The 55,741-nt window shown below is 70.2% G+C and carries 55 protein-coding genes and 1 rRNA gene (1 of these 56 cut by a window edge); 43 read left to right on the top strand and 13 right to left on the bottom strand.

Features of this window, described 5'->3' with window-relative positions:
- From rrf to ACFWV3_RS40740, 3 genes are all read left to right on the top strand, one after another.
- Positions 1 to 93 (top strand): 5S ribosomal RNA (gene rrf, locus ACFWV3_RS40730); the annotation flags it as partial.
- A 118-nt stretch (positions 94 to 211) separates the two neighbouring features.
- Entirely contained in the window at positions 212 to 1,753 is a 1,542-nt protein-coding gene (locus ACFWV3_RS40735; RefSeq protein ID WP_382419298.1) for a deoxyguanosinetriphosphate triphosphohydrolase family protein, read from the top strand.
- A gap of 144 nt (positions 1,754 to 1,897) precedes the next feature.
- Positions 1,898 to 4,690, top strand: a complete 2,793-nt coding sequence (locus ACFWV3_RS40740; RefSeq protein WP_382419299.1) for a S8 family serine peptidase — start codon at positions 1,898 to 1,900, stop codon at positions 4,688 to 4,690.
- Positions 4,691 to 5,575: 885 nt separating this feature from the next.
- Here the strand turns inward: ACFWV3_RS40740 and ACFWV3_RS40745 are convergent.
- Positions 5,576 to 6,382, bottom strand: a complete 807-nt coding sequence (locus ACFWV3_RS40745) for a hypothetical protein (RefSeq protein ID WP_382419300.1) — start codon at positions 6,380 to 6,382, stop codon at positions 5,576 to 5,578.
- Positions 6,383 to 6,824: 442 nt separating this feature from the next.
- Between ACFWV3_RS40745 and ACFWV3_RS40750 the strand changes: the two genes are divergently transcribed.
- From ACFWV3_RS40750 to ACFWV3_RS40770, 5 genes are read left to right on the top strand one after another with little or no spacing between them, the layout of a single operon-like run.
- The gene (locus ACFWV3_RS40750; RefSeq protein ID WP_382419301.1) at positions 6,825 to 7,505 is read left to right on the top strand and encodes an acVLRF1 family peptidyl-tRNA hydrolase; all 681 of its coding nucleotides are present in this window, start codon (positions 6,825 to 6,827) and stop codon (positions 7,503 to 7,505) included.
- Positions 7,498 to 7,938: a hypothetical protein gene (locus tag ACFWV3_RS40755; RefSeq protein WP_382419302.1), complete on the top strand. Its 441-nt coding sequence runs from the start codon at positions 7,498 to 7,500 to the stop codon at positions 7,936 to 7,938. The genes ACFWV3_RS40750 and ACFWV3_RS40755 overlap by 8 nt, the downstream gene beginning before the upstream one ends.
- A 10-nt stretch (positions 7,939 to 7,948) precedes the next feature.
- On the top strand, positions 7,949 to 8,452 hold the full coding sequence (locus tag ACFWV3_RS40760) for a SigE family RNA polymerase sigma factor (RefSeq protein WP_382419361.1): 504 nt from the start codon (positions 7,949 to 7,951) through the stop codon (positions 8,450 to 8,452).
- Positions 8,452 to 8,928: a hypothetical protein gene (locus tag ACFWV3_RS40765; protein WP_382419303.1), complete on the top strand. Its 477-nt coding sequence runs from the start codon at positions 8,452 to 8,454 to the stop codon at positions 8,926 to 8,928. Before ACFWV3_RS40760 ends, ACFWV3_RS40765 begins: the two co-directional genes overlap by 1 nt.
- Before the next feature lie 18 nt (positions 8,929 to 8,946).
- Positions 8,947 to 9,414: a GNAT family N-acetyltransferase gene (locus tag ACFWV3_RS40770; protein WP_382419304.1), complete on the top strand. Its 468-nt coding sequence runs from the start codon at positions 8,947 to 8,949 to the stop codon at positions 9,412 to 9,414.
- Between the two features lies 1 nt (position 9,415).
- Here ACFWV3_RS40770 and ACFWV3_RS40775 read toward each other — a convergent pair whose 3' ends face one another.
- Positions 9,416 to 10,180 carry an SDR family oxidoreductase gene (locus ACFWV3_RS40775; protein ID WP_382419305.1) on the bottom strand — a complete coding sequence of 255 codons (765 nt, stop codon included), beginning with the start codon at positions 10,178 to 10,180 and terminating at the stop codon, positions 9,416 to 9,418.
- Between the two features lie 148 nt (positions 10,181 to 10,328).
- On the opposite strand from ACFWV3_RS40775, the gene ACFWV3_RS40780 reads away from it, so the two are divergent.
- The 5 genes from ACFWV3_RS40780 (at position 10,329) to ACFWV3_RS40800 (ending at position 15,775) form a co-directional block, all read left to right on the top strand.
- A complete protein-coding gene (locus tag ACFWV3_RS40780; protein ID WP_382419306.1) occupies positions 10,329 to 11,957 on the top strand; it encodes an ABC-F family ATP-binding cassette domain-containing protein in 1,629 nt (542 codons plus the stop codon).
- Between the two features lie 174 nt (positions 11,958 to 12,131).
- Complete coding sequence (locus tag ACFWV3_RS40785) at positions 12,132 to 12,341, top strand: helix-turn-helix domain-containing protein (RefSeq protein WP_030473247.1); 210 nt, start codon at positions 12,132 to 12,134, stop codon at positions 12,339 to 12,341.
- Between the two features lie 59 nt (positions 12,342 to 12,400).
- Positions 12,401 to 13,213, top strand: coding sequence for an enoyl-CoA hydratase/isomerase family protein (locus tag ACFWV3_RS40790; protein ID WP_382419307.1), 813 nt, complete (start codon positions 12,401 to 12,403; stop codon positions 13,211 to 13,213).
- A 90-nt stretch (positions 13,214 to 13,303) separates the two neighbouring features.
- The gene (locus ACFWV3_RS40795; protein ID WP_382419362.1) at positions 13,304 to 15,193 is read left to right on the top strand and encodes an ABC transporter ATP-binding protein; all 1,890 of its coding nucleotides are present in this window, start codon (positions 13,304 to 13,306) and stop codon (positions 15,191 to 15,193) included.
- Between the two features lie 231 nt (positions 15,194 to 15,424).
- Positions 15,425 to 15,775, top strand: coding sequence for a LuxR C-terminal-related transcriptional regulator (locus tag ACFWV3_RS40800; protein ID WP_382419308.1), 351 nt, complete (start codon positions 15,425 to 15,427; stop codon positions 15,773 to 15,775).
- Here the strand turns inward: ACFWV3_RS40800 and ACFWV3_RS40805 are convergent.
- Together ACFWV3_RS40805 and ACFWV3_RS40810 are read right to left on the bottom strand one after the other, a co-directional pair.
- Complete coding sequence (locus ACFWV3_RS40805; protein WP_382419309.1) at positions 15,765 to 17,336, bottom strand: penicillin-binding transpeptidase domain-containing protein; 1,572 nt, start codon at positions 17,334 to 17,336, stop codon at positions 15,765 to 15,767. The genes ACFWV3_RS40800 and ACFWV3_RS40805 overlap by 11 nt on opposite strands.
- A 79-nt stretch (positions 17,337 to 17,415) precedes the next feature.
- Positions 17,416 to 18,156: an SIS domain-containing protein gene (locus ACFWV3_RS40810; RefSeq protein WP_382419310.1), complete on the bottom strand. Its 741-nt coding sequence runs from the start codon at positions 18,154 to 18,156 to the stop codon at positions 17,416 to 17,418.
- 102 nt (positions 18,157 to 18,258) lie between these two features.
- Between ACFWV3_RS40810 and ACFWV3_RS40815 the strand changes: the two genes are divergently transcribed.
- Entirely contained in the window at positions 18,259 to 18,441 is a 183-nt protein-coding gene (locus tag ACFWV3_RS40815; RefSeq protein ID WP_382419311.1) for a hypothetical protein, read from the top strand.
- A 7-nt stretch (positions 18,442 to 18,448) separates the two neighbouring features.
- On the opposite strand, the gene ACFWV3_RS40820 is transcribed toward ACFWV3_RS40815, so the two are convergent.
- From ACFWV3_RS40820 to ACFWV3_RS40830, 3 genes are read right to left on the bottom strand one after another with little or no spacing between them, the layout of a single operon-like run.
- Positions 18,449 to 19,033, bottom strand: a complete 585-nt coding sequence (locus ACFWV3_RS40820) for an NTP transferase domain-containing protein (protein WP_382419312.1) — start codon at positions 19,031 to 19,033, stop codon at positions 18,449 to 18,451.
- Between the two features lie 10 nt (positions 19,034 to 19,043).
- On the bottom strand, positions 19,044 to 19,868 hold the full coding sequence (locus ACFWV3_RS40825; RefSeq protein ID WP_382419313.1) for an alpha/beta fold hydrolase: 825 nt from the start codon (positions 19,866 to 19,868) through the stop codon (positions 19,044 to 19,046).
- Between the two features lie 11 nt (positions 19,869 to 19,879).
- Positions 19,880 to 20,749, bottom strand: coding sequence for an oxidoreductase (locus ACFWV3_RS40830; RefSeq protein ID WP_382419314.1), 870 nt, complete (start codon positions 20,747 to 20,749; stop codon positions 19,880 to 19,882).
- A 61-nt stretch (positions 20,750 to 20,810) separates the two neighbouring features.
- Between ACFWV3_RS40830 and ACFWV3_RS40835 the strand changes: the two genes are divergently transcribed.
- The 7 genes from ACFWV3_RS40835 (at position 20,811) to ACFWV3_RS40865 (ending at position 26,526) form a co-directional block, all read left to right on the top strand.
- The gene (locus tag ACFWV3_RS40835; protein WP_382419315.1) at positions 20,811 to 21,389 is read left to right on the top strand and encodes a TetR/AcrR family transcriptional regulator; all 579 of its coding nucleotides are present in this window, start codon (positions 20,811 to 20,813) and stop codon (positions 21,387 to 21,389) included.
- A gap of 68 nt (positions 21,390 to 21,457) precedes the next feature.
- On the top strand, positions 21,458 to 22,129 hold the full coding sequence (locus tag ACFWV3_RS40840; protein WP_382419316.1) for an alpha/beta hydrolase: 672 nt from the start codon (positions 21,458 to 21,460) through the stop codon (positions 22,127 to 22,129).
- Positions 22,068 to 23,360: an NAD(P)/FAD-dependent oxidoreductase gene (locus ACFWV3_RS40845; RefSeq protein ID WP_382419317.1), complete on the top strand. Its 1,293-nt coding sequence runs from the start codon at positions 22,068 to 22,070 to the stop codon at positions 23,358 to 23,360. Before ACFWV3_RS40840 ends, ACFWV3_RS40845 begins: the two co-directional genes overlap by 62 nt.
- The gene (locus tag ACFWV3_RS40850; RefSeq protein WP_382419318.1) at positions 23,357 to 24,037 is read left to right on the top strand and encodes a DUF1365 domain-containing protein; all 681 of its coding nucleotides are present in this window, start codon (positions 23,357 to 23,359) and stop codon (positions 24,035 to 24,037) included. The genes ACFWV3_RS40845 and ACFWV3_RS40850 overlap by 4 nt, the downstream gene beginning before the upstream one ends.
- The gene (locus ACFWV3_RS40855) at positions 24,034 to 25,260 is read left to right on the top strand and encodes a class I SAM-dependent methyltransferase (protein ID WP_382419319.1); all 1,227 of its coding nucleotides are present in this window, start codon (positions 24,034 to 24,036) and stop codon (positions 25,258 to 25,260) included. The genes ACFWV3_RS40850 and ACFWV3_RS40855 overlap by 4 nt, the downstream gene beginning before the upstream one ends.
- A 146-nt stretch (positions 25,261 to 25,406) precedes the next feature.
- A complete protein-coding gene (gene shbA, locus ACFWV3_RS40860) occupies positions 25,407 to 26,093 on the top strand; it encodes an RNA polymerase sigma factor ShbA (protein WP_382419320.1) in 687 nt (228 codons plus the stop codon).
- A gap of 106 nt (positions 26,094 to 26,199) precedes the next feature.
- Positions 26,200 to 26,526 (top strand): hypothetical protein, encoded by a 327-nt coding sequence (locus ACFWV3_RS40865; protein WP_382419321.1) that lies wholly within the window; start codon positions 26,200 to 26,202, stop codon positions 26,524 to 26,526.
- Here the strand turns inward: ACFWV3_RS40865 and ACFWV3_RS40870 are convergent.
- Entirely contained in the window at positions 26,498 to 27,694 is a 1,197-nt protein-coding gene (locus ACFWV3_RS40870) for an MFS transporter (protein WP_382419322.1), read from the bottom strand. The genes ACFWV3_RS40865 and ACFWV3_RS40870 overlap by 29 nt on opposite strands.
- A 151-nt stretch (positions 27,695 to 27,845) precedes the next feature.
- On the opposite strand from ACFWV3_RS40870, the gene ACFWV3_RS40875 reads away from it, so the two are divergent.
- From ACFWV3_RS40875 to ACFWV3_RS40920, 10 genes are all read left to right on the top strand, one after another.
- Complete coding sequence (locus tag ACFWV3_RS40875) at positions 27,846 to 28,874, top strand: carbohydrate kinase family protein (RefSeq protein ID WP_382419323.1); 1,029 nt, start codon at positions 27,846 to 27,848, stop codon at positions 28,872 to 28,874.
- A 99-nt stretch (positions 28,875 to 28,973) separates the two neighbouring features.
- Positions 28,974 to 31,091, top strand: coding sequence for a transglycosylase domain-containing protein (locus ACFWV3_RS40880; protein WP_382419324.1), 2,118 nt, complete (start codon positions 28,974 to 28,976; stop codon positions 31,089 to 31,091).
- A gap of 1,241 nt (positions 31,092 to 32,332) precedes the next feature.
- Positions 32,333 to 33,118 carry a M23 family metallopeptidase gene (locus ACFWV3_RS40885; RefSeq protein WP_382419325.1) on the top strand — a complete coding sequence of 262 codons (786 nt, stop codon included), beginning with the start codon at positions 32,333 to 32,335 and terminating at the stop codon, positions 33,116 to 33,118.
- Between the two features lie 110 nt (positions 33,119 to 33,228).
- The gene (locus ACFWV3_RS40890; RefSeq protein WP_382419326.1) at positions 33,229 to 34,656 is read left to right on the top strand and encodes an AMP-binding protein; all 1,428 of its coding nucleotides are present in this window, start codon (positions 33,229 to 33,231) and stop codon (positions 34,654 to 34,656) included.
- A 192-nt stretch (positions 34,657 to 34,848) separates the two neighbouring features.
- Positions 34,849 to 36,360: a histidine ammonia-lyase gene (gene hutH / locus ACFWV3_RS40895; RefSeq protein ID WP_382419327.1), complete on the top strand. Its 1,512-nt coding sequence runs from the start codon at positions 34,849 to 34,851 to the stop codon at positions 36,358 to 36,360.
- Positions 36,357 to 37,127 carry an L-tyrosine 3-hydroxylase gene (locus tag ACFWV3_RS40900; RefSeq protein ID WP_382419328.1) on the top strand — a complete coding sequence of 257 codons (771 nt, stop codon included), beginning with the start codon at positions 36,357 to 36,359 and terminating at the stop codon, positions 37,125 to 37,127. Before hutH ends, ACFWV3_RS40900 begins: the two co-directional genes overlap by 4 nt.
- Before the next feature lie 13 nt (positions 37,128 to 37,140).
- Positions 37,141 to 37,797 (top strand): O-methyltransferase, encoded by a 657-nt coding sequence (locus ACFWV3_RS40905; RefSeq protein WP_382419329.1) that lies wholly within the window; start codon positions 37,141 to 37,143, stop codon positions 37,795 to 37,797.
- A 66-nt stretch (positions 37,798 to 37,863) separates the two neighbouring features.
- Entirely contained in the window at positions 37,864 to 38,814 is a 951-nt protein-coding gene (locus ACFWV3_RS40910) for an LLM class F420-dependent oxidoreductase (RefSeq protein ID WP_382419330.1), read from the top strand.
- 2 nt (positions 38,815 to 38,816) lie between these two features.
- Positions 38,817 to 39,386 (top strand): TetR/AcrR family transcriptional regulator, encoded by a 570-nt coding sequence (locus tag ACFWV3_RS40915; protein WP_382419331.1) that lies wholly within the window; start codon positions 38,817 to 38,819, stop codon positions 39,384 to 39,386.
- 33 nt (positions 39,387 to 39,419) lie between these two features.
- Complete coding sequence (locus ACFWV3_RS40920) at positions 39,420 to 39,881, top strand: hypothetical protein (protein WP_382419333.1); 462 nt, start codon at positions 39,420 to 39,422, stop codon at positions 39,879 to 39,881.
- On the opposite strand, the gene ACFWV3_RS40925 is transcribed toward ACFWV3_RS40920, so the two are convergent.
- Entirely contained in the window at positions 39,868 to 40,317 is a 450-nt protein-coding gene (locus ACFWV3_RS40925; RefSeq protein ID WP_382419334.1) for a peroxiredoxin, read from the bottom strand. The genes ACFWV3_RS40920 and ACFWV3_RS40925 overlap by 14 nt on opposite strands.
- Before the next feature lie 31 nt (positions 40,318 to 40,348).
- Between ACFWV3_RS40925 and ACFWV3_RS40930 the strand changes: the two genes are divergently transcribed.
- From ACFWV3_RS40930 to treZ, 7 genes are all read left to right on the top strand, one after another.
- Positions 40,349 to 41,269: a LacI family DNA-binding transcriptional regulator gene (locus tag ACFWV3_RS40930; protein WP_382419363.1), complete on the top strand. Its 921-nt coding sequence runs from the start codon at positions 40,349 to 40,351 to the stop codon at positions 41,267 to 41,269.
- A gap of 4 nt (positions 41,270 to 41,273) precedes the next feature.
- Positions 41,274 to 41,708, top strand: a complete 435-nt coding sequence (locus tag ACFWV3_RS40935; protein ID WP_382419335.1) for a RidA family protein — start codon at positions 41,274 to 41,276, stop codon at positions 41,706 to 41,708.
- A 95-nt stretch (positions 41,709 to 41,803) separates the two neighbouring features.
- A complete protein-coding gene (locus tag ACFWV3_RS40940) occupies positions 41,804 to 43,618 on the top strand; it encodes a 4-alpha-glucanotransferase (RefSeq protein WP_382419336.1) in 1,815 nt (604 codons plus the stop codon).
- Positions 43,619 to 43,711: 93 nt separating this feature from the next.
- A complete protein-coding gene (locus ACFWV3_RS40945; protein ID WP_382419337.1) occupies positions 43,712 to 44,017 on the top strand; it encodes a hypothetical protein in 306 nt (101 codons plus the stop codon).
- Positions 44,018 to 44,077: 60 nt separating this feature from the next.
- A complete protein-coding gene (glgX, locus tag ACFWV3_RS40950) occupies positions 44,078 to 46,183 on the top strand; it encodes a glycogen debranching protein GlgX (protein ID WP_382419338.1) in 2,106 nt (701 codons plus the stop codon).
- Entirely contained in the window at positions 46,183 to 48,291 is a 2,109-nt protein-coding gene (gene treY, locus ACFWV3_RS40955) for a malto-oligosyltrehalose synthase (protein ID WP_382419339.1), read from the top strand. The genes glgX and treY overlap by 1 nt, the downstream gene beginning before the upstream one ends.
- Complete coding sequence (gene treZ, locus ACFWV3_RS40960) at positions 48,288 to 49,961, top strand: malto-oligosyltrehalose trehalohydrolase (protein WP_382419340.1); 1,674 nt, start codon at positions 48,288 to 48,290, stop codon at positions 49,959 to 49,961. Before treY ends, treZ begins: the two co-directional genes overlap by 4 nt.
- On the opposite strand, the gene ACFWV3_RS40965 is transcribed toward treZ, so the two are convergent.
- Positions 49,880 to 50,224 (bottom strand): ANTAR domain-containing protein, encoded by a 345-nt coding sequence (locus tag ACFWV3_RS40965; RefSeq protein ID WP_382419341.1) that lies wholly within the window; start codon positions 50,222 to 50,224, stop codon positions 49,880 to 49,882. The genes treZ and ACFWV3_RS40965 overlap by 82 nt on opposite strands.
- 218 nt (positions 50,225 to 50,442) lie before the next feature.
- Here ACFWV3_RS40965 and ACFWV3_RS40970 point away from each other — a divergent pair, with 218 nt between their 5' ends.
- The 4 genes from ACFWV3_RS40970 to ACFWV3_RS40985 all read left to right on the top strand — a co-directional run bounded on the left by ACFWV3_RS40970 (position 50,443) and on the right by ACFWV3_RS40985 (position 52,444).
- Positions 50,443 to 50,622: a CsbD family protein gene (locus ACFWV3_RS40970; RefSeq protein WP_382419342.1), complete on the top strand. Its 180-nt coding sequence runs from the start codon at positions 50,443 to 50,445 to the stop codon at positions 50,620 to 50,622.
- Positions 50,600 to 51,226 carry a UdgX family uracil-DNA binding protein gene (locus tag ACFWV3_RS40975; RefSeq protein WP_382419343.1) on the top strand — a complete coding sequence of 209 codons (627 nt, stop codon included), beginning with the start codon at positions 50,600 to 50,602 and terminating at the stop codon, positions 51,224 to 51,226. The genes ACFWV3_RS40970 and ACFWV3_RS40975 overlap by 23 nt, the downstream gene beginning before the upstream one ends.
- A 330-nt stretch (positions 51,227 to 51,556) precedes the next feature.
- A complete protein-coding gene (locus tag ACFWV3_RS40980; protein WP_285630610.1) occupies positions 51,557 to 51,814 on the top strand; it encodes a helix-turn-helix domain-containing protein in 258 nt (85 codons plus the stop codon).
- A gap of 102 nt (positions 51,815 to 51,916) precedes the next feature.
- The gene (locus tag ACFWV3_RS40985) at positions 51,917 to 52,444 is read left to right on the top strand and encodes a hypothetical protein (protein ID WP_382419344.1); all 528 of its coding nucleotides are present in this window, start codon (positions 51,917 to 51,919) and stop codon (positions 52,442 to 52,444) included.
- Here the strand turns inward: ACFWV3_RS40985 and ACFWV3_RS40990 are convergent.
- The gene (locus tag ACFWV3_RS40990) at positions 52,425 to 53,741 is read right to left on the bottom strand and encodes an amino acid permease (RefSeq protein WP_382419345.1); all 1,317 of its coding nucleotides are present in this window, start codon (positions 53,739 to 53,741) and stop codon (positions 52,425 to 52,427) included. The two genes, ACFWV3_RS40985 and ACFWV3_RS40990, sit on opposite strands and share 20 nt — an antisense overlap.
- A gap of 115 nt (positions 53,742 to 53,856) precedes the next feature.
- On the opposite strand from ACFWV3_RS40990, the gene ACFWV3_RS40995 reads away from it, so the two are divergent.
- A complete protein-coding gene (locus ACFWV3_RS40995) occupies positions 53,857 to 54,342 on the top strand; it encodes a hypothetical protein (RefSeq protein WP_382419346.1) in 486 nt (161 codons plus the stop codon).
- Here ACFWV3_RS40995 and ACFWV3_RS41000 read toward each other — a convergent pair.
- Positions 54,317 to 54,850, bottom strand: a complete 534-nt coding sequence (locus tag ACFWV3_RS41000) for a CAP family protein (protein WP_382419347.1) — start codon at positions 54,848 to 54,850, stop codon at positions 54,317 to 54,319. The genes ACFWV3_RS40995 and ACFWV3_RS41000 overlap by 26 nt on opposite strands.
- A gap of 404 nt (positions 54,851 to 55,254) precedes the next feature.
- A protein-coding gene (locus tag ACFWV3_RS41005; protein WP_382419348.1) for a LacI family DNA-binding transcriptional regulator crosses the window boundary here: on the bottom strand, positions 55,255 to 55,741 show its 3' portion. 476 nt of this gene lie beyond the right edge of the window; 487 of the gene's 963 nt are visible here — the last part of the coding sequence; its start codon lies beyond the right edge, outside the window; it ends in the stop codon at positions 55,255 to 55,257.

The raw sequence follows: 55,741 nt of genomic DNA on the forward strand, positions 1-55,741 counted from the left end.
ACACCCGGTCCCATTCCGAACCCGGTAGTTAAGCCCTTCTGCGCCGATGGTACTGCACTGGTTACGGTGTGGGAGAGTAGGTCGCCGCCGAACTTCTTCCCGAGATACCCCCGTGGGTCGAGCGCCGAGAGCGCTCCCCGCGGGGGCATTTTGGTCTTCACGTGCTTACGCCTCAAGGAGTTCTGGGCCTGCGCGGTATACCTTCTAGGCCATGCACAACGAGCAGCGCACCGCCCGCCGGTCCGCCGGCGTCGGACGTACCGCCGACCTCGCGACGAACCCGTTCCGCGTCGACCGCGACAGGGTCGCGAGCTCCCCGTTCTTCGCGCGTCTCGGCGGCGTGACCCAGGTCGTCAGCTCCACCGGGTCCGGCCTGCTCGTGCACAACCGGCTCACCCACAGCCTCAAGGTCGCCCAGGCCGCCCGAGCGATCGCGGAACGGCTCACCACCCGGCCGGAGCTCACCGCGGTGCTGGAGAAGCTCGGCGGCTGCGACCCGGACGTCGTGGAGGCCGCCGCCCTCGCGCACGACCTGGGGCACCCGCCGTTCGGACATCTCGGCGAGCAGGTGCTCGACCGGCTGGCGCGGCACCGGTTCGGCCTGCCGGACGGGTTCGAGGGCAACGCGCAGTCGTTCCGCATCATCACGACCACGGACGTGCGCGGCCCCAAGGCACTCGGGCTCGACCTGACCGTCGCGGTGCGGGCCGCGATGCTCAAGTACCCGTGGACCCGGCACCAGGACCTCGGTCTGCCCGTCGCGCCGCGCGGTGCGTCCGAACCGGACGACATGCCGGGCACCGGCAGCTCGAAGTTCTCCGCCTACGTCACCGAGATGAACGACCTGCGCCAGGCGCGGGAACCGTTCGACGGCCGCATCGAGTCGTGGCAGCAGACCGTCGAGGCGAGCGTCATGGACACCGCGGACGACATCGCCTACGCGATCCACGACCTGGAGGACTTCCACCGCGTCGGCGTCCTGCAGCACGCCACGGTCGCCGCCGAGCTCGGCACGTGGCAGGCGCAGGCGCTCGACCTCGCGGGCCTGCGCGACGCCGACCTGAGCGCGGAGATCCGCATGCCCGGCCGGTCGCTGGAGACGCTGCGGCGGCGCATGCACCTCAAGGACTCCTGGGTGATGAACGACGAGGTGTTCGCGCTCGCCGTCCGCAAGGTGAGCAAGGAGCTCGTGGACGGGTTGCTGGCCGTGCCCTTCGACGGGTCGGTCGAGGCGGAGCAGGCGGTCGCCGGGTTCAGCGCGCGGTGGACGCGCCGGCTCGTCGACGCGGTCGGCGTGATCGAGGAACCGACGCCGCGGTCGGGGCACGTGGTGCTGGCGGTGGCGCAGTGGCACGAGGTGCAGGTGCTGAAGTTCGTCCACCGGCGCTTCGTGTTGCTGCGTCCGGACCTTGCGCTGCACCAACGTGGACAGGCCCGTCTCCTCAGCTCGCTCGTCGACGCGCTGGAGCAGTGGGTGACCGACCGGACGGAGGCGGATCGCTTGCCCCGCAGGCTTCACGACCTCGTCGAGCTGGCCGAAACGGAGTACGCGGGTCTCGCCCGGACGGAGCCGTCCACATTGGTCGGAGCGACCGGCGAGATGCCCGTCGGTCCTGACGCCATCAGGGGATTGGCGCGCGGACGGGCCGTCGTGGACTTCGTCGCGTCGCTCACCGACAACCAGGCGGCCGCTCTGCTGGAAGCCCTTTCCGGGCGAACCGGTCAGTTGTGGACCGACGCATTTGTTCTGTGAAGTGTGATTGTGTCTGCTCAGTGGGAACTAGCCCAATCGGATGCTGACTGTGATCACACGCGCACCATACGTTGACGCCGACCGGGAATCTCCGGTCGCAGGCCGCGTGCTCGGGGGCACGCCAACGTTCGGGGGAGAAGCCCTGTGCGCCGATCTCGAAGAGGCACGACGCTAGTCACCGCAGGTACCGCAGTTCTTCTGGCCGCACTCACCGCCGTCACGCCCGCGTCCGCGGACCCGGTCAAGGCGTCGAAGACCATCAACGACCGCACGGCGGCGCAGATCGCGGCGCTGCAGAGCATCAAGAAGTCCCTCACCCCTGCTGAGTCCAAGGTGGACAGCACGCTCGTCGTGGAGGCGCGCAAGCGCGTCCAGGCCGGGACCACGAGTGCTCTTCCCCAGGTGACGACCGGTGTGGCCGTGACGCCGCAGTCCACCACCCTCGTCGACATCCGCGCCAAGCAGTACTCGGAGGACCTGGTCAACGCTGTCCGCGCGGCGGGCGGGCAGATCAGGGCCGTGTCCTCCGAGAACCGGACCGTGCGCGCCGAGGTGCCTCTCGCGAAGCTCGCCGACATCGCCGGCCGCGGCGACGTCGCGCGCGTCGAGCAGGGCAGCGACGCGATGACGCAGGACCTGAAGAACAAGCGGGACACCAAGTCCCGCAAGGCCGCGCCGTCCAAAGAGGACAAGGCCAAGGAGATCGAGCGCAGGCTCGCCGAGAAGCAGGTGTCCGTCCAGGCCGCCGTCGTCAGCGAGAGCGACAAGGCCCACGCCGCCGAGGCCGCGCGTGGCTCGTTCCACGTGACCGGTGTCGGCACGAAGCTCTGCGCCCTGTCCGACGGTGTCAGCTCGCTGACCGTGTCGCAGGCCGCTGGCGAGCTGCCCGCCGTCGACGTGCTGGCCGGCCAGGCCGGTTCCGGTGACGAGGGCACCGCGATGCTCGAGATCCTGCACGACATCGCGCCCAACGCCGAGCTCGGCTTCGCGACCGCGTTCAACGGTGACGCGAGCTTCGCCGACAACATCAAGAAGCTGCGCTTCCAGCTCGGCTGCGACGTCATCGTCGACGACGTCATCTACTTCAACGAGTCGCCGTTCCAGGACGGCATCATCGCGCGGGCCGTGGACGCGGTCGCCGCCGACGGTGCGCTGTACTTCTCGAGCGCCGGCAACCAGGGCAACGTCGCCGACGGCACCTCCGGCCACTACGAGGGCCAGTTCGTCGACTCGGGCGTCGGCGTCGGCAAGTTCGCGGGCACGGCCCACGACTTCAACCCGGACCCGAACGCCAAGCAGCTCTACGACCCGTTGTCGAACTTCTCCGGCGACACCCCCGTCGTGCTGCACTGGGCGGACCCGCTGGGCCAGTCGTTCAACGACTACGACCTGTACCTGGTGAACTCCCAGGGCAACGTTGTCACCTTCAGCCAGAACAACCAGGACGGCGCGCAGGACCCGTACGAGCGGATCAACACCCCCAGCTCGTCGACGGGCACGCGCCTCGCGGTCGTGAAGTACCGCGGTGAGGACAAGTACTTCGCGTTGTCGCTGTTCGGCGGCCGGTTCGCCGACACCAACGACGGCCTCAAGAAGTACGTGACGCCGGGCACGACCCGTGGTCACTCCGCCGCCAACGGCGCGATCTCGGTCGCGGCCGCCCCGGCCGCTGGCGCCCTGCCGTTCGACCTCGAGCCCGGCGACCCCGCCAACCCGAAGGGCCCGTACCCGAACGCCTTCACCAGCACGCAGAAGCCGGAGCGCTTCAGCTCCGACGGACCGCGCCGCACGTTCTTCGCTCCGGACGGCTCGTCCCGCCCCGAGCTTCGCCAGAAGCCGGACATCACCGCCGCCGACGGCGTGACCACGTCGGTGCCGGGCTTCGCGCCGTTCTTCGGCACGTCCGCCTCGGCCCCGAACGCCGCCGCCATCGCCGGCCTGATCCTGTCCGGCAACCCGACCCTGTCGCCCGCCGAGGTCAAGGAAGCCCTTGTCGCCACGGCGATCGACGTCGTCGAGTCCGGTGTGGACAACCGCACCGGCGCCGGCATCGTGATGGCGGACCGCGCACTGGCCTACACCGGCGCCTCGCCGCAGGCACTGGCCCGCGCGCAGAAGCCGACGGTCGTCAACGACGCCGACGGAAGCGCTTTCCTCAAGCCCGGCACCACCGCCACGGTCACCGTCCCGGTGGCCAACAACGGTGACGGCTCGGCAGCCTCGACCTCGGTCGTGCTGACCACGCCGGCCGCCGGCGTGACCATCGCGCCGCGCTCGAAGTACTACGGAAACATCGACGTCGGCCAGACGGTGTCCAACACCTTCAAGGTGTCGGTCCCGGCCTCGGCGGGCCTCGGCTCGAACGTCCGCCTCGACGCACGCGTGAGCTACGCGGGCTCGACGTCGCCCACGACGAACTCCTTCACGCTCCGCGTGGGCGAGCCGTCGCGCGACTACAAGACGTTCGCCTACAGCGGTGCTCCGGTCGCGATTCCGGACAACGACCCGACTGGTGCTTCGGTGTCGCTGGCCGTGTCCGGTGTCGGTGCGGCGTCCAACTTGAAGTTCTCGGTGGACGGGGCGACCTGTTCCACTGCCGATGGGGCCACGACTGTGGGTATCGACCACACGTTCGTCGGTGACCTCGTCGGTACGTTGACTTCGCCTTCCGGGAAGAGCGTGACGCTGTTCTCGCGGGTGGGGTCCACGGGTAACAACATCTGTCAGGCTGTGTTCGACGACTCGGCCACTCGGTCGTTCTCCTCGGTCACCAGTTCTGATGCGCCGTTCACCGGGTCTTGGCTGGGTAGCGCTCCGTTGTCGTCGTTGACCACCGATGGTGCTGACGGCACCTGGGTGTTCAAGGTGGCGGATGTTGTCGGGTCTGACCGCGGGTCCATTCGGGCTGTGACGCTGAGCGTTGCCGGCTGGGTGTGATCTGGTTCTAGGTTTGGTGGGAGGGCCCTCGGCTGCGTGCCGGGGGCCTTTTCCTTTTGGACTGCGGGTTCCAGCGTGGTTTCTGCCTGTGTGGTCCGTGCCTGTTCCAGCGTGGGCGTGCACCTCGGACGAAAGACTGGGTACATCGCCGCTCCGCGACGATTGCGATTGGGGCTTGACTTCGGGGCCCTTGCGAGGCGCTCTGTCGGCCGGAAAAGGCCGGATGCTTCGCACCCGGCCGATCCCGAAAATGGGTAGCACCTCGCACCCAAAGTCAAGCCCCAATCGCCTAACCACGAGTGGGTGCACCGCTACCCATCTGTGCAAGGTCTGCACGGCTCGCCTTCGGCATCGCGGTTGTGGGAGTGCGGGGGTTGTTACTGCTCGCCTTCGGCATCGCTTGGGGCCTCGGCTTCGCCGTTGGCGGTGCGGGGGTCTTGTCGGCTCGCTTCGCATCGCCATTGCGGGTGCTTGCCGTGCCGAGGTCGGACAGGCGGACCGGCCGTGCCTCGGCGGTTTTCGTGCGGCAGGAGTGTCAGACCGCCCGAGTACGTTGGGTCGCGGGGGAGCCTCAGTGCGAGGGGACGCCTGCGCCAGCCTGCCTTCCCGCCTACTCCGGCACCACGCCGCCTACCCGCCACCGCGCTGCCCTTGCCGCACCAGGCCGCGTCTCGCCTGTTGTGACTTGCCGCGCCTTGTCTGCGTGGCGCCCATCCCGCCGGCTTGCCTCTCGCGAGGCCGCACCCTGGCCGCCTCGCTGCTCGTATGGGAGTCGTACCCGCCGCCTCGCTGCTCATACTGCAGCCGTGCCCCGTAGAGAGCGGAAAAGCGTGAGGGGCGCCTCCCCTGGTGGGAAGCGCCCCTCACGCTGTGCTGGAGGACGAGCTAGCGGTTCGGCCACTCCCAGCGGATGCCGAAGACGCCGGGGCCGAAGCCCAGGGCCACCGCGTGCACGCCGCCGCCCGAGTCCAGGGTCAGGTTGCGGCGGCGCGACGGGGTTTCGTCGCCTGCCGGGACGCTGTACTGCTGGACTCGTGAGGGGAGGTTGGCCTCGTCGAAGCGGACCTCGATCACGTACTCGCGGACCGGGAGGCGGAACTTGCGCGCGAAGGTGTTGTTGCCCTTCGGGGCGTGTTCCTCCGGGAAGACGAGCTGGTACTCCATGATCAGGGTCTCGCCGCGGGTCAGCGGGCGTTCGAACATCATCTCCGCGACCATGATGTTGGCTTCGTGGTCTCGGGCGATGCGGCCCAGGTGGCAGTTGCGCACGTTCACGATCTCGGGGAGCACGTCGGACTCCTCGGTCTCGAACACGAGCGCCCAGCGGTCGGGGCCGTCCTGTTCCGCGCGCAGGATCTGGCGCACCCACACGGACTTCTGCCCGCCGTCGGCAGAGATCTCGATGCGGTCGTGCTGACTGATCCGGCCCAGTTTGAGGTCGGAGGACGTGTCGACCTTCGAGAGCAGGTTCGCGACCCGCTCGCGGCGCGCCCAGAGGGCGTCGATCGGCATCATCGTCGTCGGGCGGCAGCGGCGGCCTCGTGGGCGAGGTGGACCGAGCAGCGCCGACAGGCCTGACTGGGGTACGCCGAGAACCGACTCGAGGTGCCGCAGCGCCTCCAGTGACTCCGGGCGTTCAGGCCTTCGCCGTCCTGACTGCCAGTAGCTGAGCGTCGCGACGCTGATGGTCACGCCGCGCAGTGCCAACCTGTGCTGAATGCGGTCGAGGCTGAGTCGGCTCGCCTTGATCGCCGCCCTCAACGCTTCCGGGAAGGGTCCCGTCGTCAAGAGCTGCGTAAGGCTGCCGTGGCCCGTTGAGTCTGTGTCGTCAACGGTCAGTGTTGGTCGACCGGCAGCAGTCGTCATGGTGACTCCCCGCTGTCATAAGATCACGCCCCAGTGACCCTACCCGTCCGTGAACATCGCTGGTCGGAGCCGGATGGAGTCAATGGTTAATCCATACGGTTGATGAGTTCACGCTTTCGAGACTCATCTGTCAAGCGATTCGAACCCATCGGTAACTTCCGCGTGCGTTCACGCGGCGTGTCGGGACGGTTCTAGTGTGTGCACGATGGACGAACCTCGGGGTGGCTGACCTCGACGGGTGGCGTCGTGGCCGGCGGGAGGCGGGTCGATGAGTCGCGTGCGACCTGTTCCCGGCGGGCGGGCGGCCGAAGTCGCGCCCGAGCGGGTCCCGGGATGGGTCGAGCGGTTCGCCCAGCGGCACGGAGCCGTCGACGTCCGGGTCTCGGAGCGCCGGGTCGTCATCACCGCGGCGGACGGCGCGACGGCCTCCTTCGCCACGCGTGGAGGTACCTCTATAGAAGAGGTATTGGACAAGCTGGTCGAGCCCCGCCGGATCGGGCTCGTGCTCGTGCGGCTCGGCGGGCACAGCGTCGGGGTGGCGTTCGGCGGCAAGGTCGAGGTCTCGGCTACGGACCGCAAGCAGGTGCACGGACGGATACGGGCGGGTGGCTGGTCGCAGCAGCGGTTCGCCCGGCGGCGCGAGGGGCAGGCACGCGTCGCGCTCCAGGCCGCCGCGGACGACGTGGCGCGCGTCCTAGTCCCCAGGCTCGCCGAGCTGGACGGGGTCGTGCTCGGCGGCGACCGGCAGGCGTTGGACGTCCTGCGCAACGACCGCAGGCTCGCGGACGTCTTCCGGATGGCCGAGGAGCGCGTCCTGGACGTCCCCGAGCCCCGGCGCACCGTGCTCGACGAGGCCGCGGAACGGGCCCGCGCCGTCGAGATCGTGATCCAGGACACACGGGCAACCGGGTCGGCGGCCGACCGCATGGATACGGGTGAGGGTGCCTGATCCGGGCACCACCGACCTGCTGGAGCTGCAAGTGCGCAAACGAATGGTGATCGTGGCGGGAGCCGTGGCACTGGGTGCCGTCGGCATCGCGGTGCCCGCGCTGGCGCTGAGCAGTGGCAGCACGCCCGTGACCCCGCCGACGTCCACGGCGCCGCAGTCGCCGATCTCGACGACGCCGGAGCAGCCGCCCACGTCGGTGCGGCCGACGCCGTTGCCGACCACGCCGGAGCAGCCGCCGAGCACGACGCGTCCGCAGGCGCCAACGACCCCGCCGGCCACGACCCCGCCGGTCTCAACCAGGCCGCAGGCGCCGACGTCGATCCAGACGAGCCCGCCGATCTCGACCACGCGGCCCGGCCCGACGACGTGGACCCCGCCCGCCACCACCCCGCCCGCCACGACGCCGCCGGTCGCCACGACCCCGGCCCGGTGAGGAGCCACCGCTGAACTGGGAGGCCGAGTTCACCGCCTGCTTCGACCGGTACGCCGACTCGATGCGCTTCACCGCGTTCCTGATGAGCGGTAGCTGGCACGAGGCGGAGGACGTCATGCAGTCGGCGTTCTTGAAGCTCTACCTGGCCGGTCCGAAGCTCGCCGACCGGTCGGGGCTCGAACCGTACCTGCGCCAGATCGTCGTGCGGACGTTCCTCGCGGAGCGCCGCAAGGTGCGCTGGCGCAGGGAGAAGCTCACCGACGCGCCTCCCGAGGGCCTGTCCTCCGTCGCAGGGGCGGAGGACAGGCTCGTCGTGTGGCAGGCGCTCACCGCCGTGCCCGCACGGCAGCGCGCCGTCCTCGTGCTGCGCTTTTGGCACGATCTCAGCGTCGAGGAGACGGCGTCCGCGCTGAGCTGCTCGACGGGCACGGTGAAGTCGCAGACGAGCAAGGGCCTGGAGACGCTGCGGCGCAGGCTGGGGCCGGAGTTCGACCACTTGAGGCTGGAGGTGTGATGGTTCGCGAAGACGACCTGCGGGCGACTTTCTCCGCAATGCACGGGGAAGACGCGCCGCCGCGTGCCGTCACGGCAGCCGACCTGATCCAGCGCGGCCGCGCCGTGCGGACCCGGCGCCGCACCGTCGCGGTGGTGGGCACGGGACTCGCGACGGTGGCCGTCGTGGGCGTGGCGCTGGCGGTGCTGCCGCCCGCGGCCCCTCCCGACCAGCTCGACCCCGGGCCGTCCACGACGACCTCGCAGGTTCCGTCGACCACCACCACGCCGCCGGTGACGAGCCCGTCCGCGCCGACGTCGACCTCGCCGGAGAACACGCCGCCGCAGGCGCCTCCCGCCACGACCCGGCCGGAGGCGCCGCCGGTCGGGACCGGGACCCCTCCCGCCACGTCGAGCCTGCCGACCACGGTGCCGAACACCACGATGTCGTCGAGGCCGGGGCCGCCGACCTCGACCACGCCCCAGACGACGCACTGAGCGGCAGAATCTCCGGTCATGACAGCCCGGATCCGCCTCGTCGAGGTCACCGACGCCAACTGCGACGCCGTGATCGCCGTCCGCGTGCACCCCGCGCAGGACCGGTTCGTCGCGTCCGTCGAGAAGTCCTTCGAGCACGCGGCCGAGCACCCCGAGGCCAACCCGTGGTTCCGTGCTGTGTTCGCAGGCGACGAGCCCGTGGGGTTCGTCATGCTCAGCTGGGACGTCACCCCGGCGCCCGGCCTCCTCGGCCCTTACTTCCTGTGGCGCCTGCTGATCGGTGCCGGGCACCAGGGCCGGGGCTACGGCACCGCGATCCTGGACGAGGTCGTGGCGCTGCTGCGGGCGGAGGGCGCGACCGAGCTGGTCACGAGCTGCGTGCCGGGGGAGGGAACGCCGGAGCCGTTCTACCGCCGGTACGGGTTCGTGCCGACCGGAGAGGTCGACGAGGACGGCGAGACGGTGCTCAGGCTGGACCTGAGGTGACTCAGCCCGCCGTGCCCGTCGCCAGCAGCCCGCCGTCCACCCGCACGGTCTCGCCCGTGATCCACGAGGCCGCGTCCGAGCAGAGGAAGGCCACCAGCGAGGCGACGTCCTCCGGCGTGCCGAAGCGCTTCATCGGGTAGGCCTGCGTGCCCGACTCCTCGCGGCCGCTCCACAACGCCTCGGCGAACTTGGTCTTCACCACGGCCGGAGCGACGGCGTTCACGCGCACCTTCGGCCCCAGCTGCCACGCCAGTTCCTCGGTCAGCCGGATCAGCGCCGCCTTGGACGCGCCGTACGCGCCGATCACGCCCGTCGACCGGATGCCGCCGACCGACGCCACGTTCACGACCGCGCCGCCGTGCTCGCCCATCCACGCCTTCCACGCGAGCTGCGTGAACCCGAGTGCCGCCACCACGTTCACGTCGAAGATCTTCCGGACGGCGTTGAGATCGGCCTCCATCAGGAACCCGAACTGCGGGTTGATGCCGGTGTTGTTGACGAGCACGTCGACACGGCCGAACTCCTCGACCGTGCGCCCCACGACCTCCTCGCGCGACGCGTCGTCGCCCGCGTTGCCCTGCAGCGCCAGCACGCGGCCGCCGGTGTCGGCCTCCAGCTGCTTCGCCGCCTCCGCCAGCTGGTCCGCCTTGCGGCCTGTGATCGTGACGGACGCGCCCCTGGTGAGGAGCTCGCGTGCGATGCCGTACCCGATGCCGCGGGACGCGCCGGTGACCAGGGCCGCCTTGCCCGAGAAGTCTTCGCTCATGTCCGGTGAATCTATGCGTCCGGACACAGGTGGGAAATTCGATGCGCGCGATCCCGTAGAATCGTTCCCGTGATCCTCCTGGAGTAGGCCGACCCGGACGTGCCATCCCTCGTCATGCCCGGCTTCTCGCAACTGCTCGGAGTTTCTCTTGATCACCGCAACCGACATGGAGTTGCGCGCGGGCTCACGCATTCTCGTGAGCGGCGCCAACCTGCGCGTCCAGCCCGGCGACCGCATCGGCCTCGTGGGCCGCAACGGCGCCGGCAAGACCACCTCGCTGCGCGTTCTCGCCGGTGAGGGCGAGCCGTACGCCGGCGCCATCATGCGCAAGGGCGCGCTCGGCTACCTGCCGCAGGACCCGCGCGAGGGCGACCTGTCCGTCATCGCCAAGGACCGCGTGCTGTCCGCCCGCGGCCTCGACCAGCTGCTCCGCGACATGGAGAAGGCCCAGTCGAAGATGTCGGAGCTGGTCGACCCCGACGAGCTCGACAAGGCCGTCACCAAGTACGGCAAGCTCGAGGAGCGCTTCTCCTCGCTGGGCGGGTACGCCGCCGAGTCCGAGGCCGCGCGCATCTGCTCCAACCTCGGCCTGCCGGACCGCGTGCTCGCCCAGCCGCTGAGCACGCTCTCGGGTGGTCAGCGCCGCCGCGTCGAGCTGGCGCGCATCCTGTTCGCCGCCTCCGAGGCCGGCGTCGGCGCCAAGTCGAGCACGATCCTGCTGATCGACGAGCCGACCAACCACCTCGACGCCGACTCGATCACGTGGCTGCGCGGCTTCCTCAAGTCCCACGACGGCGGGCTCGTGGTGATCTCGCACGACGTGGAGCTGCTCGACGACGTCGTGAACAAGGTGTGGTTCCTCGACGCGATCCGCGGCGAGGTCGACATCTACAACCTCGGCTGGAAGAAGTACCTCGAAGCCCGTGCGACGGACGAGAAGCGCCGTCGCCGTGAGCGCGCCAACGCCGAGAAGAAGGCCGGCGCGTTGATGGTGCAGGCCGCGAAGATGGGCGCGAAGGCCACGAAGGCCGTTGCGGCGCAGAACATGGCGAAGCGCGCCCAGAAGCTGCTCGACGGTCTCGACGAGGTGCGCCAGAGCGACAAGGTCGCGAGGATCAGCTTCCCGGCGCCGGCGCCCTGCGGCAAAACCCCTTTGATGGCAGAGGGTCTGAGCAAGTCCTACGGCTCGCTGGAGATCTTCACGGGCGTGGACCTCGCGATCGACAAGGGTTCGCGCGTCGTCGTGCTGGGCTTCAACGGCGCCGGCAAGACGACGTTGCTGCGGTTGCTGGGCGGCAGCGAGACGATGGACGCGGGCAAGGTCGTGCCCGGCCACGGCCTGAAGATCGGCTACTTCGCGCAGGAGCACGAGACGCTCGACCACAGCGCGTCGGTGTGGGAGAACATCCGGCACATGGCGCCGGACGAGCAGGAGCAGCGGCTGCGGTCGTTGCTCGGCACGTTCCTGTTCAGCGGCGAGCAGCTGGACCAGCCGGCGGGCACGCTGTCCGGTGGCGAGAAGACGCGGCTGGCGCTGGCCGGTCTGGTGTCGTCGGCGGCGAACGTGCTGCTGCTCGACGAGCCGACCAACAACCTCGACCCCGCCTCGCGCGAGCAGGTGCTCGACGCGCTGCGCCGCTACGAGGGTGCCGTCGTGCTCGTGACGCACGACCCCGGCGCGGTCGAGGCGCTGGAGCCCGAGCGGGTGATCCTGCTGCCCGACGGCACGGAGGACCACTGGTCAGAGGACTACCTCGACCTAGTCCAACTCGCGTGATCTCCACCCGTCAAAGGACTACCGAGCGCGTTCTGTGATCAACTCAGTGTGATCGAATCGACCGTTCGGCGATCTCTTTGCTTGATCACCTGGCGTTCTGCCGGATCCTGTTCGATCATTGCGACGACAGGGGCCGTCAAACGGCCCACCTGCTCGTACGGAAGGCGGGACAAGGTGGCTGACCTGAAGAAGGGTGCCCGGATCACCGGCGCCACGCGGGACAAGCTGGCCGCTGACCTGAAGAAGAAGTACGAAAAGGGCGCGAGCATCCGGGCTTTGGCGGAGAGCACCGGGCGTTCCTACGGCTTCGTGCACCGGGTTCTGTCGGAATCCGGGGTCACGCTGCGCGGTCGCGGTGGCGCCACCCGGACGAAGAAGAAGTAGCCCGAACCCAGACTGCTACTCTCCGGTAACTAGCTTCTAGTTCGCCGGAGGTAGGACTCATGCCAGTGCCCACCATCGACGCTGGCGTGCTCGAGCGCGGTGGCGTTCGGCTCGCGATCGCCGGGCCGCTCGCGACCATCACGCTCGATCGTCCCGACGTGCTCAACGCGCAGACGCCCGCCACCTGGCAGGCGTTGCGGCACATCGGCGAACAGCTGGACCCGGACGTCCGTGTCGTGGTCGTCCGGGGCTCTGGCCGCGCCTTCTCGGCGGGGCTGGACCGGCGGATGTTCACCGGTGAGCCGGTCGACGGCGAACCCGGTGGCCTCGGCGCGCTGCTCGCGGTGCCCGCGGAGGAGGCGGACGCGAAGATCGCCTCGTACCAGGCCGGGTTCACCTGGTTGAGCGACCCGGCGCGCGTGACGATCGCCGCGGTGCAGGGGCATGCCATCGGCGCGGGCTTCCAGCTGGCGTTGGCGTGCGACTTCCGCGTGCTCGCCGAGGACGCGCAGTTCTGCATGGCCGAGACCGGGCTGGGCCTGGTGCCGGACCTCGGCGGGACGCTGCCCCTCGTGCGTCTCGTCGGGTACTCGCGCGCCGCCGAGCTGTGCGTGACCTCCCGCCGCGTGTCGGCGGAGGAGTCGCTGCGGATCGGTCTCGCGAACTCCGTCGTGCCCGCGGACGGGCTGGACGCGGCGGTGGACGCCCTGGTGGCCGCCGTCCTGAAGCCCGCGGCGGGTGCGGTGTCGGAGACGCTGGCGTTGATCGCGTCGGCGGCCTCGGGCGTGGCGTACGCGGACCAGCTGGCGCTGGAGCGTGCCGCGCAGCTGCGCCGCATCCGGTCGTTCGCGGCCCTGTCCGCTCAAAGCTGAACTTTTCCGCGTTCCTAGTCATCCGCGAAGGAATTGTCCGACCGCTGTGCTGTTCTAGACGACGTGGACGGCTACAGCTCTTGGCGATTCATGATGGGGGCCACCTCCGACGCACCGACGAAGGTGCGCCGGGGGACCTTCCGGCGCGTGCTCTCCTTCGCGCGGCCGCACCGGACGAAGCTCCTGGTGTTCCTCCTGCTCACAGTGGTCTCGTCGGTCCTGGCGGTCACCACTCCACTGCTCGCCGGCCGGGTGGTCGACGCGATCGTCGGCGGCTCCGCGCCGTCGGTCGTGGTGTGGCTGGCGGTGGTCATCGCGCTGGTCGCCGTGGTCGACGCCGGGCTGGGGGTCGTCGAGCGGTGGCAGTCCACGCGCATCGGTGAGGGGCTGATCTACGACCTGCGCCGCGCGGTGTTCGGGCACGTGCAGAAGATGCCGGTCGCGTTCTTCACGCGCACCCGCACCGGCGCGCTCGTCTCGCGGCTGAACAACGACGTGATCGGCGCCCAGCGCGCGTTCACCTCGACGCTGTCCGGGTTCGTCACGAACATCATCCAGCTGGTGCTGTCGCTGGGCGTGATGTTCACGCTGTCGTGGCAGGTCACCGCGCTGGCGCTGGTGCTGCTGCCGGTGTTCGTGCTGCCCGCCAAGCGGATGGGCCGCCGGATGGCGGACATGCAGCGCGAGGCGTCGTCGCTGAACGCGTCGATGGTCACGCAGTCGACGGAGCGGTTCTCGGCGCCGGGCGCGACGCTGGTGAAGCTGTTCGGCCGGCCGGACCGCGAGGACGAGGAGTTCGGCGAGAAGGCCGCGAAGGTCCGCGACATCGGCATCCGGACCGCGATGGCCACCCGGTGGTTCATGACGGGCCTGACGCTGGTGTCGGCGCTCGCGCAGGCCCTGGTCTACGGCCTGGGCGGCTACCTCGCGCTGACCGGTCACCTGGCGGCCGGTGCCGTGGTGTCGCTGGCGCTGCTGCTGACCCGCCTGTACGCCCCGCTGACCGCGCTCGCGAACGCCCGCGTCGACCTGATGACGGCGCTGGTGTCGTTCGAGCGCGTCTTCGAGGTGCTCGACCTCGACCCGATGATCAAGGAGCGCTCCGACCCCCGTTCGGTGCCCTCCGGTGCCGTGTCGGTGGCGTTCGACGACGTCCGGTTCGGCTACCCGTCGGCGGACAAGGTGTCGCTCGCGTCGCTGGAGTCGGTGGCCACTTTGGACACTCGCGGCGGCGAAGAGGTGTTGCACGGCATCAGCTTCGAGGCGGCGGCCGGTCAGCTGGTGGCGGTGGTCGGCTCGTCCGGCGCGGGCAAGTCGACGCTGGCCTCGCTCGTGCCGCGGCTCTACGACGTCGACGCGGGTTCCGTGCGACTGTCCGGAGTGGACGTCCGCGACCTGTCGTTCGAGTCGCTGCGCTCCACGGTGGGCGTGGTGACGCAGGACGGCCACCTGTTCCACGACACGATCCGCGCCAACCTGGAGTACGCCTCGCCCGGCGCCTCCGACGACGACCTGTGGGACTCGCTGCGCCGAGCCCGCCTGCTCGACCTGGTGACCTCACTGCCCGACCAGCTGGACACGGTCGTCGGCGAACGCGGCTACCGCCTCTCCGGTGGCGAACGCCAACGCCTCACCATCGCCCGCCTGCTGCTGGCCAAGCCCCGCGTCGTGATCCTGGACGAGGCCACCGCCCACCTGGACTCGGAGTCCGAGGCCGCCGTCCAGGAGGCGCTGACCGAGGCCCTGCACGGCCGGACCGCCCTGGTGATCGCGCACCGGCTGTCGACCATCCGCAACGCCGACCAGATCCTGGTCCTGGAGCACGGCGAGATCGTCGAACGCGGCACGCACACCGACCTGATGTCGGCCGAGGGCCGCTACGCCGACCTGTACAACACCCAGTTCGCCGAGCCGCCGGTGGTGGGCGTGTTCCCGACGCCGAAGTTCAGCGACCGCGCGGAGGTGGCGCAGACGAACTGACGCCGCGGGGCCGGGCGGCGCGCTGTCGAGGGGTGGGCGCGCGCCGGCTCGGCGTGGTGGTGCAGGCCGAGCCGCGCGGCCAACCCGAGCCATGGGTGCGGGGCTGGCCTGGCGCGGGTCGAGGTGCCGGGCGGCGTGGTGGGCTCGGGGGCTTGGCCAGTCCGGCGGAGTGGCGGCCCAGGGGCGGGTGCGTGGCTCGGCCCGGTGTGGCGCGCGGCTTGCTGTGGAGTGATGCGGGGCTCGGCGTCGTGTGGCGTGGCCGGGCCCGAGGAGCGCGGCCGTCCTGGCGGCGAGGCGGCCCAAGGGTGCCGGCTTGGTGTAGGTGAGCCTGGGCGCGTCCCCGCACCAGCGCGGCCAGTCGGCGGGCACGGCCAGTCGGCCGGCCAGCGGGAGCTGGAGGTATTGCGGCTCGTCGCGGGCGGGGCGACCAACCGCGAGGTGGCGGCCGGGCTCTTCATCACCGAGGCGACGGTGAAGTCCCACCTGCTCAACATCTACGGCAAGCTGGAGGTGGGCGACCGCGCCGCCGCCGTCACCGAGGCGTTCCACCGCGGGCTGCTCGTCCCGCGGGTCACCCCTTGAGGAACGCGGCGGTGGCGTTGAGAGCGCTCTGCGACGACCCGGCGTTCTCCACGAAGACCGCGAACGCCACGGTGCCCTGGTAGCCGACGAACCAGCCGTGCTCGGTGCCTCCGCCCGCCTCCGCGGTGCCGGTCTTGCCGGCCAGGCCCGGGATGCCGGCGAGCTGCTTCGCGGTACCGGAGGTGACCACCTCGCGCATCATCGCCCGCACCGGCGCCAGCACCGCCGCGGGCGGGCCCGCCGCCACGTCGTTCGGCACAGAAGCCTTGCCGCGCAACAAGATCGGCGTCGGCTGCCGCCCGGACGCGACGGTGGCGGCCACCAGCGCCATGCCGAACGGGCTCGCGACGACGTTGCCCTGGCCGAAGCTGTTCTCCACCTGCTGGTCGCCGGACGCGGGCGGGACCTTGCCGGTGTTCGTGTCGGCGCCCGCGATGGTCCAGTCGGCGCCGAGCCCGAAGCGCTTCGCCATGTCCGGCAGGGCGTTCGGCGCGAGCTTCGAGCCCAGCTCGCCGAACGTCGTGTTGCACGACAGCGCGAACGCCGTGTGGAACGGGATGCTGTCGTGGCCGAAGCCCGCGTTGCTGATGCGCCGGGTGCCGATCGTGGCGGTGGCCGGGCACGCCACGGACGTGTTCGCCTGCACCAGGCCCGCGTTGAGCGCGGCGGCGCCGGTGACGATCTTCATCGTCGAGCCGGGGGCGTAGCGGCCGACGAACGGGTTGGTGCCGCTCAACGCCTTGTTCTGCGCCACGGCGAGGATCTCGGTGGTGGAGGCGTCGACCGCGACGATCGCCGCGCCCTGCGGCAGTGCGTCGACCGCGGCCTGCGCCGCCGCCTGCCGGACGGGGTCGAGGGTGACGGTGATCTTCTCGCCGGCCTCCGGCTTCCTGCCGTCGAGCGCGGTGAAGGCGGCGCCCGCGGAGAGGCCGACCTCCCAGCCGTCCGTGCCCTTGAGGTCGCCGACCTGGCCGGTGATCGTCCGGTACAGGCCGTCCGGGATCGTGCCCTGCGCCAACGGGTTGCCGTCGCGGCCCAGCAAGGCCCCGTCGGCCACCGCCTTGCGGTAGACGAGCGAGCCGCCCTCGGGTAGCTGCGGGTGGATGACCGCCGGGCTCCAGTGGACCTTCCACGTGCCGTCGGCGCGGACCATCGGGATCTTCACGTCGTACTTCAGCAGAGCCGAGTTCGGCATGGTCCACGAGACGGCCGCGGTGAGCTCCGCGGTGGTCGCGTCAGGTCCCGGCGGCGCGGCCTCGGTCAGGCGGGCCTGGTAGGCCGACGTGCCCATGCCCGTCCTGGTGGCGGCCAGGGCCTGGGTGGCGGCGGGCGGCGCGTCGGTCAGCGCGGCCGCCGCCGACGCGCTGTCGGTGCTGAAAGCCCTGGTCACGAACGACTGCGCCACCTGGGCGGGCGTCTCGGCGAGCTTCTTCGGAGCAGCCGGCTCCTCGCTCGAACCGGCCGGTCCGCCACCGAACAGCAGCGCGCCCGCCACGCCGAGCGTGGTGGCCGTGGCGAGCGCGCCGCCGATCAGGATCCATCTGCGTGTCTTGGGCTCCACTGGTCAAATCCCCCCGGATAAGTGTTCTCCCCGGTGGGAGGCTAACGCGCCGTGCGGGAGGTGCCCTGAGGATTTCTCCCTATCCGAGCTGCGGGATGCGGGTCTGGTAGTGCCGGAGCAGGTCGGCGTTGGCCGCGTCGCCGCCCTCGACGTTCGCGCTGCGCCACAGCGGCAGCGGCACACCGGTCTCCGCGGCCTTGTCGACGAGCCGGACCATCAGCAGGTTCCACAGGAACGCCGTCGCGATCGTGGAGATCGCCGCGGTGACCGGCGCCTCCGCGGGGTAGGTCGAGTCGCCGGGCGGGACGAGGTTGTCCAGCACGACCGTCGCCACCTCCGCCAGCGTCACGCCGGCGCGGCGCGGGGCCTGCGAGCTCGAGGCCACGGACGTCACGGCCACCACCGGGCACCCGGCACTGGCGGCCTCCTGGGCGAGCTCGACGGGGTAGTAGTTGACGCCCGAGGTCGAGAAGACGAACAGCACGTCGTGCGGGGCCAGGCCCGCTTCACCGAGGACCTCGTTCGCGAGCCCGGAACGGCGTTCGGCGGAGGTGCTGCTGATCGCGCCGTGCATCGGGAGCAGCTCGGGGTGGTAGATCGGGCGGACGCAGGCGAGGCCACCCGCGCGGTAGAACGTCTCGGCGACCGCTGCCAGCGAGTGTCCCGCGCCGGCGGTGAGGATCATGCCGTCTGCTTGGACCGCGGCGAGAACGAGCTCGGCCACGTCGTCGAGCGCGGCGGCGTTGTGCTGTTCCACGCGCGTCAGGTGCGTGCGCACGAGGGTGCCGTAGTCGGACCCGGTCACGGTGTCGGTCGTCATGCGGGTCAGTAGTACCCGATCGTCGAAGGCCCCACCAGTAACCCGAGCACCACAAACCTCGATACGCGCGATACAGGGACAACTGCGCGCGGCGGACAGGCGGTGGTTTTGAGCAGACGGCACTTCTTCTTCTGGGTGGTGCTGACGGCGGTGTTCACGGCCGCGAGCGCCACGAACATAGCGCTGGCGGTGACCTACTCCGAGCTGTGGCCGGTGTGGGCGGCGCTGGCGCTGCTCGTCGTCGCCGGTGGGTGCGCACGTGCGGCGGTGCACGCACGACCCTGACTCCGCCTCAACGGTCGCCTCGACGGTCACCTCGGCGACCGAGGTCCTCCGGACGGTCCACGTCCGCACCGTCCGCCACGTCGGAGCATTCGACGTGGCGGACGGTGTTGGCCTTCAGGTAGTCCCGCGCGCCCTGGTCGCCGGCCGCCGACGCCATCACGCCGGCGAAGTGCTTCGAGCCGATCAGCACGGGGTGGCCGATCTCGCCGTCGTAGGTGGCGCGGGCCAGCACGTCCGGGTCCGCGAGCGCCATCAACCGGTGCAGCGCCGCGACGGTGACGCCCGGTGTGTCCACGGGGAGCACCACCACGGCGTCCGCGCTGCCGACCGCGTGCAGGCCGGTGCGCAGCGACGAGCCCATGCCGGTGTCCCAGTGCGGGTTGTCGACGATCGTCACGCCGTCCAACGCGGCCTTAGCCCTGACCTCCGTCGCCTGGGCGCCGAGCACGACGACGACCGGGTCGCACCCGGCGTCGCGCAGCAGCGAGGCCGCCGAGTCGACGAAGAGCCTGCCGTTCAACGGGACCAGGGCCTTCGGGGAACCGAACCGGCGTCCGGCCCCCGCGGCCAGCAGCAGACCGGCGACGCGCATGCCGTCGAACCTAGCCGAGGTGCTCGAGGAGCAGCGAGGACACGGCCTCGGGGATCTCCTCGGGGATCCAGTGGCTGACGTCCTCGACCATCTCGAACCGGTACGCGCCGGTGCACCACTTCTCGGTCTCGAACGCGGCCACCGACCCGAACGCGACGTCCTCGGTGCTCCACACGTACATCGTCTTCACGCCGACCTTGTCCGCGGCGCCGTGCGGCTTGCCCGCGCGGTACCAGTTCAGCGCGGCCGTCAGCGCGCCCGGTTCGGACAGGCGCTGGACGTACTCCTCGACGTGCGAGGGCCGGACCCGCCACTCGAACATCTGCTTCAACGCGTGGGCGTTGTTGTCGAGCATGCGCTTCTCGGTGCTGCGCTCGCGCCAGTCGAGCATGTACTGCGACCGCATCCGCTGCTCCTCGTCGGACTGCAACGCGGTCTTCAGCGCGCCGGGGTGCGGCGTCGAGAAGACGGACAACGTGCGCAGCCGGTCCGGGTGCTCGATCGCCGTCCACCACGCCACGGCGCCGCCCCAGTCGTGGCCCACCAGGTCGAACGTCGGCCAGCCGAGGGAGTCGGCCATCGCGACAACGTCGCCGACCAGGTGCGTGACCGTGTACTCGGAGTACTGCTCCGGGCGCACGCCGGGGGAGTAGCCGCGCTGGTCGGGTGCCACGGCGCGGAAGCCGTTCACGCCCAGCACCGCGACCTGGTGCTCCCACTCGATGGCGGCCTCGGGGAAGCCGTGCAGCAGCAGCACCGGGCGGCCGTCCTCGGGACCGGCCGCGATGGCGTCGAACGTGCCTGCCTCGGTTTCGATGCTGATGTGCTCGATCACGAGTTCGAACCCTACTGCGCGAACTCCAGGGTGAGCTGTTCGGACACGTCCCACAGGCGGCGCGCCACGTCGGCGTCCCGCGCCTTCGCCGAACGCCCGACCAGCTTCGGCGCGCCACGTCCCTCCAGGAACCCGCCGGGCCCCGCGTAGCTGTCGCCGGGGACGTCCCGCACCGCCGCGTAGAGGGTCGGGAGGGCACCCGCCTCGTCGCTCTGCGCGACCAGCCGGGCCGCCCGGTCCAGGAGCCGGGCGCCCCTGCCCTCCGACCGGATCAGGTTCGTGGCGGCGAGACCGGGGTGCGCCGCCGTCGCGATCACGGACGAGCCCGACCTGGTGAGCCGGCGTTGCAGCTCCGAGGTGAACAGCAGGTTGGCGAGCTTGGACTGGGCGTAGGCGCCCATCGGCTGGTACGGCTTGCGCTCCCAGTTGAGGTCGGCGAAGTCGATCTCGCCCGCGCGGTGGCCGGTGGAGGAGACGGTCACGACCCGCTCGCGGACGCGCGGCAGGAGCAGCGCCGTGAGCGCGAAGTGGCCCAGGTGGTTCGTGCCGAACTGCAGCTCGAACCCGTCGGCGGTGCGGGTCAGCGGCGGGATCATCACGCCCGCGTTGTTGATCAGCACGTCGACGGGATCGGTGAAGCCGTCGGCGAACGCCCGGACGGAGGCGAGGTCGGCCAGGTCGAGCCGGCGGACCTCGACGTCGCCGGTCATGGTCGCGGCCGCCTCCTCGCCCTTGCCGACGCTGCGCACCGCGAGCACGACGCGGGCGCCCTTCCCGGCGAGCACGCGGGCGGCGGCACGGCCGATCCCGCTGTTCGCGCCGGTGACGACGACCGTGCGGCCGGTCTGGGAGGGGACGTCCGAGGCACTGAATGTTGTCATGGACTACAAAGTAGCCACCGACAACAATGTAGTCAACGAAAACACTCGCTATGATCGGGCGGTGATCGACGACCGGCCCTACCACCACGGGAACCTCCGCGCCGCGCTGCTCGACGCGGCCGAGCGGGGGCTGCGGGAACGCGGGGCCGACCAGCTCGCGCTGCGCGACCTGGCCAGGGAGATCGGCGTCAGCCACGCGGCTCCGCGCCGGCACTTCCCGACCCGCCAGGCACTGCTCGACGCGCTCGCCGAGGACGGGTTCGCCCGGCTGCACACGGCTCTGCGCGAGGCTCTGGACAGCGACGACACCCCGGCGCGCCTGCGGGCCGTCATGACCGCCTACATCCGGTTCGCCACCGAGAACGCGGCACTCGTGGAGCTGATGTACACGAGCAAGCACCAGCCGGGGGCGACCCGCGTCGTCGAGGCCGCCAACGGCCCGTTCGGGCTGATGCAGGAGCTGGTCGAGCGCGGGCAGGCGGAGGGGGTGCTCAGCTCGGGCGACCCGGAGCGGCTCGGGCTGGTGCTGTTCGCGACGCTGCACGGGATCGCCGCGGTCGTCAACAGTGCGATCGCGGGGCCGGAGCTCGTCGACGGGCTCGTGGACACGGCGATGGAGCAGTTCGTGCGCGAGGTGTGAGCTGGCTCTCAACGGGCGAGCCGGAGAGCGTGGCCTCACGAACATCAAATGTGCATCCGCATGTAGACGTGGCGAAACCGCAGGGCGGTACGAAGGCAGTCGTGCTGGTGCTGCACGGCGGACGGGAGCACGGGACCGAACCGGTCCGGCCGCTCAACCTCGCGTACCTGCGGATGGTTCCGCTGGCCCGCGCGCTGCGGGCACCCGGCGTCGAGGTCTGGAACCTGCGCTACCGCGTCCGCGGCTGGAACGCGCCGAGCCTCGACCCCGTCCGGGACGCCCGCTGGGCGCTCGACAGGATCGGCGAGCTGCATCCCGGTGCCCCCGTCGTGCTCGTCGGCCACTCCATGGGCGGACGGACGGCGCTGAGGGTCGCGGGTCACCCGAACGTGGTCGCGGTGTGCGCGCTCGCGCCGTGGATCGAGCCGGGTGAGCCGTATGAGCAGCTGCGGGGCCGGTCGCTGCTGATCGCGCACGGCGACCAGGAGCGGATGACGGACCCGGCGAAGTCGTTGCGGTTCGCCCGGCAGGCCAAGACCGTCACGGACCGGGTGGCGCGCTTCAGCGTCGTCGGCGACGGTCACGCCATGCTCAAGAGGGCGCGCGACTGGAGCAGGCTCGTCGTCGACTTCGTGCACGGTGAGCTCGGGCTCGAACCGATGGCACCCGACATCGCGAATGCGATGCACGAGGCCTCACCGCGCGGTCTCGACGTTCCCCTGGGAGGTTCGCGTGGCTGAGGTCGCCGTCATCGGAGCAGGCGTTGCCGGGCTCACGGCCGCCTACGTGCTGCAGCGCAAGCACGACGTCACCCTGTTCGAGGCAGACGACCGGCTCGGCGGCCACGCGCACACGCACGACGTGGACGGCGTGGCGGTCGACTCCGGGTTCATCGTCCACAACGAACGGACGTACCCGCACCTGATCAGGCTCTTCCGCGAGCTCGGGGTGTCCACTCAGGACTCCGAGATGTCGATGAGCGTCCGCTGCGACGGCTGCGGCCTGGAGTACGCGGGTGCCAGGAAGCTGCCGGGGCTCTTCGCCCAGCCGAAGAACGCCACCAACGGCCGCTACCTGCGGATGCTCGCCGAGATCACCCGCTTCTACCGGCACGCCCAGCGCGTCCTCGACCACGAGGAGGCGCACGACGTCACGCTCGGGGCGTTCCTCGCGATCGGCGGCTACTCCCGCTACTTCGTCGACCACTTCATCATCCCGCTGGTCAGCGCGGTGTGGTCGTCCGGCGCGGCGCTGAGCATGAAGTACCCGGCCTGGTACCTGTTCGAGTTCCTCGCCAACCACGGCATGCTCTCGGTCGGCGGCACCCCGCAGTGGAAGACCGTGGTCGGCGGCTCGCGCACGTACGTCGACCGCGCCGTCAAGGGCCTCAAGGCCGTGCACGTCGGCACGCCGGTCCGGGCGATCACCCGCACGGGTGGCGGCGTGGAGATCCGCGACGAGGGCAACGTGCTGCACACCGCGGACCACGTCGTCGTCGCCACGCACCCGGACCAGGCGCTGGGCCTGCTCGCCGACCCGACGCGCGAGGAGAAGGAGGTGCTCGGCGCGTTCCAGTACTCGCGCAACGAGACCTGGCTGCACTCCGACGCGTCGATCCTGCCGCGCGCGAACGGCGCGAAGGCGTCGTGGAACCTCTACAAGCGGGCCTGTCGCGAAGCCGGCGACCAGGTGCTCGTCAGCTACCACATGAACCGGCTGATGCGGCTCGGCACGAGCCGCGAGTTCGTCGTCACGCTCAACCCGCACGACGTCGACGAGTCGCGGGTGATCGCGCGGATGACCTACGAGCACCCGATCTACACGCCGGACTCCGTTGCGGCGCAACGACGTCTGCCGTCGATCAACAGCTCCACGACGGCCTATGCCGGCGCGTACCACGGCTGGGGCTTCCACGAGGACGGCTGCGCGTCGGGCGTGCGCGCGGCCCAGCACCTCGGGGTCGACTGGTGATCTACGACGTCCTCATCACCCACAGCCGGCGCGAACTGATCGACCGCGCCTTCAGCCACCGCGCGTACATGTGGCTCGTCGACCTGGACGAGCTGCCGCGCCTGCCCTGGTGGGCGCGGCCGTTCGCGAGGTTCGAGGCGCGCGACCACCTCGGGTCGCCGGAGAAGACCATCCGGGAGAACCTGGACGAGTGGCTGGCCGGTCACGGCATCGACCTCGGCGGCGGGCAGGTCCAGATGCTCGCCAACGCCCGCGTGCTCGGCTACGTCTTCAACCCGCTGTCCGTGTACTGGTGCCACGACGCTTCCGGAGAGCTCGTGTGCGTGGTCGCGGAGGTGCACAACACCTACGGCGGACGCCACTGCTACCTGCTGCGCACCGACGACCGGGGCAGGGCGTCGGTCGACAAGGAGTTCTACGTCTCCCCGTTCCTCGAGGTCGACGGCCACTACGTGATGAAGCTGCCGAAGCCGGGGAATCACCTGTCCGTGACGATTGCGTTGCGGCAGAACGGGAAGACGACCTTCAGCGCGACGATGAAGGGCGAGCGCAGTTCGGGTCTGCGCATGCTCCTGCGCCGTCCGCTGATGCCTCAGCGCGTGTCCGCGTTGATCCGCCGCCACGGAGTCGCTCTCTACCTGAGGCGCGTCCCGATCATCCCCAGGAGTGATGGATGAGCACGTTGTCGTTGCCCCGCCCCGGCCAGGGCATTTGGCCAGGGCTTTTCAACGCGCCGCGGTCGCCGTTGCGCGCGCGGATCGCCCAGTCGCTGTTCCGCAACGCCGTGCGCTCGCTGCCGGTGACCGTGCAGCTGCCCGACGGCAGGACGTGGGGCGGTGGCGGTCCCGTCATGCGGCTCGTGCGGCCCGCGGAGTTCTTCCACCGCCTCGGCGCCGATGCCAAGATCGGCTTCGGCGAGGCCTACATGGTGGGGGATTGGGAGGCCGACGAGCTCGCGGACGTGCTCTCGGTGTTCGCGGCCAAGCTCTCCACCCTCATCCCGCCCGGGCTGCAGCGGCTGCGCCGGATCGCGGAGCGGCAGCAGACCGAGATCAACGACGTCGCCGGCTCGCGCCAGAACATCCACCGGCACTACGACCTGTCGAACGAGCTGTTCGGGGTCTTCCTCGACGAGACGATGACGTACTCGTCGGCGTTGTTCGCGAGCCCGTCCGACGACCTGCGCACGGCCCAGCTGCGCAAGATCGACGGCGTGCTCGACTACGCGGGCGTGCGGTCCGGCTCCCGCGTGCTGGAGATCGGCACGGGCTGGGGCGCGCTGGCGATCAGGGCCGCTCAGCGCGGCGCCACCGTCACGTCGCTGACCATCTCCGAGGAACAGCGCAAGCTGGCGCTGGACCGGGTGAGGGACGCGGGCCTCCACGATCGGGTGACGGTCCATTTGCGCGACTACCGGGAGGAGCACGGCCAGTACGACGCCGTCGTCTCCGTCGAGATGATCGAGGCCGTCGGCGCCGAGTACTGGCCCGCGTACTTCTCGATGCTCGACCGCGTGCTCGCGCCGGGCGGCCGGGTGGGACTGCAGGCGATCACCATGCCGCACGACCGCATGATCGCGAGCAAGGCCAGCTACACCTGGATCCACAAGTACATCTTCCCCGGCGGGCTCATCCCGTCGGTGCGCTCGATCGAGGAGTCGGTGCGCGACCACACGCGCCTGCGGATCACCGAGACGCGGTCGTTCGGGCAGGACTACGCCGAGACTCTCCGCCGGTGGCGCGAAACGTTCCTCACCCGGTGGGACGAGGTGCGTGAGCTGGGCTTCGACGACACCTTCCGCCGGATGTGGGAGTTCTACCTGGCCTATTCGGAGGCCGGGTTCCGCGTCGGGTACCTCGGGGTGCAGCAGTTCGGCATGGCCGAAAGACTGGGCCATTAGGACCACGTTCTACCTCAAAAGGGTGCTGCCGGTCCCGCCCGACTGGACTTCGTGGTCCTCTTGGAAGCAGGCGGTATCAAATGGCTCGCTGCGTTCTCTACTTCAGTGAAGCCCCAAGTGTCGCTGTAGCGGAGGAGGTCGCCGGGATGGTTCAGCCCACAGCTGTGCGGACCGGTGGTGGTGTCGGCGTCCTCGTCACCGAGGAGGTCTGGAACCCGCCAACGGTGCCCATGCGCCGTCGGGTGCGCCAGGCACCGGTCTCCACCCAGTGGCTCGCGGAAGCCGAGTTCACCGATCTCGTCGACGCGGCGCTGGACGGAGACAGACGGGCGGTGGACCACCTGCTCGGCCGCATCCAGCCGCTCATCGTGCGCTACTGCCGCGCACGGGTCGGTGGCCGCGAACGCACGCTGGTCTCGGCCGAGGACATCGCGCAGGAGGTGTGCGTGGCGGTGCTGGGCGCGTTGTCCAAGTACCGCTACGAACCCGGCTCGTTCCTGGCGTTCGTCTACGGCATCGCCGCGCACAAGGTCGCCGACGCCCGCCGCAAGGCCGTCCGCAACCGCGCCGAGGTCGTCCCGGAGCTGCCGGACTGCCCGTCGCTCGAGGACGGCCCCGAGCAGCACGCGGTCAACGGCGAGATGATGGCCCAGGTCACGCGCCTGCTGCACAAGCTGCCGCCGCGCCAGCGCGAGATCCTCGTGCTGCGGGTGGCGGTGGGCCTGTCGGCGGAGGAGGTGGCGCTGGCCGTCGAGTCGACGCCGGGCGCCGTGCGGGTGGCGCAGCACCGCGCCCTGACCCGGATGCGGGAGATGATCTCCGAAGAGGGCTGAGACCTCTCGGTCCGGTGTGCCGGTCGAGGCGCGTGAGCAGGGCTGAACGGGGAGTGTCCTGCAGCGTGCCGGTCGGTTCTCAGGGCCGTGGTCGTAGGTTCGCGGCATGACCCGCTTCGAGGTGACGACGCGCGTCGCGGCACCCCCGCGGCGCGTGTTCGCCCTGTGCCTCGACGTCGGCGTGCACACCGCCTCGATGGCCGGCTCCGGTGAGCGGGTGGTCGGCGGCGTCGCGTCCGGGCGGATGGGGCCGGGTGACGTCGTCACGTTCCAGGCGAGGCACCTCGGGCTGCGCTGGCGGATGACCGCGCGCGTCACCGCGTTCGGCCCGCTCGGCCGCCTCGCCGAACGCCTCGTGCTCGACCGCTACCTGCCCGGGCTGATCGCGGACCGCGCCGAGCACCTCAGGTCCGTTGCGGAGCGACCGGCCTGAGGTCGCTGAACGCCGCCACCACCGCCGTGACCAGGACCAGCGCGCCGGACACGAGCAACGCCGGACCGCCGCCCGCCGCACCGGCCAGGAAGCCGCCGAGCAGCGGGGCCAGCGGGGTCAGCACGCGGCTGGCCAGCGTGGTGATGCCGTCGAGGCGGCCCATCATGTCCTCGGGGACGAGCTCGGTGTAGAGCGCGGAGACCGCGACGTTGATCAACGGCGTGACGACCGCGGTCACCGCGAGGGGCACGAACGGCCAGAAGACGCCGAACGGCAGTGCCATCGCGAGGGTGCACAGGCCGAAGACCACGAGCACCCCGACGACCAGCCGGCCGGGCGCGAGGGAGACCCGCGGGGCGAGCAGCGAACCGAGGATCCCGCCCACGCCGATGCCCGCGAACACCACGCCGGTGTCGAGCGCGTCGCCGCCGCGTTCGCCCACCAGCACGATGATCGGCAGCAGCGTGGCGCCGCCCAGCAGGTTCAGCACGAGGAAGACGGCCGTGAGGTTGCGCAGACCCTTCTGGTCCCAGAGCCACGAAGCCGCGTCCTTCGCGTCGTGGCGCATCTTCTGGCGTGGGCGCGTCTCGGTCCGTGCGGGGATCTTGGCGAACCACGCGCAGACCGCGGCCACGGCGAACGTGACGGCGTCGACGACGAACGGCACCGCTCGTCCGGCGGCCATCAGGAACGCGCCGAGCGGTGGTCCGGCGACGCGTGCCGCGTGGCCGCGGGCCTCTTCTTGGGCATAAGCGGTCTTGAGCTGTTCCTTCGGCACCACGGCCTGAAGCGCGGTCGTGCGCGCGGGGCCGGCGAACGCCGAACACACGCCGTCGACGACCGCGAGAACCAGGAAGACCGCGAGGTGGGCGCGGCCGGTGAGGATCGCGGCCGCGAGCAACGCCGCCGCACCCGCCTGGACCGTCTGGCTCCACACCAGCGTCGTCCTGCGGTCCCAGCGGTCCACCCACACCCCGGCCGGCACGAGCGCGGCGATCAGCGCGGCCGCCCGCGCGCCGCCGACCGCGCCCGCCCAGAACGGCGAGCCGGTCAGCGCGATGACCAGCAGGGGTGCCGCCAGCGAGGTGACCGTGGTGCCCAGCTGCGAGACGGCGCCGCCGAACCAGAGCAGCTGGAACTGGACGTTCTTCCTGAGCGGGACCCCCATGGCCGTCGTTCTTATCGCACGCGCGCCGGGTGGCACAGCGAGTTTCGCCCGCCAGGAGGACACCCCGGCCGCCACCTCGCGAACCACACATTTGCCCCGACGCAACCCCTACTACCGCCGTTTCGCGGCTCGCGGATGGCAAGGTTTGCGCATGGCTGAACAGGAATACGACGTCTTGCTCACCGGCACCGTCTTCCTCGACATCATCTTCACCGGCCTGCCCCGCCCGCCGGCCGCCGGCACGGAGGTGTGGGCGGAAGGCCTCGGGTCGTGTCCCGGCGGGATCGCGAACCTCGCGGTGGCGTTGCGCAGGCTGGAGCTGAAGACGGCGCTCGCCGCGGCGTTCGGCGAGGACGCGTACGGCGACTTCTGCTGGGACGTGCTGGCCGACCAGGAAGGCGTCGACCTCTCCTACTGCCGCCGGTTCTACGGGTGGCACTCGCCGGTGACCGTGTCCATGGCGATGGAGCGCGACCGCTCGATGGTCACCCACGGGCACAAGTCGCCGATCGTCGCCGACGACCTCTTCGACCCGCCGCCGTCCACCAAGGCCTGCTTCGTGCACATCCAGGCCGAGGACGAGCAGTGGGTGCGGACGGCGAAGCAGAACGGCGCGCAGCTCTTCGCCGACATCGGCTGGGACCGGACCGGCGCGTGGTCGCCGGAGCTGTTGCGGCGTCTCGACGGATATGACGTTTTCCTCCCGAACCACGTGGAGGCGCAGGGATATACGCGCACCGACACCCCCGAGGCCGCGGCGCGCAAGCTCGCCGAGCACGTGCCGGTGGTGGTCGTCACACGGGGCGGCGGGGGAGCGGTCGCCGTCGACAGCGCCACCGGCGAGTGCGTGGACGTGCCGGGCCTCAACGTCGCGCAGCTCGACGCGACAGGTGCCGGCGACGTGTTTGGGGCCGGGTTCGTGATGGGCACTCTGGCCGGGTGGCCGCTCGAACACCGCGTGCGGTTCGCGAACCTGTGCGCCGCGCTGTCCGTGCAGCACTTCGGTGGTTCCCTGTCCGCTCCGGGCTGGGGGGACATCGCGGTCTGGTGGCGCACGGTGAGCAGGCGGCCCGACGAAGAGCTGTCGCGCTACGGGTTCCTCGACGACGTGCTGCCCGACCACGCGGGCGTCGAGGTGAGGAGGGCTAGTCCGACGATCGGCCTCCGGTTGCTCCGGTAGGTTGAAACCAGTCGATCAGCGGACGCAACCTCACGGGCCTCCCGCGCGACTTAATACGTAGGGGATTCTCCGGGGTTGAAGTTCGGAAGGAGTTGCGGGTTGTTCGCCGCACGCGCGTCAGGCTTGGTCAAGTTGCTGGGGTTGTGCCTGACGGCGGGCGTGCTCCTCGCCGCGATGGTGTTCCCGTTCGTCGGAGGTCTCGGTCTCGCGTCCAACCGCGCGGCCGACACGGTCGACCAGACGTCGGGGGACCTCGCGAAGGGTGAGCTGCCGCTCGTCACCACCATCCAGGACATGAACGGCGAGCCGATCGCCTACCTGTACGACCAGTACCGGGTCCCGTTGGAGTCCAACCAGATCTCGGACACGATGAAGGCCGCGATCCTCGCGATCGAGGACAAGCGCTTCTACGAGCACCAGGGCGTCGACTGGCAGGGAATCGCCCGTGCCGCCGCCAAGGCCGGTGTCGACGGGGGCGCGACGCAGGGCGCGTCGACGCTGACCCAGCAGTACGTGAAGAACTACATGGCGTTCGTGCTCGGCGCCGACAACGAGCAGGAGGCCTGGGAGAAGGCCACCGAGGCGACGATCGGCCGCAAGATGCGCGAGGCGCGGGTCGCGTTGCAGCTCGAGCAGCAGATGTCGAAGGAAGAGATCCTCACCGGCTACCTGAACATCGTGCCGCTGGGCAACCAGACCTACGGCGTGGGCGCGGCCGCCAAGGCGTACTTCAAGACCACCGCCGACAAGCTGACCGTCCCGCAGGCGGCCCTGCTCGCCGCGATCGCGAACCGCCCGTCGTCGCTGAACCCCGGTGCCGCCCCGGAGAAGGCACTGGAGCGCCGCAACACCGTCATCGACAAGATGCGCGAGAACGGCGCGTTCGGCGCGGACGAGACCGAGGCCAAGGCGAAGGCGGAGGAGTACAAGGCCGCGCCGCTGGGCGTCGTCGAGGACCTGCAGATCCTGCCCAAGGGCTGCGTCGGCGCCGGTGACGGCCCGATCTACGGCTTCTTCTGCTCCTACCTGCTCGACTACCTGCGCGAGTCGGGCATCACCGACAAGCAGCTGCAGCGCGGCGGCCTCACGATCAAGACCACGCTCGACCCGAGGGCCACGCGGGCCGCGAAGCAGTCGGCCGAGCAGCAGGTCTCGAAGACCATGAACGGCATCTCGAACGTCATGTCGGTCGTCGAGCCGGGCAAGGACAAGCACAAGGTGCGCGCCCTGGTCGCCTCCCGCGACTACGGCAACAACGCCGAGCTCGGCCAGGTCGCCCGCCCGGTGCCCGCCGAGGTCCTCCCGTTCGGCCCGGGCTCGGTGAACAAGGTCTTCACGGCCGCAGCGGCTCTGGAGAAGGGCGTCATCGGCATCGACAAGCAGATGGACGTCCCGAAGGTCTACTACTCGAAGGTCTACCCCAACGGCGGCGCGCCGTGGAAGGTCGAGAACGCGGGCAACTACAGCGACAAGATGTCGCTGACCCAGGCCCTCGCCACCTCGCCGAACACGGGCTTCGTGATCCTGCAGGAGAAGACGGGCCTCGACAGCGTCGTGGACATGGCCTACCGCCTGGGCATGCGCGAGACCCTGCAGGGCGTCAACCGCGAGGGCGACCCGATCAAGGCCGACAAGTCGAACGGCCCCACCCAGGGCGACTGGACGAAGCAGAACAACGCGGGCTCCTACACCCTCGGCCCCGGCGCGACCAGCGTGCTGGAGCTGTCGAACGTGGCCGCCACCATCGTCTCGGGCGGCACCTGGTGCCCGCCCACCCCGGTGGAGAAGGTCCTCGACCGCTACGGCAAGGAAATCCAGCTGAAGGAAAAGCCCTGCGAGCAGGCCGTGAACCCCGACCTGGCCGCCTCCCTGGCCCAGGGCATGTCCCACGACGTGACGGGCTCGGGCACCGCGGCGGCAGCGGCCTCCGCCTCGGGCTGGAACCGCCCCGCCATCGGCAAGACGGGCACCACCGAAGAGCACAAGTCGGTGGCCTTCCTCGCCGCCACGCCGCAGTACGCGGGCGCGGTCATGACCTACGCCGACGGCAACCGCCCCGAGGTGATCTGCGCGAACCCGATCCGCTTCTGCCCGGGCAGCTCGCAGGGCGTCTTCGGTGGCCAGGTGGCAGCCCCGACCTGGTTCAACGCGATGAAGGTGATCCACGAGGGCCTGCCGATCGCACCGCTCCCGCCGGCCGCCGCGAAGTACAAGTAGGCGTGACCCCGGCAGCGAGCCTGCCGGGTCGAGTTTCGAGGGCCGTCGGACGCCAGGTGCGTCCGGCGGCCTTGTGCTGTGCCCGGGGTGGGGTGGGCGCGGACGGGCATGAGCGGGGAGGGAAGGGCGGCGGCCAAGGTGGGGTGGCGGGGGCGAGGTGAGCGAGGTTGCGCGAGGGAGGTGAGCGAGGCCGCGCGTGGGAGGGGACGGGTACGCGCAGGGAAGCACGAGGCGGAAAGAGGCGAGGCGGAAAGAGGCGAGGCGGCGCGCTGTGGGGCGAGGGCGGCGCGAGGTAGGGCCGTGCGAGGCGTCGCGAGCGAGGTGAGAGGCCAGGCGACGCCGGGAGAAGCCGCGCGGGCACGCTGGCGCAGGGGTCCCCTCGCGTTCAAGCTCCCCCGCGACCCAATGTACGCACGAGGTCTGACACTCCGGCCGCGCCGGAAAGGTGGCACGTCCATCCACCTCCGCAGCGGCGATGCGAAGCGAGCCGACAAGACCCCCGCACCGCCAAGGGCGAAGCCGAGGCCCCAAGCGATGCCGAAGGCGAGCAGTAACAACCCCCCACGCACTCGCGACCGCGATGCCGAAGGCGAGCCATGCAGACCTTGCACAGATGGGTAGCGGTGCACCCACTCGTGGTTTGGCGATTGGGGCTTGACTTTGGGTGCGAGGTGCTACCACTCGTGGATCGGCCGGGTGCGAAGCATCCGGCCTTTTCCGGCCGACCAAGCGCCTCGCAAGGGCCCCGAAGTCAAGCCCCAATCGCAATCGTCGCGAAGCGGCGATGAACCCCGCCGCTTCGTCCGAGGTGCACGACCACGCCGGAACAGTCACGGACCACACGGCAAGAACCACGCCGGAACCCCCGGCACCCACCCTCAGTCACCACCAAACCAACATCACCCACCCACCAAACCTTTCACGATAAAGCGACTGACCAGTACAAACACCAACAACAGGATTGGTCCAAACACCGTTACCAACCCAACAAACGAACCAACTACGAAGAGTGACAAACAGTGGGCCTAATCACCTGAACCCCCACTTCGCTTGCCCGCAGCGGTGACGCGAGGTTACGTTCCCTGCCGCATGTCACAGTTCGATAACCGCAAGGACACGGGCCATCCCTCGAACCGGTCCACTCCACGCCAGGGCGCCCGAACGCCCGGCACCGGCACCGGCGCCCCGAAACGCCGAACGCCGATCGCGGATCGAACTCCCCCGAGTGCATGGAGGCAGTTTTGGCACGGCATCGAGCGAAGGGTCTGCTCGTCGACGTTCTCGACAGAGCGCACCTGGACCGCAAGAAGGCCGTCACAGCAGTGGTGGCCGCCGGCGCCCTCATCGGTGCCGGCGCCGCCCAGGCGATGGCCACGGTCACGCCGATGGAGCGCATCGTTCCCGTTGCGGCCACGAAGAACCTCGCGGCTGCCATGACGGCGCAGCCCGACCTCGGGCCGCAGACGGTCCACTCGTTCGACGCCGGCGCCGAGACGCGCAAGCTGTTGCAGGCCGAGCAGATCCAGGCGCAGTTCCACGTCCGTGAGGCGCTGAGGTCGGCGGAGGGGTCGTACTCCCAGCGGCTGGAGGCTGCCAAGGCAGAGCAGGCTCGCATCGCCGCCGAGGAAGAGGCGCGCAGGCCCAAGTGCGTGCGGCCGGCCCAGGGGACGTTCACGTCCGGGTTCGGCGCGCGGTGGGGCACCAGCCACAACGGTGTCGACATCGCCAACGCCATCGGCACGCCCATCGTGGCCGCCATGGACGGCACCGTCGTCGAGGCCGGGCCCGCTTCCGGGTTCGGGTTGTGGGTGCGCATCCAGCACGCCGACGGCACGATCACGGTTTACGGGCACATGAACACCATCGACGTGCCACAGGGCGCGCAGGTGAAGGCCGGGCAGCAGATCGCGACGATCGGCAACCGCGGTGAGTCGACCGGGCCGCACCTGCACTTCGAGGTGTGGACCGGCGGGTCGCAGAAGATCAACCCGGTGGGGTGGCTCGCGGAGCGCGGCGTCAGCCTTTAGCCGATCGGCCGAGCGGGTACAAGTAGTCGATCGGCCACGAAAAGTGCCGATATTCTCCGGCCACGCCGCCTCGCGCGAGGCCTGGCGGCGTGGAAACCGGAGCCGCCCCTGTGATCTACCGCAGCCCCCTGCCGGCGGTGGCCGTTCCTGAGGCCACGGTCCCCGAGCACGTGCTGGAACACGCACGCCACAACGACAAGGTCGCGCTCGTGGACGCCGTCACGGGTGAGGCGCTCACGTACGCGGAACTCGCGGAGCAGGTCGGCCGGACGGCGCGAGGCCTTGTCCGGCAAGGGGTCCGGCCCGGTGACACGGTCGCCGTCGTGAGCGTGAACCGGCCGCGGTTCGCCGTCGGGCTGTACGCGGTGATGGCGGCCGGCGCCACCGCGGCGCTGCTGAACCCGGTGCTGCCGCCGCGGGATCTCGACAGGCTCAAGAAGCTCGCGAACGTCACCGCGACGCTCGACCTCGACGACCTCCCCGAGGGCGACGGCGAGACGTTGCCGCGCACGGACTCGGGCAGCACCGCCGTGATCCTGTTCTCCAGCGGTACCACGGGACTCACGAAGGCCGTGAAGCTCAGCCACCGCGCCGTCGTCGCCAACCTGGAGCAGCACCGGCCGGGCTGGCGCATCGACGCGACCGACGTGCTGGCGGCCAACCTGCCGTTCTTCCACGTCTACGGCTTCACCATCATCCTCAACTCCGGCCTGCTCGGCGGCGCCACGCTCGTGACGGTGCCGCGCAGCGATGCCGGCACCTACCTGCGCCGGCTGGCCGAACACCGCGTCACGCGGGCGTTCCTGGTCCCGCCGCTCGCCGCCGCGATCGCGGACCACGAAGGTCCGGTGCCGCCACAACACCTGAAGCTCGTCCTGTGCGGTGCCGCGCCGCTCGACGACGCGATCCGCCGGGCGGCCGAACGAAAACTCGGCGCTCCCGTGCGGCAGGGCTACGGGCTCACCGAGGCGGGCGGCACCCACCAGACGGTCGACGGAGACCTGGAGAGCGATCCCACGAGTGTCGGCGTCCTGTGCCCCGGCACCGAGGCGCGAATAGTCCACCCCGGCACGAAAGAAGACGCCGACGAAGGCGAGATGCTCATTCGCGGCCCTCAGGTCATGGACGGATACTTCGGCGACGAAGACGCCACGCGCGAGGCTTTCCTGGACGGATGGCTGCGCACCGGAGATCTCGTGCGCGTGCGCGACGGAAGGTTCCACATCGTCGACCGCATCAAAGAAATGATCAAGTACAAGGGATACCAGGTCGCGCCCGCGGAACTGGAAGACGTGCTGCGCAAGCATCCCGCCGTGAAAGACGCCGCCGTGGTCGGAGTACCCGATCGGCTCAACGGTGAAATACCTCACGCTTTCGTTGTGATCCAAACAGATGTCACGGCGGAAGAGTTGATGGCGTTCGTGGCCGCGGAGGTGGCGCCGTACAAGAAGGTGCGCGGGGTGGAGTTCGTTGCGGAGATACCGAAGTCGGTGTCCGGCAAGGTTCTGCGCCGCCTCCTGAAGGAAAAGACCTCCTGACGCAAGGGTTTCCGCTCAAATTCACGCCGGTGGAGCAGTCCGCAAACGAACTCTCTGTCAACGGGCAACAAATTCGGCCACACGCATGCACGAAAACAAGATATTTCTCTTGGGAATGCGTACATAAGACCCTTCCTCGCCGGTCGGTCAACGGGGATCGTCGCGAGTGGCCCCCAGTCGTCAGGAGGCGTCATGACTGTCGGAACTTCCCCTGCTGCCTTGAACTTGGCGGTTGCCCTCGAACCGGCCCACCTCGAACTCGCGCGAAATCCTTTGCACATCACCCTTTCGGAGGATGTACGGGAACGGATCGCGCGTTGTCGCGAATTCGTGCTCGAAGTGAGCGGATCCGGGCGCGCGATCTACGGCGTCACAACGGGTTTCGGTCCGCTCGTCGAGTTCGAGGGCCGCGCGGACAGCGCGGGCCAGAGCGACAACACGATCATCCACCACATAGTCGGCCACGGAGAGCTGTTATCGCCCGCCGTGGCCCGCGCCGCCGTGCTCGCCCGGCTGTTCTCGTTGGCGCAGGGGAGATCCGGCGTGTCCGAGCAGGTCGTGGCGTCGTTGATCCGCATGCTGGACACCGGGTTCGCCCCCGCGGTGCCCCGGCTCGGTTCCGTCGGTGCCAGTGGTGACCTCCAGCCGCTCGCCTACGTCGCCCACGCGTTGCGCGGCAACGGGAACGCCTTCTTCGACGGGCAGCTCATGCCCGCCGGGGAAGCGCTCACACGCGCGGGCCTCGACAAGATCGTGCTCGACGGGCGGGACGCGCTCGCGTTGGTCAACGGCATCTCGGTCACCGCCGCCGCGCTCGGACTCGCTGTGGCACAGGCGGTTCGCGCGCGGCACACCGCGGAGCTGTTGTCCGCCCTGATGGTCGACGTCCTGGGCTGCGGCACCGAGTACACGTCGGTTGGACTGCTGGCCGCGTTCGGGCACCCGGACGTCGCGGACACCGGTGCGGCGCTGCGGACCTGGCTCGCGGGCAGCACGCCGTCGGGCGAGCGGCCGTTGCAGGAGGCCTACAGCATCCGCTGCACGCCCCAGCTCATCGGCGCGGCCGCCACGAGCATCCGGCAGGCGGGCGAGGTGGCGCGCCGCGACCTCAACGGCGTGAGCGACAACCCGTTGTTCTTCCCGGAGACCGGCGAGGTCGTGCACGGCGGCAACTTCTTCGGCCAGCCCAGCGCTTTCGCGGCCGACCAGCTCAACGTCGCACTGGTGCAGCTGGGCAACCTGGCCGAACGCCAGCTCGACCTGCTGGTCGATCCCCGGCGCACCAGCGGGTTGCCGCCGATGCTCAGCCCGCTGCCCGGCCGGCACCACGCGTTGCAGGGCGTGCAGATCGGCGCGACCGCCACCGTCGCGGCGATGCGGCGGGCCGCCGCGCCGGCGTCGGTGCAGAGCCTGCCGACCAACCTGCACAACCAGGACGTGGTCCCGTTCGGCACCCAGGCGGCCTTCACCGCGCTCGACCAGACGCGGTTGCTGCGCTACCTGCACGCCGGGCTCGCGGTCGCGTTGCGCCAGGCCGTGCACGTCGGTGCGCGCCGCCCGCAGGCGCCTCGCCTCGCGGCGGTGTTCGACCGGCTGGCGGGGGAGGTGCCGCCGATCGTGGAGGACCGGCCGCTCGACACCACCCTCGGTGCCGTCGCCGACCTTCTCGACACCGTCGCGTCCGAAGTGGAGGGTCAGCGATGAGCGCTCCCGCGTGCAAGCCGACCTGGGGCCACTCCTGGGGTCACACCTGGGTGGAGCTGCCCGTCCTGCGCCTGCCGATGCCGGGCGTGGAGCTGATCCCGTGCGCGAACGGCTGTTACCAGATCCCGATCGACATCACCGTGCCCGACGACGCGGCCGGCCGCGCCGTGCACCGGTGGTTCCTGGGCCACCAGGGCGCTTTTCTCGTGTGGCGGTTTCTGCTGGTTTCACTCGATCGGTTGATGCGCGACCCCGATTCGCAGCTGGTCCGCCGGGCTGCGCTTGGATACGACGCGTACTCGGTGATGCTCGCCTATTCGGGCAGCTGTTCCCGTGAGGTGTACGAGGCCGTCATCAGGCCGATGATGGCGAAGTTCGACCCGGCCTTCAGCGGGCGGTGGGCGCGTGACTACGAACCACTGCCGGGACTGCTGCGCCGGGTCCGCACCGCACTGGGGCCCGCGGCGGCCGAACCGCTTTCTTCCGCGAGCAAGGCGAATTTGTTGGCGCACATGGAGGTCATGCGCAAACTCGTCCCCGACGGCCAGTCGCTGCTGCGCGAGTCGGGGAAAACGCGCGTGTCCACCACCGACGCCGAACGTGCCCGGTTCGACGAGTTCTTCCTCGTGAGCCGGGAGAACGTGTGCTCGAGCCGCTACGCCGCACACCGCACCGCCGTCATGTCCGCCATCGACCGGGACCTCGCAAAACACCCGCTGCGGCCCGAGTACCGCGACACACTCAGGACGTTGGTCACCCATCTATGAGAGAAGGCCGCGCGTGAACGACATCAAGGCCGTGGTCATGACGCCGCAGATCTACCGCTACGTGCGCAAACAGGCGGGCCAGCCCACCGCCGTGCAGGAGAAGCTGATCGCCCGCACCGCCGAGCTCGGCGACTCGGCGGAGATGCAGATCCCGCACGAACAGGCGGTGCTGCTGTCGCTGCTGGTCAAGCTCACGGGCGCGCACACCGTGGTCGAGGTCGGCACCTACACCGGGTACTCCACGCTCGCGTTCGCGCAGGCCCTGCCCCCGCACGGCAAGGTCATCACCTGCGACGTCTCCACCGAGTGGACCGCGATCGCGGAGGAGGCCTGGCAGGCGGCGGGCGTGCGCGACCGGATCGACCTCCGCATCGGCAGCGCCGCCGAGACCCTGGCGGCGCTGCCGGAGGAACCGGTGATCGACCTGGTGTTCATCGACGCGGACAAGGTCGGGTACGCCCACTACTGGGACCTGCTGGTGCCGCGGGTGCGCCAGGGCGGCCTGCTGCTCGCGGACAACACGCTCTACTACGGGGAGGCCGCCGACGAACAGCCGGAGGGCAACGCGGCCGCGATCGACGCCTTCAACACCTTCGTGCGCAACGACGAGCGCGTGGAGTCGGTGCTGGTGCCGATCGCGGACGGGCTGACCTTCGCGAGGAAGAAGTAGGAGGCTTGTACGGCATACCGACCGGTCGGTAGGGTGCCCCCGAGTGCTACAGACCTGGAGGCGTCCATGGCTCGTTGGGGAATCACGCTGCCGCTGATCGGTGTGCCGGTGCTCGAGCACCGCGCGCTGGTGTCCGAGCTCGCGGGGCTCGGCTACACGGACGTGTGGTCGGCCGAGACGACCGGCACGGACGCGTTCACGCCGCTGGCGCTGGCCGCCCAGTGGTCCTCCGAGCTGCGGTTCGGCCCGGCGATCGCGCCCGTGTACACCCGCGGGCCCGCGACGCTGGCGATGACGGCGGCGACGCTCGCGGAGGTGACCGGCGGGCGGTTCGTGCTGGGCATCGGCTCGTCCTCGCCCGCGATCGTGCAGCGCTGGAACGCGATCCCGTTCGAGGAGCCGTTCAAGCGCACCCGCGACACGCTGCGCTTCCTGAAGGCCGCGCTGGCGGGCGAGAAGGTCACCGCCGACTACGACACGTTCTCGGTCAAGGGCTTCAAGCTGGAGCGCCCGCCCGCCGCGAAGGTGCCGATCATGCTCGCGGCGCTGCGACCGGGCATGCTGCGCCTGGCGGGCCGCGAGGCCGACGGCGCCATCACCAACTGGCTGGCCGCCACCGACGTGGCGCAGGTGCGCGCCGAGCTGGGCGCGGCCGAGCTCGCGGCCCGGATCTTCGTCTGCCCGACCGAGGACGCCGACGCCGCCCGCGCACTGGGCCGCATGCTGATCAGCACCTACCTGACCGTGCCGGCGTACGCGGCGTTCCACGACTGGCTGGGCCGCGGCGAGGCGCTGCGCCCGATGCACGAGGCGTGGGCGGCCGGCGACCGCAAGGCGGCGTCGAAGTCGATCCCGGACGAGGTCGTGGACGCGCTCGTCGTGCACGGCTCGCTGGACCAGTGCCGCGCGCGCGTCGCCGAGTACCAGGCCGCGGGCGTCGACACGCCGATCATCGCCCTGCTCCCGACCGGCGGCGACCAGATCGAACAGGTCCGCGCACTGGCACCCGGCGCCTGACGATGCCCACCGCGACCGAGCAGAAGATCATCGACGCGGCCGTGCGGCTGTTCGCGTCGCAGGGCTACGACGCGACCTCGGTGCAGGAGATCGTGCAGGCCGCCGAGGTCACCAAGGGCGCGCTGTACCACTACTTCCGCTCGAAGGACGACCTGCTCTTCGAGATCTACCGGCTGCTGATCACCGCCCAGTCCGCCGACATGGACCGGATCATCGCGCTCGGCCTGCCCGCGGCGGAGACCGTCCGCGAGATCCTGGTGTCGCTGGTCGTCTCGACCGCGGAACGGGTGGACGAGGCCGCGGTGTTCGTCCGCGAGCTGCCCCGGCTCGGCGAGGAGCGGATGACCGACTTCCGCACCGAGCGGCGGCGCTACCACGAGACGTTCCGCGCGGTGATCGAGAAGGGGCAGGCGGACGGCGAGTTCGGCTCCGCGGTGCCGGCGGACACCGTCGTGCGGATCGCGGTCGGCGTGGTGAACCAGCTGCCGATGTGGTTCCGGCCGGACGGGGAGAAGACGCCCGCGCGGCTGGCGGAGGAGATCGCGGAGTTCGTGCTGGCGGGGCTGCGCTAGTTTGGGGGACAGCCGAGGAGCCGGGGGTCTTCCATGTCGCAGAGCTCGCCCCGCTACGGCCTCGCGCCGCCGTTGCACGAGGTGCGCAGGCGGCGGTGGAGGTTCCCGTGGATCTTCTTCCTGGTCGCCGCGCTGCTGGTGGCCGTGGCGGTGCCCTGGGGAGTGCGCGGGACCAGTGCGCTGACCGAGAGCATCGGCCGTCACCACGAGCCTGCGCCGCCCGGCCTGGCCGTGGCGTTCGAGGTGACCGGCGTGGGCAAGGTCTTCTCCATCACCGCCACCGCCGGCTCGTCCGTCAGGACCGAGGCGGACGTGACGCTGCCGTGGACCTACTCCGCCGACGTGTCGCTCGACAGGCCCGCCACCGTGAAGCTCGTGGTCGTGGGGGGCCCGGACGGCAACGAGGTGCACGGCCGCTACACGGTCGACGGCTCGACCGTCCGCGCCGGCAGTGCCTCCGGGCCCTACGGCGTGCTGACGATCACCGACTCCTGAGCGCCGCCAGCGCCTTGTCCGCGTGCGCGTTCATCGAGAACTCGCTCTTGATCACCGAGATGACCACGCGGTCCTGGCCGATGACGAACGTGTGCCGCTTGATCGGGATCGGCCCGAACCGGCGCCGCACGCCGAACCGCTCCGCCACCTCGCCGTCGGCGTCGGAGAGCAGCGGGTAGTCGAAGGAGTTCAGCTCCGCGAACTGCTTCTGCTTCGCCACGTCGTCGAGCGAGATGCCGACGCGCTGGGCGCCCGCCTCGGCGAACTCGGCGGCCAGGTCGCGGAAGTGGCAGCTCTCCGCCGTGCAGCCGCGGGTCATCGCGCCGGGGTAGAAGAACAGCACGACGGGTCCGCCGGCGAGCAGGTCGGACAGCGTGCGCTCCTTGCCGTCCTGGTCGGGCAGCGTGAAGTCGGGGGCGAGGTCGCCGGGCTCCATGGATCTCCAATACGCTCGGGCCGTGACCAGCATGTCCGACGTGGCCAAGGCCGCAGGGGTGTCCGCTGCGACCGTATCGCGTGCCTTGCGGGGCGAACCGGGCGTGTCCGAGGCCACGAGGCAGCACGTCAGCGAGGTCGCGCGGCGGATGAAGTACGCCATCGCGCGCGACGCGTCGTCGTTGGCCGGCGGGCGGCGTTATGCGATCGCGGTGCTCACGTCCGAGGTCAGTCCCGTGCTGGCGGGGGCGGAGGGCGCGCTGCGGCAGGCCGGGTACGACGTGCTGCTCTACGTCCTCGCCGACGGGGCGTCGCGCGCCAAGTTCTTCGACGAGCTGCCGCTGGGCCGCCGGGTCGACGGCGTGCTGCTGCTGTCGCTGTCCCTCGACGGCGCGGAGCGGACCGCGCTGGAGTCGCTCGAGGTCCCGCACATCACGGTCGACGACACCGACCTCCGGCACGCCCTGCAGACCGCCGTCGAGCACCTGCGGGCACTCGGGCACCGGGACGTGGCGCTGGTGCTGTCCGACGGCGTCGACGAGTCCTACGACGAGATCCTCGCGGCGGCCGGGCTCGAGGTCCGTCCCGAGTGGACCGTCTGGTGCTCGCCCACGGTCGACGGCGGCGACCAGGTGGTCGACGTGCTGCTCGACGGCGAACGGCTGCCGACGGCGGTGATCAGCTCGAACGGCGCGGCGGCGCTCGGGATCTTCCTGCGCATGCAGCGCGACGGGCGCGCGGTGCCGGACGAGGTGTCGATCGTGTCGCTCGACGGCCAGGAGCTCACCCGCGTGGTCGGGCTGACCGCGGTCGAGGGTGCCGCGAAGGAGCAGGGGGAACGCGCGGTCGCGGACCTGTTCACGCTGATCAGGGGCGGGGAGATCGAGCCGGCCGAGCACCCGCTGCGGCTGGTCGTGCGCAACTCCAGCGGGCCGGTCGCCGAAGTAGGGTGACCGCATGCCCACCCACGAGCGACTGACCGAGCTGCCCGCGCTGCCGGACACCCCCGGCTACGCCCACGCCGTGGCGGTCACCGGAAAGCTCGCGTTCATCTCCGGTCAGGTCGCCGTCGACGCCGAAGGCCGCGTGGTCGGCGTGGACGACCTGGCCGCCCAGACGCGGCAGGCGTTGAGCAATCTTCATCACGTCATTTCCAGGTTTGGCGCGGACTGGTCGGATGTCGTCAAGTTCACCTGGTTCGTGCTCGACGCGTCCGAGGTGCAGACCATTCGTGACGTGCGCGACGAAATCCTGCGGCCGGCCCTCGGAGAAGTCCACAACCCCGCGAGCACGTTGGTTCAGGTCGCCGCGTTGTTCGGCCCCGAATTCCTGGTCGAGGTCGAGGCTGTTGTGGCGATTCCCGAACAGGCATCGGATGTTTCAGGGAATTGACGCGGAAGTCAGCTCTCGACCGGCCTGCACCCATCGGGTGACCAGGGACCATTTGCTCTGGTAATGCTGCCCTCACTGTGACATAGCTTGTACTCGTGAGGGACTTGCTGGCGCGGTTGGCGGACGCCTGGGGCGTGGCCACGAGGTACGAAAACGCGGATCAGCAAGAGACGGTCGTAGATCCGGAAGTCGTCGTCAAGGTTCTCGCGCAGTTCGGCGTCGACGCGTCCACTGAGGACGCCGCGGCCCGCGCGCTGGCCGACGTCGAGGCGCGCCGGGCGGCCACGAAGCTGCCGCCGACGATCGTCCTGCGCGAGTACGAGACGTACGACCTCCAGGGGCCCGCGACCGTCGAGCTCGAGGACGGCACCTCGATCCAGGTCGAGCGCCACCTCCCGGACAGCCTGCCGCTCGGCTGGCACCGCGTCGTCACGGCCGACCAGACCGTCACGCTCGCCGTCGCGCCGAAGGCACTGCCGGACGTCCCGAAGACCTGGGGCTGGATGCTGCAGCTCTACGCGGCGCGCTCGAAGGACTCGTGGGGGATGGGCGACTTCGCCGACCTCGCCACGCTCGCCCGGCGCAGCAGCCAGGAGCTCGACGCCGGGGTCGTGCTGGTCAACCCGGTGCAGGCGCCGAGCCTCACGCACCCGGTCGAGCGCTCGCCCTACTCGCCGACCAGCCGCCGGTTCGCGAACCCGCTCTACCTGCGCGTCACCGACACCGCCGAGTTCCTGCAGGCCTGTCCGCGCACCCGCCAGCTCATCCGCGACCTGCGGCCGGAGAACCAGGACCTGATCGACTACGACGCGATCTGGGACGCGAAGCGGCAGGCGCTGGAGCTGCTCTTCCCCGGCGGTGACGTCGAGATGGACGTTGAGCTGGAGAAGTTCGCGATCTACTGCGCGCTCGCCGAGGTCCACGGCCCCGACTGGCGCCTCTGGCCGGCGGACCGCGCCGAAGCGTCACCGGAACGGGTTGCTTTCCACGCCTGGGTCCAGCACCTGTGCACCCGGCAGCTGCAGGACGTCCGGCTCGCCGCGCACGAGGCCGGCATGGCCGTCGGCGTCATCCACGACCTCCCGGTCGGCGTCGCCCCCGGTGGCGCGGACACGTTCGCGGACCCCGAGGCGTACGCCATCGACGTGACGGTCGGCGCGCCGCCCGACGCGTTCAGCGCGGACGGCCAGGGCTGGGGCCTGCCGCCGTGGCGCCCCGACAAGCTCGCCGAGACCGGCTACCGCCCGTTCCGGCAGGTGCTGCGCAGCGTGCTCCGGCACGCCGACGGCATCCGGATCGACCACGTGGCAGGGCTGTGGCGGCTCTGGTGGATCCCGCCGGGCGAGCCGCCGTCGCGCGGCACGTACGTCTACTACGACGCCGACGCGATGCTGGGCGTGCTGGCGCTGGAGGCCTACCGGGCCGGCGCCGTCGTGGTGGGCGAGGACCTCGGCACGGTCGAGCCCGTCGTCACGAAGACGTTGCAGGAGAACGGCATGCTGACCAGCGCCGTGCTCTACTTCCAGCGCGACTACTACGCGGAGGGCCACCCGCTCATCCCGCCGTCGCAGTGGAACCCGAACCAGATGGCGAGCATCTCCACGCACGACCTGCCGACCGCCGCGACGTTCTTCGCCGGTCCGGACGGCCCCGACTTCGACGAGCTGATGCGGCAGGAGGGCGTCAAGGCCGCGGACAGGGTCGAGGGCGCCCACGAACTGCTCGCGCAGGCACCCTGCGCGCTGGTCCTGACCTCACCTCAGGACGCTCTGCGGGAGACCCGGCAGCCGAACGTGCCGGGCACGATCGACGAGCACCCCAACTGGCGGATCCCGCTGCCCGTCGTGCTGGAGGACTTCTTCCCGCGCGTCCGCGAGATCACCAGGCCGCTGCGCGGCCGTGGCAGATGAAACTTTTGCTTAACGGCAGGTCATGCGCCTGCGGAGTACTGTGAGACCGTCACCCGACGGCGGACGACGAACGTTTTGGAGGTGGCGTACCAGATGAGCTCAGCCGTGGGCACGCGAACATCGACCGGCGTGCTGGAACTGGCCGTCGAGCAGGCCCTCGCCTCGGTGAGACCGGCCGCGCTCGGCGACCCGGTGGCCGGGGCACGGCACGCGGAGGAAGCACTGCGTGACGCGCTGCGGGACGCGGGTCCCGTGGACGAGGACAACATGGCCCTGCGCTACGCCCTGGCGTGCGCGGAGGCGGCACGGGAACACCTGGAGTTCGGCGAGATCCAGGAAGCCCGCACTTTGCTCACGGCCGCACGTGGGCAGCTGGTGCTGGCACACGAACGAGTGTGATGCCGGGTACGGGTTAGGCGGATAGGGTCGGCGGGTAGCTACCTGCGTGTGAGGAGCATCGTGCGACCCTGGCCTGGTACGCCCTATCCACTAGGCGCTGGTTATGACGGCGTTGGCACCAATTTCGCCCTGTTCTCCGAAGTCGCGGAGTACGTGGAGCTCTGCCTCTTCGACGACGACGGCACAGAGACGCGCGTGAGGCTGCCGGAGGTGGACGGCTTCGTCCACCACGGCTACCTGCTGGGTGTCGGACCGGGACAGCGGTACGGGTACCGCGTCCACGGCCCGCACGACCCGGAGCGCGGCCTTCGCTGCAACCCCAACAAGCTCCTGATCGACCCGTACGCCAAGGCCATCTCCAACGGCCTGGCGTGGGACGAGGCGCTCTACGGCTACAAGTTCGGTTCCCCGGACGAGCGCAACGACACCGACTCGGCCGAGTTCGTGCCGAAGTCCGTGGTGGTGAACCCGTTCTTCGACTGGACGAACGACCGACTGCCGCGCACCCCGTACCACGAAAGTGTGATCTACGAGGCGCACGTCCGCGGTCTCACCATCGACCACCCGGAGATCCCGCCGAAGCTGCGCGGCACGTACGCGGGCCTCGCGCACCCGGTGATGATCGACCACCTGAAGAAGCTCGGCGTGACCGCGGTCGAGCTGATGCCGGTGCACCAGTTCGTGAGCGACCACACGCTCGCGGAGCGCCGCCTGTCGAACTACTGGGGCTACAACACGATCGGGTTCTTCGCCCCGCACGACGCGTACGCCGCGCTGCCGCTGAACCAGGTGCAGGAGTTCAAGGGCATGGTCCGCGCCCTGCACCAGGCCGGCATCGAGGTCATCCTCGACGTCGTCTACAACCACACGGCGGAGGGCAACCACCTCGGCCCGACGCTGTCCATGCGCGGCATCGACAACGAGTCGTACTATCGGCTGGTCGAGGACGACCCGAAGTTCTACATGGACTACACGGGCACCGGGAACTCGTTGAACGTGCGCAGCCCGCACACCCTGCAGCTGATCATGGACTCGCTGCGCTACTGGGTGACGGAGATGCACGTCGACGGGTTCCGCTTCGACCTCGCCGCGGCGCTCGCCCGCGAGTTCTACGACGTCGACCGGCTGGCCACGTTCTTCGAGGTCGTGCAGCAGGACCCGGTGGTGTCGCAGGTGAAGCTGATCGCCGAGCCCTGGGACGTCGGTCCCGGTGGCTACCAGGTCGGCAACTTCCCTCCGCAGTGGACCGAGTGGAACGGCAAGTACCGCGACACCGTCCGCGACTTCTGGCGCGGTGAGCCCGCGACGATGGGCGAGTTCGCCTCGCGCATCACCGGCTCGTCCGACCTCTACCAGGACGACGGCCGCCGCCCGTACGCGTCGATCAACTTCGTGACGGCGCACGACGGCTTCACGTTGAACGACCTGGTGTCGTACAACGACAAGCACAACGAGGCCAACGGCGAGGACAACCGCGACGGCGAGAGCCACAACCGGTCGTGGAACTGCGGCGTCGAGGGCCCGACGGACGAGGCGGAGGTGCTCGAGCTGCGGGCCCGGCAGCGGCGCAACCTGATGGCGACCATGCTGCTGTCGCAGGGCGTGCCGATGATCCTGCACGGCGACGAGTTCGGCCGGACGCAGAACGGCAACAACAACGCCTACTGCCAGGACAACGAGGTCTCCTGGGTCGACTGGTCGCTGGTCGAGGCCAACTCCGAGCTCGTCGACTTCACGGCGGCGGTGACGGCGTTCCGCAAGGCGCACCCGGTGTTCCGGCGCAAGCGGTTCTTCGCGGGCAGGCCGATCCGCAAGGGCGAGGAGCTGCGCGACATCGCGTGGTTCACCCCGTCCGGCGAGGAGATGACCGAGCAGAACTGGGAGGACGACTTCGGCAAGTGCATCGTCATCTTCCTCAACGGTGAGGGCATCCCGGACCTCGACTCGCGCGGCATGCGGGTGGTCGACGACTCGTTCCTGATGGCCTTCAACGCCCACTTCGAGGACATCGAGGTGACGCTGCCCGACGCCGAGTACGGTCCGGAGTGGACGGTCGTGGTCGACACGACCACCGGCCAGGTCGGCGACTCGGAGAAGCCGGTCGCGGCGGGGGAGACCCTGAACCTCACCGCGCGCTCGCTCGTCGTGCTGCGCAGGGTGGGCTGATGGGGGCGCCGTCCTCGACGTACCGCGTGCAGTTCACCCCGTCGTTCACCTTCGCCGACGCCGCCGGCATCGCGGACTACCTGGCGCGCCTGGGCATCGGCGCGCTGTACGGGTCGCCGATGCTCGACGCGCGGGAGGGGTCGACGCACGGCTACGACGTCGTCGACCCGACCCGCGCCCGGCCGGAGCTCGGCGGCGACGCCGGGCGGGTGGCGTTGCAGGAACGCCTGGCGGAGCTGGGTCTCGGGCTCGTCGTCGACATCGTGCCCAACCACATGGTCGTGCCGAACCCGTGGTGGGAGGACGTCCTCGAGAACGGGCGGTCCTCGCAGTACGCCCGGTACTTCGACATCGACTGGTCGTCGGGCAAGGTGCTGCTCCCGGTCCTCGGCGAGGACGCCGAGGACGAGGTGCACGAGCACTACGTCAAGGTCAACTGGCGGCGCGGCAACACCGAGCTGAACTACCGGCGGTTCTTCGACATCACCGAGCTCGCGGCGATCCGCGTCGAGGACCCCGAGGTCTTCGAGGCGACCCACCGCGAGGTGCTGTCGTGGGGCGTGCAGGGGCTGCGCATCGACCACCCGGACGGACTCGCCGACCCCGGCGGCTACTTCCGGAAGCTGCGCGAGCACTTCGACGGCTGGCTCGTCGTCGAGAAGATCCTCGGGCCGGACGAGGCGCTGCCGCAGAGCTGGCCGGTCGACGGCACGACGGGTTACGACGCGCTGCGGGAGATCTGCGGCGTGTTCATCGCGCCCGCGGAAGCGTTTGCGGGCGACTTCCACTCCGTCGAGCACGCGTCGCGGCAGCAGGTGGCCGACTCGATCCTGGTCGCCGAGGTGCGCAGGATCGCCCGGCTCGTCGAGGGCGTGGAGTTCGAGGACGCCTGCCGGGCCGTCGCCGAGGTGATGGTCAACTTCCCGGTGTACCGCTCCTACCTGCCGGAGGGCGCGGCGCACTGGGAGACGGCGGTGAAGCTCAGCCGGTCGCCGGCGGTGCGCGCGTTGGACGAACAGGTCCGCGCCGACCCGCACGGCGAGCTGGCCACGCGGATCCAGCAGACCTCGGGCATGGTCGTCGCGAAGGGCACCGAGGACACCGCGTTCTACCGGTACACGAACTTCGTGGCGTTGAACGAGGTCGGCGGTTCACCGGACAGGTTCGGCCTGCCGGTGGAGGAGTTCCACCAGCGCGCGGCGACCCGTGAGTCCGGTGAGCCGCGGGCGATGACGGCGTTGTCGACGCACGACACCAAGCGGTCGGAGGACGTGCGGGCCCGGCTCGCCGTCCTGGCGGAGATCCCGGACGAGTACCTGGCCTTCGAGTCGGCGATGAGCGCGAAGCACGGCCTGTCCGAGCCGACGCTCAACCGGCTCGCGTGGCAGTCGCTCGTCGGCGCGTGGCCGCTCACCGAGGACCGGCTCGGCCAGTACCTCGAGAAGGCGTCGCGGGAAGCCAAGATCAAGACGTCCTGGGTCGACCGCGACGCCGAGTTCGACGCCGAGGTGGCCGCCTGGCCCGCCGAGGTGCTGAACGAGCCGGAGGTCGCCACGTTCGTCGAGCGGATCAAGGCTCCCGGCTGGTCGAACTCGCTGGGGCAGAAGCTGGTCCAGCTCACCGCGCCGGGCGTGCCGGACGTCTACCAGGGCACCGAGCTCTGGGACTTCTCGCTCGTCGACCCGGACAACCGCCGCGCCGTCGACTACGGCGTGCGGCGCGACCTGCTGGCCCGCATCGAGTCGGGGTGGCTGCCCGAGGTCGACGACTCGGGCGCGGCGAAGCTCCTGGTGGTGCACAAGGCGTTGCAGGTGCGCAAGCGGGGCCTGCGCGGCTACCGGGCGCTGCACGCGGAAGGACCGGCCGCGGAGCACGTGCTCGCGTTCGAACGCGAGGGCGTGATCACCGTGGCGACGCGGTTGCCCGTCGCACTGGCGCAGAAGGGCTGGCAGGACACGGTTCTGCCGCTCCCCGGTTCGAGCAGGCCCGGTTCGAACGGGCGGGGTGCGGGGTGGACGGACGTGCTGACCGGCCGTCCCGCCGCGGACGACCTGGCGTCGCTGCTCGACCGCTATCCGGTGGCACTGCTCGTGCGGGGGGACCAGTGAGTTTCTCGGTCTGGGCACCGGCTCTCGAGTCGGTGCACGTCCGCGTGGACGGCGTCGACCACGACATGAAACGCGACGGCGACTGGTGGTACTCCGACGCCGAGGGGACGGACTACGCGTTCGTCCTCGACGGTGAGGCGTACCCGGACCCGCGGTCGCTCTGGCAGCCGAACGGCGTGCACGAGCCGTCGCGGGTCTACCGCCACGACTACGAGTGGTCCGACAGCGCCTGGACCGGCAGGGCGTTGCCGGGCGGCGTGATCTACGAGCTGCACATCGGCACGTTCACGCCGGAGGGCACGTTCGACGCCGCCATCGGCAAGCTCGACCACCTCGTCGACCTCGGCATCACGTTCGTCGAGGTCATGCCGGTCAACAGCTTCGACGGCGTCGAGGGCTGGGGCTACGACGGCGTCCTCTGGGGCGCCGTGCACGAGCCCTACGGCGGGCCGGACGGGTTCAAGCGGTTCGTCGACGCCTGTCACGCCCGAGGGCTCGCCGTGCTGCTCGACGTGGTCTACAACCACCTCGGGCCCTCCGGCGCGTACCTGGACAAGTTCGGGCCGTACTTCGCCGGTCGCAACGACTGGGGACCCGGCCTGAACCTCGACGGGGCGGGCTCGGACGAGGTGCGCCGGTACGTGGTCGACAACGCGCTGCAGTGGCTGCGGGACTTCCACGTCGACGGGCTCCGGCTCGACGCCGTGCACGCGCTGTCCGACCACAGCGCGGTGCACGTCCTCGAGCAGATGTCCGTCGAGGTGGACGCGCTCTCGGCGTCGCTGGGGCGGCCCCTCAGCCTGATCGCCGAGTCCGACCTCAACGACGCGAGGCTCGTGACGGCGCGCGAGGGCGGTGGCCAGGGGCTGCACGCGCAGTGGTCCGACGACCTGCACCACGCGCTGCACGTCGCGCTGAGCGGCGAGACCTTCGGCTACTACGAGGACTTCGCGGCACCCGGTGCGGTGAAGAACACGCTGGAGAAGGTCTTCTTCCACGCCGGCACCTGGTCGTCGTTCCGCGGCAGGCACCACGGCAAGCCGGTCGACACGGCGCTGATCCCCGGCCACCGGTTTCTGGCGTACACGCAGAACCACGACCAGATCGGCAACCGCGCCACCGGCGACCGGCTGTCCGCGTCCGTGTCCACGGGGAAGCTGCTGTGCGCGGCGGCGATCGTGCTGTGCTCCCCGTACACCCCCATGATCTTCATGGGGGAGGAGTGGGCGGCGTCGACGCCGTGGCAGTTCTTCGCGTCGTTCCCCGACCCCGGGCTGGCCGAGGCGGTCCGGACCGGCCGGCGGCGCGAGTTCTCCCGGCACGGATGGGGTGAATCGGACGTTCCGGACCCGATGTCGCCGCAGACCGTCGAGAACTCGCGGCTGCGGTGGGACGAGGCGGGGGAGGGCGATCACCGGGTCGTGCTGGACACGTACCGCGCCCTGATCGCGTTGCGGCGCTCCCGCCCGGAGCTGGCCGATCCGCGGTTGGACAGGTTCGTGGTGGAGCAGGACGGGGCGTGCTTCGTGCTGCACCGCGGTGCGACCCGCGTGGCGGTGAACCTCGGCACGACGCCCGTCCCGCTGCCTCAAGGCGTGGTGCTGCTGACCTCCTCAGCGAACCCGTCGTCGCTCTCACCGGAGTCGTTCGCGGTGGTCGCGTCGACGTGATCCCACAACACCTGGTCGGCCAGATTCACCGGCCGGCCCTGGTGCGCCTGCACGAACGCCGCCACCAGCCGGTCGGCGGCGACGTGCAGCTTGATGTTGTGGTGCTGGGAGATGTGGACCAGCAGCTGGAACGCCTGCTGGGGTGTGCATGGCTTGCGTGCGGCGATCAGGCCTGAGGCCTGCCCGATGACAGTCCGGGACACCAGAGCTTTGCGCAGCCCCGCTACCTCGGCCTCGAGGGCGGTGATTCTCGCGGACGACACCGCCGGCTCCTTTCAGGTCGTCATGGTCACAGCGGCATGCCGGTGTGACGACGACTGCTCTGGAGCGCATTGCGAAGGGCGGGCACACCCAGAGCAAGCCGTCACATCGGCTTGCGGCTGGGTTCTCAACCGCGAGTGATCACCTTATCAACTGTTTCAGACCGTGCTCGCCGGGTAACCGATCCTCGTAGCCGACCGCCAGTGAAGGAGCCTGATCCATGGGTGCCGACGACAAGTTCGCCAACAAGGCAGAAGAGCTCAAGGGCCGCGCCAAGGAAGCTGTCGGTGACGCCACGGACAACGAGCAGTGGCAGGCCGAGGGCCGCGCCGAGCGCGCCAAGGGTGCCTTGAAGCAGGCGGGCGAGAAGGTCAAGGATGCCTTCCGCTCGGACAAGTAGGACCGCTTCCGCCGCCCAGTTCGTCCCCGAGGGGAAGGACTGGGCGGCGTTGCGTTCCGCGGCGTCCGGCTGTCGTGGCTGCGACCTGCACGAGGCCGCGACGCAGACCGTGTTCGGCGAGGGGCCCGTCCCCGCCCGCCTGATGATGGTCGGCGAGTGCCCCGGCGACCGCGAGGACACCGAGGGACACGTGTTCGTGGGCCCTGCGGGGCGGTTGCTGGACAAGGCGCTGGCCGCGGCGGGGATCGACCGCTCGAAGACCTACCTGACCAACGCGGTGAAGCACTTCCGGTTCACCGAGCGCGGCAAGCGCAGGATCCACCAGACGCCCCGGCGTGGCGAGGTGGTGGCGTGCTTCCCGTGGTTGCGGGAGGAGATCAGGGTCGTCGAGCCGCGGCTCGTGGTGTGCCTGGGGGCCGTGGCGGCGAAGGCGGTGCTGGGGCCGTCGTTCAAGCTGACCGAGCACCGCGGTGAGGTGCTGGAGCACGAGGGCCTGCGGGTCGGGGTGACCGTGCACCCGTCGGCCGTGGTGCGGGCGGAGAACTTCACCGAGTCGTTCGACGCGTTCGTGGCCGATCTGAAAGCGCTGAAGAAGACGCGCTGAGGGGTGTGGGCGGCGGGCGAAGCCGGCCCGTGTGGAAGTGGCAGAAGCCCGCAACGGGCCCGGAAACGGGACAACCCCCGGACGACTCCTGCTCTCGCAGGCCGAGCGGGACCAGCGCTCGAAGTCCGGGGGTCGGGTGGCTGCCTGGGTTTACGACTAGGCGTCACCAAAGGCGGTCCTAGCGGACAGCCACCTCACGAGTCCTGTAGCTATACAACTTGGGACCACCTCCTCTCTTGTGTACCTCGAACCTATGCCTTGATCGGCGGGGCTCGCAACGGACTTTTCTCACGCCGTCCGGCTTGCGGTTTTCGCGTAGAATCCGCTGGCATGGTGCGCATCCCACTGACGTCGCTGGAACGGGAGCGCGGCAGACGGCTCGGCCAGCTGCTCCGGGACGCCCGCGGCGAGGAGAGCATGGTCGAGATCGCGGCCCGCGCCGGGCTGTCCGCGGAGACCGTGCGCAAGATCGAGACCGGGCGCGCGCCCACGCCGTCGTTCTTCACCATCGCCGCCCTGGCCGGAGCGCTGGGCATCTCGCTCGACTCGATCAACGAACTGCTGGCTCCCCAAAGCCGCAGCGCGTAGTCACCTGGCCGGTGGGTTTGCCGCGCAGACCTTTGACCGCACCGCCCGCGTCGTGTTCGTGTGATGTCACGGGATTCGCACTTCTCGACCGCAGGGGACACGATGAAGCTCATCTCGGCGGTGCTCGCCGCGTTCCTGTCCTGCACGCTCGCCGGCGCACCGGCCGCGGCCGCCGGACCCGTCGAGCAGGTCGGCAGGGCCGAGCTGCTGCGCCGCGCCGAGACGTGGCTGACCGCGAACAACGGCGGCCAGGTGCCGTACAGCATGGAGCGGTACTGGGCGGACGGGTACCGCCAGGACTGCTCGGGGTTCGTCTCGATGGCCGCGAAGCTCGGGAACGCCGATCCGCGGGGCGGGCCGAACACCGTGGCGCTGGCCTCTCCCGCGTACTCGGTTCCGGTGGCGGTCGCCGACCTGGCGCCCGGTGACCTGCTCATCGACCCCGTCGACGAGCCCGGCGAGGACTTCCGGCACGTCGTGGTCTTCGAGAGGTGGGCGGACGACGAACGCTCGGGCTACCTGGCCTACGAGCAGCGCGGCGGCCACGGCACGGACCACCGCGTGCTCGCGTACGGCCTCGAACCGGGCAGCGCGTACCAGCCGTACCGGCTCAGGAACGTGACCGGCTGAGGGCCTGCGACCGCACCAGGCCGATCACCGCGAACACGCCGACGAACACACCCGTGGACAGGATCTGCCCGCGCGCCTGCCCGTCGAGCAGCATCAGCACCACGACGGCGACGATCGCCACCAGCGCCACCCAGGACAGGTACGGGTGGCCCCACATCGGGACCTTCGGCTCGGGAGTGGTGCGGCGCAGCCGGATCTGCGAGACCGCGACGAACCCCCAGACGATCAGCAGCGCGGAGCCGACGGCGTTGAGCAGCACCAGGAACACGGTGTCCGGCCACAGGTAGTTGAGCAGCACCGAGAAGAACCCGAACGCCGTCGACGCCAGCACGGCGTTGCGCGGGACGCCGTTGTCCTTGCTCAGCAACGCTTCGGGGGCCTCACCGCGTTCGGCGAGCGAGTGGAGCATGCGGGCGGCGCCGTAGAGGGTGGCGTTCACGGCGCTCAGCAGCGCCACGAAGATGACGACGCTCATGATCTGCCCGGCCGCCGGGACGCCGATCCTGTTCAGCACCGCCACGTACGGGCTGGCGCCGACCTCGGAGTCGTTCCACGGCAACAGGGTCACGACCACGGCCAGCGAGCCGAGGTAGAAGACGAGCAGCCGCGTCATCGCCGTGCGGAGGGCCTTCTTGATGGCCTGAGCGGGGTTCTCGGCGTCGGCGGCGGCGATCGTGATGACCTCCAGCCCGCCGAACGCGAACACCGTCACCATGAACCCGGCCACGACGCCGCCCCAGCCGTTCGGGAGGAAGTCGCGCAGGTTGGTCAGTCCCGGGGAGTCGACGCCGGGCAGGACTCCCGCGACAGCCGCGACGCCGAGTGCGAGGAACAGCACGATCGCGGCGACCTTGAGGCCGGCGAACCAGAACTCGAACTCGCCGAAGTGGCGGACGTCGGCGAGGTTCACCGCGGTGAGCACCGACATGAAGATCAGCACCCAGGCCCACTGCGGCATGGCGGGAATCCAGCCGGAGGCGATCTGGGCCGCTCCCGTCGCCTCGACGGCCAGCACCACGCCGATGGCCGACCAGTAGACCCAGCCGACCGTGAAGCCGGCCCACGGACCGATCGCCTTCTCGGCGTGCACGGAGAAGGCGCCACCGCTCGGGTGCTCGGCGGCCATCTCCCCGAGCATGCGCATCACGAGCAGTGCCAGGAAACCCGCGAGGGTGAACGAGATCAGCACCGCCGGGCCCGCGAGCGCGATGCCCGCGCCCGTCCCGACGAAGAGCCCTGCTCCGATCACGCCACCCAGCGCGATCATGGTGACGTGCCGTTCACGCAGGTGAGTCACGCTCTCCAGCCCCGTTCGAGTGTGCCGCTGGCGGCCCGATAGTGGATTCCTGGCGAGGGAGAGTCAACTCGTGTGATCGGAGTTACACCGCACCGGGACAAGTGAGGTGAGATCGATGAGCTCGCCTGAAGGAGTGCTGCCGTCCGGAGTTCTGCCGCGGCTCGACACGTTCTCCGCCGCCGTCGAGCGCTGCTCGGACTGGGGGTGGCTCGTGCTGCGGTCGGAGAACCGGCTGCTGCTCACCACCGACCACCAGGTGTCCGCGGTGGAGATGGCGGAGGGGATCGGGCGGGAGGTGCAGACCTACCTGTCCGTCCGCATGCTCGGCGGGCCGGTCGTGGTGCTGCCGGGCTCTCCCGGCCGGTGGCTCGTCCTCACCGAGTCGGCCGACGAGGCCTCGCAGGTGAACCTGATCCGGCTGCGGGCGCGCGGGGCGTTGACGCACCGGCTGGGGACGCTCGTGCCGCTGCCTCCGTCGCGGATCGACGGTGGAGGGGTCCGGTGGCGGGGAGAGGTGCCGGTGGGGAAGCCGTTCCTGCCGCCGTTCTCGGCTGTCGTGGCGGCGTTGCGAACGGTTACGGAGACGGCCGGACCGCGGTGACGGGCGGCAGCACGTTGACCACGAACTGGTTCAGGACGTTGCCGCGCTGGGCGAAGTTCACCACGACGTAGTTGCCGTTGTTGCCCTGCGCGAGGCCCACGCCCACCCGATCGGACGACTTCCAGACCATCGCGGTGAAGTGCAGGACGGACATGTCGACGGTGGAGGGCGTCATCTCCCTGCCGTAATCGTAGCCGCGCGATTCGCCGTACCAGCTTTCGAGCGCCTTGGTCACGACGTCGTCGATTTTGCGCTTGCGGCCGCCCATCCAGAAAAGATTTTCACCGTAGGGGTTGTTCGGGCGATGCCGGAAATCGGCTGTCCGGAGGAGCAGGTTCGCCCATTCCTGAGCCGTGCGGCTGACTTCCGAATCGAGGGAGAGGGGTCGTGCGCCGTGTTTCGCGCGATAGGAGTTGAGGAGCTGGACGGTCCTCGCGACGGGGTCGGCCGCCGTCGCGGAGGGAGTCGGCACTGTCAGTGACATCGCCAGGGTGATCACGGTGAGCATCAATCGCATTGCTGTTTGCCCTCCACTTGAGTCATCAAGACGAAAGCTCGGACTTCGGTACGTGCCTTTCGTTGCGGTGCGTAGCCGCCCTGTGGCCTTGGGGTGTGGTGTGGAACACAGGCGGGCTATGCGTCGGAGGCGCTCCGGCAGCTCCCGCGGTCCGCTCGCCACTACCCCGGTTGCGGCGGAAATTCACTCCACAGGACGCTGGAAAGCCTCTAGCTTTGTGGGGTCGGACATCAACGGAAGGAGCTTGGCATGGACGGGTACGAAATTCTCGCCGACGAGGACGGGCACGTTCGCGGTTACGACTAGAGACCGCGTCACCGGCCGCGCGGGGGAGTCACCGGAAGAGACTTCCTCACGGTCGGACGAGGTTTCTCCTGTCAGGTCCGGGAATCCTGTCAGGTCCGGGAATGCGGCGCGGCGGTGCTGGAACGCACCACGAGCGTCGTCGGGAGCTCCCGGTGCTCGGCAGGGCCGCCGGCGATGAGAGCGGCCAGCAGGTCCACGGCGACCTCGCCGGCTTCCTCGGCCGGCATGTGGACGGTCGTCAGCGCGGGCGAGCACATCGCCGCGTAGAGGATGTCGTCGAAGCCCGTCACGCTGAACCGCCGCGGCACCTCGATCCCGAGCGCCGCGAGGTGGCTCAGCACACCGAGTGCCATCAGGTCGTTGTACGCGATGAACGCCGTCGCTCCGGCCTCCACCGCCCGCTCGGCAGCGGCGACCCCGCCGCCGAAGTTCGGTTCGAACGAGCCCAGGAGTCGCGCGCGACCCCCCAGGCCCCGCAGCCGCCGGTTGTTCGACCACGCCGCGGCCGGGCCCCCCAGGTACACGAAGTCGTTGTGACCCAACGACTCCAGGTGCGCGACGACCTGGCCCATGCCG

The organism is Lentzea sp. NPDC059081 (genome assembly GCF_042738015.1).
Classification (GTDB): domain Bacteria; phylum Actinomycetota; class Actinomycetes; order Mycobacteriales; family Pseudonocardiaceae; genus Lentzea.

Excerpts from the sequence above, each read along its gene's own strand:
- ACFWV3_RS40775 (WP_382419305.1), bottom strand. The coding sequence starts at position 10,180 with ATGAGCGAAGACTTCTCGGGCAAGGCGGCCCTGGTCACCGGCGCGTCC.
- ACFWV3_RS40870 (WP_382419322.1), bottom strand. The coding sequence starts at position 27,694 with ATGGGGGTCCCGCTCAGGAAGAACGTCCAGTTCCAGCTGCTCTGGTTC.
- ACFWV3_RS40925 (WP_382419334.1), bottom strand. The coding sequence starts at position 40,317 with ATGGAGCCCGGCGACCTCGCCCCCGACTTCACGCTGCCCGACCAGGAC.
- ACFWV3_RS40930 (WP_382419363.1), top strand. The coding sequence starts at position 40,349 with ATGTCCGACGTGGCCAAGGCCGCAGGGGTGTCCGCTGCGACCGTATCG.
- ACFWV3_RS40800 (WP_382419308.1), top strand. The coding sequence starts at position 15,425 with ATGCGGGGCTCGGCGTCGTGTGGCGTGGCCGGGCCCGAGGAGCGCGGC.
- ACFWV3_RS40820 (WP_382419312.1), bottom strand. The coding sequence starts at position 19,033 with ATGCGCGTCGCCGGTCTGCTGCTGGCCGCGGGGGCCGGACGCCGGTTC.
- ACFWV3_RS40810 (WP_382419310.1), bottom strand. The coding sequence starts at position 18,156 with ATGACGACCGACACCGTGACCGGGTCCGACTACGGCACCCTCGTGCGC.
- ACFWV3_RS40845 (WP_382419317.1), top strand. The coding sequence starts at position 22,068 with ATGCGATGCACGAGGCCTCACCGCGCGGTCTCGACGTTCCCCTGGGAG.
- ACFWV3_RS40915 (WP_382419331.1), top strand. The coding sequence starts at position 38,817 with ATGCCCACCGCGACCGAGCAGAAGATCATCGACGCGGCCGTGCGGCTG.
- ACFWV3_RS40865 (WP_382419321.1), top strand. The coding sequence starts at position 26,200 with ATGACCCGCTTCGAGGTGACGACGCGCGTCGCGGCACCCCCGCGGCGC.
- ACFWV3_RS40855 (WP_382419319.1), top strand. The coding sequence starts at position 24,034 with ATGAGCACGTTGTCGTTGCCCCGCCCCGGCCAGGGCATTTGGCCAGGG.
- ACFWV3_RS40750 (WP_382419301.1), top strand. The coding sequence starts at position 6,825 with ATGAGTCGCGTGCGACCTGTTCCCGGCGGGCGGGCGGCCGAAGTCGCG.
- ACFWV3_RS40910 (WP_382419330.1), top strand. The coding sequence starts at position 37,864 with ATGGCTCGTTGGGGAATCACGCTGCCGCTGATCGGTGTGCCGGTGCTC.
- ACFWV3_RS40795 (WP_382419362.1), top strand. The coding sequence starts at position 13,304 with ATGATGGGGGCCACCTCCGACGCACCGACGAAGGTGCGCCGGGGGACC.
- ACFWV3_RS41000 (WP_382419347.1), bottom strand. The coding sequence starts at position 54,850 with ATGCTCACCGTGATCACCCTGGCGATGTCACTGACAGTGCCGACTCCC.
- ACFWV3_RS40830 (WP_382419314.1), bottom strand. The coding sequence starts at position 20,749 with ATGACAACATTCAGTGCCTCGGACGTCCCCTCCCAGACCGGCCGCACG.
- ACFWV3_RS40970 (WP_382419342.1), top strand. The coding sequence starts at position 50,443 with ATGGGTGCCGACGACAAGTTCGCCAACAAGGCAGAAGAGCTCAAGGGC.
- ACFWV3_RS40945 (WP_382419337.1), top strand. The coding sequence starts at position 43,712 with ATGAGCTCAGCCGTGGGCACGCGAACATCGACCGGCGTGCTGGAACTG.
- ACFWV3_RS40765 (WP_382419303.1), top strand. The coding sequence starts at position 8,452 with ATGGTTCGCGAAGACGACCTGCGGGCGACTTTCTCCGCAATGCACGGG.
- ACFWV3_RS40985 (WP_382419344.1), top strand. The coding sequence starts at position 51,917 with ATGAAGCTCATCTCGGCGGTGCTCGCCGCGTTCCTGTCCTGCACGCTC.
- ACFWV3_RS40935 (WP_382419335.1), top strand. The coding sequence starts at position 41,274 with ATGCCCACCCACGAGCGACTGACCGAGCTGCCCGCGCTGCCGGACACC.
- ACFWV3_RS40900 (WP_382419328.1), top strand. The coding sequence starts at position 36,357 with ATGAGCGCTCCCGCGTGCAAGCCGACCTGGGGCCACTCCTGGGGTCAC.
- treY (WP_382419339.1), top strand. The coding sequence starts at position 46,183 with ATGGGGGCGCCGTCCTCGACGTACCGCGTGCAGTTCACCCCGTCGTTC.
- ACFWV3_RS40735 (WP_382419298.1), top strand. The coding sequence starts at position 212 with ATGCACAACGAGCAGCGCACCGCCCGCCGGTCCGCCGGCGTCGGACGT.
- ACFWV3_RS40995 (WP_382419346.1), top strand. The coding sequence starts at position 53,857 with ATGAGCTCGCCTGAAGGAGTGCTGCCGTCCGGAGTTCTGCCGCGGCTC.
- ACFWV3_RS40975 (WP_382419343.1), top strand. The coding sequence starts at position 50,600 with ATGCCTTCCGCTCGGACAAGTAGGACCGCTTCCGCCGCCCAGTTCGTC.
- ACFWV3_RS40920 (WP_382419333.1), top strand. The coding sequence starts at position 39,420 with ATGTCGCAGAGCTCGCCCCGCTACGGCCTCGCGCCGCCGTTGCACGAG.
- ACFWV3_RS40980 (WP_285630610.1), top strand. The coding sequence starts at position 51,557 with ATGGTGCGCATCCCACTGACGTCGCTGGAACGGGAGCGCGGCAGACGG.
- hutH (WP_382419327.1), top strand. The coding sequence starts at position 34,849 with ATGACTGTCGGAACTTCCCCTGCTGCCTTGAACTTGGCGGTTGCCCTC.
- shbA (WP_382419320.1), top strand. The coding sequence starts at position 25,407 with ATGGTTCAGCCCACAGCTGTGCGGACCGGTGGTGGTGTCGGCGTCCTC.
- ACFWV3_RS40790 (WP_382419307.1), top strand. The coding sequence starts at position 12,401 with ATGCCAGTGCCCACCATCGACGCTGGCGTGCTCGAGCGCGGTGGCGTT.
- ACFWV3_RS40875 (WP_382419323.1), top strand. The coding sequence starts at position 27,846 with ATGGCTGAACAGGAATACGACGTCTTGCTCACCGGCACCGTCTTCCTC.
- ACFWV3_RS40770 (WP_382419304.1), top strand. The coding sequence starts at position 8,947 with ATGACAGCCCGGATCCGCCTCGTCGAGGTCACCGACGCCAACTGCGAC.